Origin of the sequence: Hyphomonas sp. CACIAM 19H1 (assembly GCF_003325995.1) — a bacterium.
Classification (GTDB): domain Bacteria; phylum Pseudomonadota; class Alphaproteobacteria; order Caulobacterales; family Hyphomonadaceae; genus Hyphomonas; species Hyphomonas polymorpha.
In genome coordinates this window covers 1248306-1303425 of the sequence record NZ_CP016437.1, presented here as the reverse complement: position 1 = coordinate 1303425, position 55120 = coordinate 1248306, and the positions used below count along the sequence as shown (strand labels likewise).

59 protein-coding genes (1 of these 59 running past the window's edge) are annotated in these 55120 nt (G+C 63.0%); 24 read left to right on the top strand and 35 right to left on the bottom strand.

From position 1 onward, the window contains the following. The 4 genes from lgt to BBF93_RS06320 form a co-directional block, all read left to right on the top strand. On the top strand, window positions 1-466 hold the end of the coding sequence (gene lgt / locus BBF93_RS06335) for a prolipoprotein diacylglyceryl transferase (protein ID WP_233349295.1). 482 nt of this gene lie to the left of the window's left edge; the window shows 466 of its 948 coding nt (coding positions 483-948); the start codon falls outside the window, past its left edge; its stop codon occupies window positions 464-466. A gap of 70 nt (window positions 467-536) precedes the next feature. Next, window positions 537-887, top strand: a complete 351-nt coding sequence (locus BBF93_RS06330; RefSeq protein ID WP_035599462.1) for a DUF6713 family protein — start codon at window positions 537-539, stop codon at window positions 885-887. Between the two features lie 25 nt (window positions 888-912). Next, entirely contained in the window at window positions 913-1959 is a 1047-nt protein-coding gene (locus BBF93_RS06325; protein ID WP_114105347.1) for a class I SAM-dependent methyltransferase, read from the top strand. 68 nt (window positions 1960-2027) lie between these two features. After that, window positions 2028-3032 (top strand): LLM class flavin-dependent oxidoreductase, encoded by a 1005-nt coding sequence (locus BBF93_RS06320; protein ID WP_114105346.1) that lies wholly within the window; start codon window positions 2028-2030, stop codon window positions 3030-3032. Here the strand turns inward: BBF93_RS06320 and panD are convergent. After that, window positions 3026-3382 carry an aspartate 1-decarboxylase gene (gene panD / locus BBF93_RS06315; RefSeq protein ID WP_035599562.1) on the bottom strand — a complete coding sequence of 119 codons (357 nt, stop codon included), beginning with the start codon at window positions 3380-3382 and terminating at the stop codon, window positions 3026-3028. The two genes, BBF93_RS06320 and panD, sit on opposite strands and share 7 nt — an antisense overlap. Window positions 3383-3582: 200 nt before the next feature. On the opposite strand from panD, the gene BBF93_RS06310 reads away from it, so the two are divergent. Both BBF93_RS06310 and BBF93_RS06305 read left to right on the top strand, forming a co-directional pair. Then, window positions 3583-4119: a pseudouridine synthase gene (locus BBF93_RS06310; protein WP_114105345.1), complete on the top strand. Its 537-nt coding sequence runs from the start codon at window positions 3583-3585 to the stop codon at window positions 4117-4119. A 103-nt stretch (window positions 4120-4222) separates the two neighbouring features. Beyond that, window positions 4223-5509: a mechanosensitive ion channel family protein gene (locus tag BBF93_RS06305; RefSeq protein ID WP_114105344.1), complete on the top strand. Its 1287-nt coding sequence runs from the start codon at window positions 4223-4225 to the stop codon at window positions 5507-5509. 60 nt (window positions 5510-5569) lie between these two features. Here BBF93_RS06305 and BBF93_RS06300 read toward each other — a convergent pair whose 3' ends face one another. The 4 genes from BBF93_RS06300 to BBF93_RS06285 all read right to left on the bottom strand — a co-directional run bounded on the left by BBF93_RS06300 (window position 5570) and on the right by BBF93_RS06285 (window position 10697). Next, on the bottom strand, window positions 5570-7594 hold the full coding sequence (locus BBF93_RS06300) for a peptide MFS transporter (protein WP_114105343.1): 2025 nt from the start codon (window positions 7592-7594) through the stop codon (window positions 5570-5572). 144 nt (window positions 7595-7738) lie between these two features. Then, a complete protein-coding gene (locus tag BBF93_RS06295; RefSeq protein WP_114105342.1) occupies window positions 7739-8413 on the bottom strand; it encodes an SOS response-associated peptidase in 675 nt (224 codons plus the stop codon). Between the two features lie 39 nt (window positions 8414-8452). Then, a complete protein-coding gene (locus tag BBF93_RS06290) occupies window positions 8453-9829 on the bottom strand; it encodes a glutamate--cysteine ligase (protein ID WP_199288438.1) in 1377 nt (458 codons plus the stop codon). Window positions 9830-9923: 94 nt separating this feature from the next. Further along, window positions 9924-10697 (bottom strand): 16S rRNA (uracil(1498)-N(3))-methyltransferase, encoded by a 774-nt coding sequence (locus BBF93_RS06285; RefSeq protein WP_114105341.1) that lies wholly within the window; start codon window positions 10695-10697, stop codon window positions 9924-9926. Window positions 10698-10814: 117 nt separating this feature from the next. On the opposite strand from BBF93_RS06285, the gene ubiA reads away from it, so the two are divergent. Genes ubiA through BBF93_RS06270 form a run of 3 tightly spaced genes read left to right on the top strand, consistent with a single transcriptional unit; the run spans window position 10815 to window position 13471 of the window. Further along, a complete protein-coding gene (ubiA, locus tag BBF93_RS06280; RefSeq protein WP_114105340.1) occupies window positions 10815-11954 on the top strand; it encodes a 4-hydroxybenzoate octaprenyltransferase in 1140 nt (379 codons plus the stop codon). Between the two features lie 56 nt (window positions 11955-12010). After that, window positions 12011-12676, top strand: a complete 666-nt coding sequence (locus BBF93_RS06275) for a DsbA family protein (RefSeq protein WP_114105339.1) — start codon at window positions 12011-12013, stop codon at window positions 12674-12676. Window positions 12677-12682: 6 nt separating this feature from the next. After that, entirely contained in the window at window positions 12683-13471 is a 789-nt protein-coding gene (locus tag BBF93_RS06270; RefSeq protein ID WP_114105338.1) for an enoyl-CoA hydratase/isomerase family protein, read from the top strand. On the opposite strand, the gene BBF93_RS06265 is transcribed toward BBF93_RS06270, so the two are convergent. From BBF93_RS06265 to BBF93_RS06235, 7 genes are all read right to left on the bottom strand, one after another. Next, complete coding sequence (locus BBF93_RS06265) at window positions 13468-15264, bottom strand: ABC transporter ATP-binding protein (RefSeq protein WP_233349294.1); 1797 nt, start codon at window positions 15262-15264, stop codon at window positions 13468-13470. The two genes, BBF93_RS06270 and BBF93_RS06265, sit on opposite strands and share 4 nt — an antisense overlap. Further along, entirely contained in the window at window positions 15245-16363 is a 1119-nt protein-coding gene (locus BBF93_RS06260) for an inositol monophosphatase family protein (RefSeq protein WP_233349293.1), read from the bottom strand. The genes BBF93_RS06265 and BBF93_RS06260 overlap by 20 nt, the downstream gene beginning before the upstream one ends. After that, a complete protein-coding gene (locus BBF93_RS06255) occupies window positions 16350-17696 on the bottom strand; it encodes a TldD/PmbA family protein (protein WP_114105336.1) in 1347 nt (448 codons plus the stop codon). The genes BBF93_RS06260 and BBF93_RS06255 overlap by 14 nt, the downstream gene beginning before the upstream one ends. Window positions 17697-17803: 107 nt before the next feature. Continuing rightward, window positions 17804-18190 carry an MAPEG family protein gene (locus BBF93_RS06250; protein ID WP_162786432.1) on the bottom strand — a complete coding sequence of 129 codons (387 nt, stop codon included), beginning with the start codon at window positions 18188-18190 and terminating at the stop codon, window positions 17804-17806. Window positions 18191-18300: 110 nt separating this feature from the next. Continuing rightward, entirely contained in the window at window positions 18301-18576 is a 276-nt protein-coding gene (locus BBF93_RS06245) for a hypothetical protein (protein WP_035599546.1), read from the bottom strand. 122 nt (window positions 18577-18698) lie between these two features. After that, window positions 18699-19016, bottom strand: a complete 318-nt coding sequence (locus BBF93_RS06240; protein ID WP_114105334.1) for a hypothetical protein — start codon at window positions 19014-19016, stop codon at window positions 18699-18701. 64 nt (window positions 19017-19080) lie between these two features. Further along, window positions 19081-19770, bottom strand: coding sequence for a tyrosine-protein phosphatase (locus tag BBF93_RS06235; protein WP_233349292.1), 690 nt, complete (start codon window positions 19768-19770; stop codon window positions 19081-19083). 202 nt (window positions 19771-19972) lie between these two features. Here BBF93_RS06235 and BBF93_RS06230 point away from each other — a divergent pair, with 202 nt between their 5' ends. Genes BBF93_RS06230 through BBF93_RS06220 form a run of 3 tightly spaced genes read left to right on the top strand, consistent with a single transcriptional unit; the run spans window position 19973 to window position 21282 of the window. Continuing rightward, on the top strand, window positions 19973-20353 hold the full coding sequence (locus BBF93_RS06230) for a DUF6249 domain-containing protein (protein ID WP_114105332.1): 381 nt from the start codon (window positions 19973-19975) through the stop codon (window positions 20351-20353). Window positions 20354-20384: 31 nt separating this feature from the next. After that, window positions 20385-20921, top strand: a complete 537-nt coding sequence (locus BBF93_RS06225; protein ID WP_035599412.1) for an RNA polymerase sigma factor — start codon at window positions 20385-20387, stop codon at window positions 20919-20921. Window positions 20922-20934: 13 nt separating this feature from the next. After that, the gene (locus tag BBF93_RS06220; RefSeq protein WP_035599409.1) at window positions 20935-21282 is read left to right on the top strand and encodes a hypothetical protein; all 348 of its coding nucleotides are present in this window, start codon (window positions 20935-20937) and stop codon (window positions 21280-21282) included. Window positions 21283-21355: 73 nt separating this feature from the next. Here BBF93_RS06220 and BBF93_RS06215 read toward each other — a convergent pair whose 3' ends face one another. The 4 genes from BBF93_RS06215 to BBF93_RS06200 all read right to left on the bottom strand — a co-directional run bounded on the left by BBF93_RS06215 (window position 21356) and on the right by BBF93_RS06200 (window position 24272). Further along, window positions 21356-22036 carry a hypothetical protein gene (locus BBF93_RS06215; protein ID WP_162786431.1) on the bottom strand — a complete coding sequence of 227 codons (681 nt, stop codon included), beginning with the start codon at window positions 22034-22036 and terminating at the stop codon, window positions 21356-21358. Window positions 22037-22187: 151 nt separating this feature from the next. After that, on the bottom strand, window positions 22188-22763 hold the full coding sequence (locus BBF93_RS06210) for a nucleoside triphosphate pyrophosphatase (RefSeq protein WP_114105329.1): 576 nt from the start codon (window positions 22761-22763) through the stop codon (window positions 22188-22190). A gap of 6 nt (window positions 22764-22769) precedes the next feature. Then, window positions 22770-22988: a translation initiation factor IF-1 gene (gene infA / locus BBF93_RS06205; protein ID WP_011646371.1), complete on the bottom strand. Its 219-nt coding sequence runs from the start codon at window positions 22986-22988 to the stop codon at window positions 22770-22772. Window positions 22989-23099: 111 nt separating this feature from the next. Further along, the gene (locus BBF93_RS06200) at window positions 23100-24272 is read right to left on the bottom strand and encodes an acyltransferase (protein WP_114105328.1); all 1173 of its coding nucleotides are present in this window, start codon (window positions 24270-24272) and stop codon (window positions 23100-23102) included. A gap of 186 nt (window positions 24273-24458) precedes the next feature. Between BBF93_RS06200 and BBF93_RS06195 the strand changes: the two genes are divergently transcribed. Then, window positions 24459-25274: a LytTR family DNA-binding domain-containing protein gene (locus tag BBF93_RS06195; protein WP_162786430.1), complete on the top strand. Its 816-nt coding sequence runs from the start codon at window positions 24459-24461 to the stop codon at window positions 25272-25274. 4 nt (window positions 25275-25278) lie between these two features. Here the strand turns inward: BBF93_RS06195 and BBF93_RS06190 are convergent, their stop codons facing one another. Beyond that, a complete protein-coding gene (locus tag BBF93_RS06190) occupies window positions 25279-26187 on the bottom strand; it encodes a LysR family transcriptional regulator (RefSeq protein WP_114105326.1) in 909 nt (302 codons plus the stop codon). Window positions 26188-26281: 94 nt separating this feature from the next. Between BBF93_RS06190 and BBF93_RS06185 the strand changes: the two genes are divergently transcribed. Next, the gene (locus BBF93_RS06185) at window positions 26282-27274 is read left to right on the top strand and encodes an NAD-dependent epimerase/dehydratase family protein (protein ID WP_114105325.1); all 993 of its coding nucleotides are present in this window, start codon (window positions 26282-26284) and stop codon (window positions 27272-27274) included. On the opposite strand, the gene BBF93_RS06180 is transcribed toward BBF93_RS06185, so the two are convergent. Both BBF93_RS06180 and hisD read right to left on the bottom strand, forming a co-directional pair. Continuing rightward, entirely contained in the window at window positions 27241-27729 is a 489-nt protein-coding gene (locus tag BBF93_RS06180) for a UPF0262 family protein (RefSeq protein WP_035599396.1), read from the bottom strand. The genes BBF93_RS06185 and BBF93_RS06180 overlap by 34 nt on opposite strands. A gap of 3 nt (window positions 27730-27732) precedes the next feature. After that, on the bottom strand, window positions 27733-29031 hold the full coding sequence (gene hisD, locus BBF93_RS06175) for a histidinol dehydrogenase (RefSeq protein WP_114107015.1): 1299 nt from the start codon (window positions 29029-29031) through the stop codon (window positions 27733-27735). Between the two features lie 263 nt (window positions 29032-29294). Between hisD and BBF93_RS06170 the strand changes: the two genes are divergently transcribed. Further along, window positions 29295-31526 carry a TonB-dependent receptor domain-containing protein gene (locus BBF93_RS06170; protein WP_114105324.1) on the top strand — a complete coding sequence of 744 codons (2232 nt, stop codon included), beginning with the start codon at window positions 29295-29297 and terminating at the stop codon, window positions 31524-31526. A 76-nt stretch (window positions 31527-31602) separates the two neighbouring features. Here BBF93_RS06170 and phoB read toward each other — a convergent pair whose 3' ends face one another. Genes phoB through pstC form a run of 5 tightly spaced genes read right to left on the bottom strand, consistent with a single transcriptional unit; the run spans window position 31603 to window position 36834 of the window. Then, a complete protein-coding gene (gene phoB, locus BBF93_RS06165) occupies window positions 31603-32289 on the bottom strand; it encodes a phosphate regulon transcriptional regulator PhoB (RefSeq protein WP_035599387.1) in 687 nt (228 codons plus the stop codon). A 34-nt stretch (window positions 32290-32323) separates the two neighbouring features. After that, window positions 32324-33010, bottom strand: a complete 687-nt coding sequence (gene phoU / locus BBF93_RS06160) for a phosphate signaling complex protein PhoU (protein WP_035599381.1) — start codon at window positions 33008-33010, stop codon at window positions 32324-32326. 11 nt (window positions 33011-33021) lie between these two features. Then, window positions 33022-33849 (bottom strand): phosphate ABC transporter ATP-binding protein PstB, encoded by an 828-nt coding sequence (pstB, locus tag BBF93_RS06155; protein ID WP_114105323.1) that lies wholly within the window; start codon window positions 33847-33849, stop codon window positions 33022-33024. Next, the gene (gene pstA, locus BBF93_RS06150) at window positions 33849-35426 is read right to left on the bottom strand and encodes a phosphate ABC transporter permease PstA (RefSeq protein ID WP_114105322.1); all 1578 of its coding nucleotides are present in this window, start codon (window positions 35424-35426) and stop codon (window positions 33849-33851) included. The genes pstB and pstA overlap by 1 nt, the downstream gene beginning before the upstream one ends. Next, window positions 35419-36834, bottom strand: coding sequence for a phosphate ABC transporter permease subunit PstC (gene pstC / locus BBF93_RS06145; protein ID WP_114105321.1), 1416 nt, complete (start codon window positions 36832-36834; stop codon window positions 35419-35421). The genes pstA and pstC overlap by 8 nt, the downstream gene beginning before the upstream one ends. A gap of 131 nt (window positions 36835-36965) precedes the next feature. Here pstC and hslV point away from each other — a divergent pair, with 131 nt between their 5' ends. The 3 genes from hslV to BBF93_RS06130 all read left to right on the top strand — a co-directional run bounded on the left by hslV (window position 36966) and on the right by BBF93_RS06130 (window position 40145). Next, window positions 36966-37523 carry an ATP-dependent protease subunit HslV gene (gene hslV / locus BBF93_RS06140; RefSeq protein ID WP_035599541.1) on the top strand — a complete coding sequence of 186 codons (558 nt, stop codon included), beginning with the start codon at window positions 36966-36968 and terminating at the stop codon, window positions 37521-37523. A 112-nt stretch (window positions 37524-37635) separates the two neighbouring features. Next, the gene (gene hslU / locus BBF93_RS06135) at window positions 37636-38940 is read left to right on the top strand and encodes an ATP-dependent protease ATPase subunit HslU (protein ID WP_035599369.1); all 1305 of its coding nucleotides are present in this window, start codon (window positions 37636-37638) and stop codon (window positions 38938-38940) included. Window positions 38941-39026: 86 nt separating this feature from the next. Continuing rightward, complete coding sequence (locus tag BBF93_RS06130) at window positions 39027-40145, top strand: hypothetical protein (RefSeq protein ID WP_114105320.1); 1119 nt, start codon at window positions 39027-39029, stop codon at window positions 40143-40145. Between the two features lie 19 nt (window positions 40146-40164). Here the strand turns inward: BBF93_RS06130 and BBF93_RS06125 are convergent, their stop codons facing one another. Together BBF93_RS06125 and BBF93_RS06120 are read right to left on the bottom strand one after the other, a co-directional pair. Beyond that, entirely contained in the window at window positions 40165-40506 is a 342-nt protein-coding gene (locus BBF93_RS06125; protein WP_035599363.1) for a helix-turn-helix domain-containing protein, read from the bottom strand. Between the two features lie 69 nt (window positions 40507-40575). Further along, the gene (locus BBF93_RS06120; RefSeq protein ID WP_114107014.1) at window positions 40576-41574 is read right to left on the bottom strand and encodes an adenosine kinase; all 999 of its coding nucleotides are present in this window, start codon (window positions 41572-41574) and stop codon (window positions 40576-40578) included. Between the two features lie 146 nt (window positions 41575-41720). On the opposite strand from BBF93_RS06120, the gene BBF93_RS06115 reads away from it, so the two are divergent. After that, the gene (locus BBF93_RS06115) at window positions 41721-42599 is read left to right on the top strand and encodes a RimK family alpha-L-glutamate ligase (RefSeq protein ID WP_114105319.1); all 879 of its coding nucleotides are present in this window, start codon (window positions 41721-41723) and stop codon (window positions 42597-42599) included. Here the strand turns inward: BBF93_RS06115 and BBF93_RS06110 are convergent. The 3 genes from BBF93_RS06110 to nth form a co-directional block, all read right to left on the bottom strand. Continuing rightward, window positions 42596-42949 carry a hypothetical protein gene (locus tag BBF93_RS06110; RefSeq protein WP_114105318.1) on the bottom strand — a complete coding sequence of 118 codons (354 nt, stop codon included), beginning with the start codon at window positions 42947-42949 and terminating at the stop codon, window positions 42596-42598. The two genes, BBF93_RS06115 and BBF93_RS06110, sit on opposite strands and share 4 nt — an antisense overlap. A 12-nt stretch (window positions 42950-42961) precedes the next feature. Then, entirely contained in the window at window positions 42962-44632 is a 1671-nt protein-coding gene (locus BBF93_RS06105; protein WP_114105317.1) for a S41 family peptidase, read from the bottom strand. 61 nt (window positions 44633-44693) lie between these two features. Then, a complete protein-coding gene (gene nth, locus BBF93_RS06100; protein WP_114105316.1) occupies window positions 44694-45458 on the bottom strand; it encodes an endonuclease III in 765 nt (254 codons plus the stop codon). Window positions 45459-45530: 72 nt separating this feature from the next. Between nth and BBF93_RS06095 the strand changes: the two genes are divergently transcribed. The 4 genes from BBF93_RS06095 to BBF93_RS06080 all read left to right on the top strand — a co-directional run bounded on the left by BBF93_RS06095 (window position 45531) and on the right by BBF93_RS06080 (window position 48829). Beyond that, window positions 45531-45992 carry a DUF2244 domain-containing protein gene (locus BBF93_RS06095; protein ID WP_162786428.1) on the top strand — a complete coding sequence of 154 codons (462 nt, stop codon included), beginning with the start codon at window positions 45531-45533 and terminating at the stop codon, window positions 45990-45992. 112 nt (window positions 45993-46104) lie between these two features. After that, complete coding sequence (locus BBF93_RS06090; RefSeq protein ID WP_233349291.1) at window positions 46105-47436, top strand: cytochrome P450; 1332 nt, start codon at window positions 46105-46107, stop codon at window positions 47434-47436. A 63-nt stretch (window positions 47437-47499) separates the two neighbouring features. Then, a complete protein-coding gene (locus BBF93_RS06085) occupies window positions 47500-48171 on the top strand; it encodes a nitroreductase (RefSeq protein ID WP_114105314.1) in 672 nt (223 codons plus the stop codon). Window positions 48172-48220: 49 nt separating this feature from the next. Continuing rightward, a complete protein-coding gene (locus BBF93_RS06080) occupies window positions 48221-48829 on the top strand; it encodes a DUF1287 domain-containing protein (RefSeq protein WP_114107012.1) in 609 nt (202 codons plus the stop codon). A 9-nt stretch (window positions 48830-48838) separates the two neighbouring features. Here the strand turns inward: BBF93_RS06080 and BBF93_RS06075 are convergent, their stop codons facing one another. From BBF93_RS06075 to BBF93_RS06050, 6 genes are all read right to left on the bottom strand, one after another. Continuing rightward, window positions 48839-49543, bottom strand: coding sequence for a 4'-phosphopantetheinyl transferase superfamily protein (locus BBF93_RS06075; RefSeq protein WP_114105313.1), 705 nt, complete (start codon window positions 49541-49543; stop codon window positions 48839-48841). A 24-nt stretch (window positions 49544-49567) separates the two neighbouring features. Then, on the bottom strand, window positions 49568-50551 hold the full coding sequence (scpB, locus tag BBF93_RS06070) for an SMC-Scp complex subunit ScpB (RefSeq protein WP_084324318.1): 984 nt from the start codon (window positions 50549-50551) through the stop codon (window positions 49568-49570). A 10-nt stretch (window positions 50552-50561) separates the two neighbouring features. Beyond that, window positions 50562-51395 (bottom strand): ScpA family protein, encoded by an 834-nt coding sequence (locus BBF93_RS06065; protein ID WP_114105312.1) that lies wholly within the window; start codon window positions 51393-51395, stop codon window positions 50562-50564. Beyond that, on the bottom strand, window positions 51392-52426 hold the full coding sequence (gene nagZ / locus BBF93_RS06060) for a beta-N-acetylhexosaminidase (RefSeq protein WP_035599529.1): 1035 nt from the start codon (window positions 52424-52426) through the stop codon (window positions 51392-51394). The genes BBF93_RS06065 and nagZ overlap by 4 nt, the downstream gene beginning before the upstream one ends. 4 nt (window positions 52427-52430) lie before the next feature. Beyond that, window positions 52431-53249, bottom strand: a complete 819-nt coding sequence (locus tag BBF93_RS06055) for an SPOR domain-containing protein (protein ID WP_162786427.1) — start codon at window positions 53247-53249, stop codon at window positions 52431-52433. Window positions 53250-53365: 116 nt separating this feature from the next. Next, complete coding sequence (locus BBF93_RS06050) at window positions 53366-54538, bottom strand: deoxyguanosinetriphosphate triphosphohydrolase (protein ID WP_114105310.1); 1173 nt, start codon at window positions 54536-54538, stop codon at window positions 53366-53368. Between the two features lie 27 nt (window positions 54539-54565). Between BBF93_RS06050 and erpA the strand changes: the two genes are divergently transcribed. Beyond that, window positions 54566-54907 (top strand): iron-sulfur cluster insertion protein ErpA, encoded by a 342-nt coding sequence (gene erpA / locus BBF93_RS06045; RefSeq protein WP_114107011.1) that lies wholly within the window; start codon window positions 54566-54568, stop codon window positions 54905-54907. Window positions 54908-55120 lie beyond the last annotated feature (213 nt).

Sequence of the window (55120 nt, the reverse complement as noted above, 5' to 3'; positions counted from 1 at the left end):
TGCCCCTATCGGCATCGGGCTCGTCCGCATCGCCAACTTCACCAATGCCGAACTCTACGGCCGCCCCACCGATGCACCTGTCGGCATGGTATTCCCCGAAGGGTATGTGCCCGGCTCCACCCCGCCAGCCTACAATTGGGAAACGGGCGACTGGGTGTATCGCGGCGACGAACTCGCCCGCCATCCCAGCCAGCTTTACGAATCCGTGCTGGAAGGCTGGCTGCCGCTGCTGGTGCTGTCGATCCTGATCTGGAAGTTCGGCGCCCTGAAACGCCCTGGCCTGGTGGCAGGTCTGTTCCTGCTGTTTTACGGCTTTGGCCGGTCGATTGCCGAGAACTTCCGCGAGCCGGATTCCTTCGTCAGCGGCTTGCCCGGTTGGCTGACCATGGGCATGATCCTCTCCACACCGATGTGGCTCGGCGGCGCCTGGCTGGTCTGGAATGCGCTGCGTCCCCGAAAAATCTGAGTTTACAAAGAGTTAATCGGCCGACATAGATGACTTCTGGGCTCCTGAGCAGTTCGGGAGGGTTGGCGATATGGGTACTCAAAGCCTTTACAGGCTCACAGCGGCATGCCTGATCACGCATGAGCTGGAACTTCTCCTCCTGCGGGAGGGGCATATCTTCCATGGCGCCGCCACACCGCTTGGCCAGGCCCTGCTGTGTACGCATCTGGCCATCGTGCTGGGCCTGCTCATCGTCGCCGAGGTTAGCCGCAGCACCCTTATCCGCGCAGGTCTCTGCGTGTTTGCGGTGCTGCATGTGGGCCTGCACTGGCTGTGCCGGCATGATCCCGTCAACTCAGCGGCCTCGATCGTTTCCTGGGTGCTGATCCTGCTGGCGGGCGTGTTCGGAGCGGCCTATCTGGTGCCGCAGAAGGCGCGCTAGGCGCCGCAGACGCTTCAGGAATGCCATGACCCTTGAAGAAAGGCTGATCCGCCTGATCGAAACCGACGGCCCGATCCCGCTATCGGCCTACATGCAGATCGCCCTGCATGATCCCCAGGATGGGTATTACGCCGTCCGCCCCGGTCTTGGCCGCGACTTCACCACCGCGCCGGAAACCAGCCAGATCTTCGGCGAACTGATCGGTCTCTGGATCGTGCATGAGTGGCGCGCCCTGGGCGAGCCGTCTCCGTTCAACCTGGTCGAAATCGGCCCCGGCCGCGCGCTGCTGCTGCATGATGCCCTGAAGATGGCAGCGCTCGCGGGCGGACAGGCTTTCCTGGACGCCTTGCAGCTGACCCTGATCGAGCCCAGCCCTGCCCTGCGCCTCGTCCAGACCGAGCGCCTGCAGCGCTTTGCCCCGCAATTTGTCAGCCAGCTTTCCAGCGTGCCCGCCGGGCCGATGCTGCTGGTGGCAAACGAATATCTCGACTGCCTGCCCGTGCGCCAGTTCCACCGGGATGGCGAGCGCTGGCGGGAATGCGTGGTCGGCCTGTCTGCCGAAAGCCGTCTCGTGATGGGCCTGGCAGCAGACGAGCCTCGCCCACCGATGGGCACGGCGCTTACCGGCAATGTGGTGGAAGTGCAGTCCGGCCTCGACCTGATCATCGCCGACCTTGCCACGCGCGTGGCCCCGTTCCGCGCCCTGTTCGTAGACTACGGGCCAGCAGACCGGGCGCCCGCCGATACGCTGCGCGCCTACCGGGAAGGCCGCCAGGTTTCGCCGCTTGAAGCGCCCGGCCTCTGCGACCTGACGGCGGATGTGGACTTTGGCCGCTTCGCGCGCCTCGCGGCCTCTGCCAATCTGGATGTCAGCGGCCCCACCCCGCAGGGCATGTTCCTGCTGGGCCTTGGCGCGCAGGCCCGTCTCAACCAGCTGATCAAGGCCAATGAGGACGAAGCCGAAGCGATCTACACGGCCGCCCAGCGCCTGATCGATCCGAAGGAAATGGGCGAACGGTTCAAGGCCATCTGCCTGTCCTCACCCGGCCTGCCGAAGCCGGCGGGGTTCTGACGCCGCGACAGCCTTGGGATCAGCGCTCGAATGCCTATCTAGTGCGGACTATCCTGAAGGAGCCTGTCTTGGCTGAAATTTCCCTGCTCGAACTTGGCCGTGTGCGCGAAGGCTTCACCCGCGCCGATGCCCTGCACGAAGCCCGCCGCCTCGCCCAGCATGCCGAAGCCTGTGGCTACAAGCGTTTCTGGGTCGCCGAGCATCACAACATGGCGGCCGTTACCACCGCGGCCACATCTCTAGTCATCAGCCATATCGCGGCCGGCACCAAAACCATCCGCGTCGGCGCCGGCGGCATCATGCTGCCCAACCATGCGCCCTACATCATCGCAGAACAGTTTGGCACGCTCGAAGCGCTCTATCCCGGCCGGATCGATCTTGGCCTTGGCCGCGCGCCCGGCACCGACCAGCTGACCCTGCGCGCCCTGCGCGTGCATCCGGAAGAAGCCGAACGCTTCCCGCAGGATGTCGTGGAGCTGCAGATGTGGCTCGGCCCCGTGCAGGAGGGCCAGCGGATCGAGGCTGTGCCCGGCTCCAACTCCAATGTCCCGCTCTGGATTCTCGGCTCCAGTTTGTTCGGTGCCCAGCTCGCCGCAGAGCTTGGCCTGCCCTACGGCTTCGCCTCCCACTTCGCCCCGCAGGCGCTCGACCAGGCCCTCGCCACTTACCGCTCGCGCTTCAAGCCGAACGAGAAGATGGCAAAGCCCTATGCGCTGATCGGCGTGAACATCATCGCGGCGGAAACCGATGAAGAGGCCCGCTACCTTGCCACCTCGCAGCAGATGTCCTTTGCCAACCTGGTGCGCGGCCAGCGCAAGCTGACCCAGCCGCCGATTGACGACATCGACACCTACTGGACCCCGCAGGAACGCGCCCAGGCCTCCGCCATGCTGAACTTCAGCATCATCGGCGCCCGGGATACCGTCCGCAAAGGCATAGACGCCCTGCTGGAACGTACGCAGGCTGACGAGCTGATGATCGTGTCGGACATGTATGATCCCGAAAAGCGCCGCCGCTCGGTCGAGATCATTGCTGAGGTGATGGGGAAAAAGGTGGGCGCGTCCGCTTACTGAGCGCGCTTGATCTCGTTGCCTTCGCCCAGCAGCACCACTGTCGGGGCATGCTGGCGGGCTTTTTCCGCCTCGACGCCGCAGAAGGCCGCGATGATCACCGTATCGCCAACCGCGAAGTGACGCGCCGCCGCGCCATTGACGCCGATGGTGCGCGACCCGCGGGGGGCCTCCAGCGCATAGGTCTGAATGCGCGCGCCATTGGTCACATTCCAGATATCCACCTTCTCATGGGGCAGAATGCCGGAAGCATCGAGCAGATCCTGATCGATGGATACCGAGCCTTCATAGTGCAGATCACACTGGGTGACAGTGGCGCCATGAAGCTTTGCTTTGAGCATGCTGAGGATCAAGATCGGCCTCCAGAACATCATGAGCGCTTTTGCTCATAACGAGAATATGGGGTCGCCCCATCGCGGAGCAAGGGCTTATTGCATTGCAATATGCGGGCCGTAAAGCCGCGGTATGTAAACAGATACATTACCTTTTCGGCAGGCAACGCATTGGCACAGGGCCTTTACGGAGGGGTATATCCCGAGGCAAACGGGCGGCCATGACCCTTATCCTGCTTAACAAGCCCTATGGCGTCCTCAGCCAGTTCACCGATGAGGGTAGCGGCAAGCCGACGCTGAAGACATATATTCCCCTGCCCGGCGTCTACCCCGCCGGCCGGCTGGATTTTGATAGCGAAGGCCTTCTTATCCTCACCGATGACGGGCGCGAGCAGACCCGGATCGCCGACCCGAAACACAAGATGCCGAAAACCTACCTGGCACAGGTCGAGGGCATTCCCTCGGAAGACGCCCTCGAAACGCTCCGCCGCGGCGTTGATCTGAAAGACGGCCGCACCCGCCCCGCACGCGCGCAGATCATCCCAGCGCCCGAAAATCTCTGGCCGCGCGATCCGCCCATCCGCTACCGGAAATCGGTGCCGGACACGTGGATCGAGCTGACGATTACCGAGGGGCGCAATCGCCAGGTACGGCGGATGACGGCCGCTGTGGGCCACCCAACCCTGCGCCTCATCCGCATACGGATTGGAGAATGGGACGTCGGCAAACTCGCGCCTGGCGAGTGGCGCCGAGCGTAAAACACCGGAAAAACTGAAAAAATACAGCCCCAGCGGTTAACATTGTCACCTTCAAGGCCTAGGTGCCAGCGCAGGAAACCGAATCCAGGCAAGGGGACTGATAATGACGGCTCCACCCGTGGTGAATGAACTTGGCAGCTGGTGGGACCGCAACGCGCCCGGCTGGGCAACCGATGCGACCGACTATATCGCCAGCATCTGGAATGAAGGCGCCTATGGGCTGACCTTCGGTCAGATCATCACCGTGTTCCTGATCATGGGCTTTGTGATCATCGTGCGCGGCCTGTTCGCCCGCACGCTGGTCGTCTGGATCACAAACTGGGCGGCGGGGTCGAACACGAAAATCGACGACGCGCTCGTCAAGGCGATTTCCACCCCGCTGAAGATTATCCCGATTGTCGCCGGCATCTATGCCTCGATCCAGGTTCTGGATGTCGACCCCACCGTTGAACTCTATGCCAGCCGCATTATCCAGTCGATCGTTACACTGACGATCTTCTGGTCGCTCTCGCGTGCTGCACGCGTGCTCGAATATGTGCTGGGGGATGTGAAGCAATCCCTCTCCGGCCCCGCTGTGGACTGGATGATCAAGGCGTTGCAGTTCATTCTTGTTGCGCTTGGCCTTGGCGCCGTGGCCCAGCAATGGGGCATCGCGGTAGCCCCGCTGCTCGCTGGTCTCGGCGTGTTCGGCATCGCCGTTGGTCTCGGCGCGCAGGATCTTTTCCGCAACCTGATTTCCGGCCTGCTCATCATTGGCGAGAAGCGGTTCGTTCCCGGCGAATGGATCCTTGTTGATGGCGTGGTCGAAGGCACAGTGGTGCAGATCAATTTCCGCTCCACCCTGGTGCGCCGGTTTGATCAGAGCCCGGTCTATGTGCCCAACTCGAAGCTGGCCGATGCCGCCGTCACCAACTTCACGCGCATGACGCATCGGCGCATCACCTGGGCCGTGGGCGTGGAATATTCCACCACCGTGGATCAGCTCAGAGCAATCCGCCAGGAAATCGAAGACTGGCTGATGAACGATGACCGCATCGCCAAGCCTCCCGAAGTGGCGCTCTTCGTACGCGTCGACAAGTTTAACGCCAGCTCGATCGATTTCCTCATCTACACCTTCACCAAAACCACCATTTGGGGCGAGTGGCTGAAGGTGAAGGAAGATTTCGCCTATGCCGTGATGGACATCATCGAGCGCAACGGCGCCGCCTTCGCCTTCCCGAGCCAGACGATCTACTTGAACCAGCCCGACCCGCCGGAAATCATGACCCCGCCGGAAGGCAGAAGCCCCGCCAACCGCCTGCCGCCGCCCTCCAGCGGCCAATCCGGCGCGCAGGGCTCCACCAGCGCAGAGGCATCGTCAGACAGCGAACTCGGCGAAGGCAACAGCTGAAACGCAAACGGGGCGCCCCATCGGAGCGCCCCGTTTCTTTTCCGGCAGCCATCGCTGCGTTCAGTTATGCCCGACGGAGTCTGTGCTCAGGGGGCGCTCCTCGATGTGCGTTTCCGCCATCCAGCGCTTCACGATGGGAGCCATCAGCAACATCAGGAAGCCGATGACCATGCCGATGTATCCGATGGACGAGAACACCTGGATATAATTCGATTTGGCGCCTGCCACATCGATAATCTGTCCACCGACAGTTTCTGCGCCTGCCGCTGCCGCGATCACGCCGGACATTGCGTTGCCCAAGCCTGAATAGACAAACCATGCGGCCATGAACAGGCCGACCAGAGAGGCTGGCGCCAGCTTCGTCATGGCCGAAAGGCCGACGGGCGAAAGCATCAACTCGGCCATCGTGTGGATCCAGTAAATGGCGAAGATGAAGAATACCGGCGTCAGCGCCGCGGCCCCGACACTGGACATACCGCCGACCAGCACGAGATACCCAAGCCCCGCCCCGAACACGCCAATGGCAAATTTCACCGGCGTTGACGGCTCCCAGCCGCGCCGCGCCAGCCACACCCACAACCAGGCCACAAGCGGCGCAAACAGGAAAATGAAGCCCGCATTCAGCGACTGGAACACCGGCGTGGGGACATTCCATCCGAAGATGTTGGTATCGACCAGACGGCTCGTCACCAGCGTCAGCGAAGAACCCGCCTGCTCAAACAGTGACCAGAACGGGATCTGCGCGATGGCAAAATACACCGCTGCCCACATCCGGGTGCGCGCCGCGCCTTTGAGGCGGATTATCGAGTAGCCGATCAGGGCCACGAACATGCCGATGCCCGTGATCATTGCCAGCGTATTGACGATCCCGGCATTCATCAGCAGCGCGACAGACACAGCCACGATCAGCAGGGCCGAAGTGTAGCATGCCGTTTCGATGGTAACCACGCCAAGCACCTTCTCGCGGAGCTTTTCCGGCGAAGGTGGTTCTGCCTTCCCGTCCAGCCAGGGTTGCCCCCACTGGAATACGATCAGGCCGAACAGCATGCCCAGCCCTGCGGCGCCAAAACCCCATGCCCAGCCATAGACGATGCCGAGGATACCGCAGGTCCAGGTTGCGAGGAACGAACCGAGGTTGATCCCCATATAGAACAGGGTGAACCCGCCATCGCGCCGCGGGTCACCTTCCGGGTAAAGATCACCAACGATTGTGGAAATGTTCGGCTTGAGGAAACCGACACCGGCAATGATAAGTGCCAGCGAGATGTAGAGAATGTTCACGTACAGCGACTGCTGAACAACCACTGTGGAGTAAGATCCGTGCTCAAACACGGCAACCGGTGAGGACGTGTCCGGCTGGCCCGCTGTCGTTGCATCGGCCAGCACGAGGATGTCGGTTTCGCTCCGCTCGACCAAGGGCACCATCTGGCCGAGGCGCTCGACCATCATGCCTTCATCGGTTTCTTCAACGTGGAGCCGCTCGCCGTTCAGGACAAGAACAGTCTCAGGCTCAGGACCGGCACAGCCAAGGTTCACCAGCGCGCAGATGTTCTCGATGAAGCCGCGCGTGCGGCGCTGGATTTGGTAATCGCCCACGCCGGCATCATCGACAGGCAGAATGCGCTCATCGCCCAGCGTTGCAAACTGCGTGGAGTCGAAAACCACCCGGCGTGTTTCGCCCTCATAATCCACAAACAGCTGGCGGCGGTTATCCCGGCCCTCTGCCTGAACTTCAAAATTGCCTGCTGAGGTAATCAGCGTCTCGCGCGATCCGCTGCCCTCAAATGCCATCCCGAAATGGCCAAGCACCAGCAGGATCGCCCCAAACGTCACCGCCTTGCGCTGGCCAAGATACTTGTCTGACAAGACCCCGCCGACAATCGACATGATATAGACCAGCGCAATATACGCGCCGTAGATCACGTTCGACCGCTCGTCCGAAAACAGGAAATGCTGCGTCAGGTACAGCAGCAGCAGGCCGCGCATCCCGTAATAGGAAAAGCGTTCCCACATCTCGGTGAGAAAGCAGATTACCAGTCCCCTCGGATGACCCAGAAAGCTCTTTTCCGAAGGCGGCACAGTCATATCTGTCACGTGTAGGCTCCCCAGCGCACTGAAACTCTATGCCGGCGCGCCGTGGCGGGCCGAATTGTGTCAGAGGTTTGACCATGCCCCGCCCTGCCGCTCAAGGCAGTTTCTGCCGTTAGGTCCGATAGATGCGGTCGCCGCTTACACCTCGTCCAGCAATCCGGGGTAATTATTGCTCACCTTGCCAACCGCCGGGCCAATCGGCCAGGCATCCATATCCTCATTCGGGAAGGGCTCGAACAGGCCGGAGGGATCGCCGGAACGGGGGTGCAGCCAGTGGTCATAATCCTCCGGCCGCAGGATCACCGGCATCCGGTCATGGATACCCGCGGTGAAGTCATTGGGTTTGGTCGTCAGGATGGTGAAGCTCTGAAGCTCCGAGCCATCAATCAGCGCGGCATCCCACAATCCCGCCAGGCAGAAATTACGGCGATTGCGCAGGCGAAAGACAAACGGCGTCTTCGTCTTTCCCTGCACCGACCATTCATAATACCCCGATACCGGCACCAGGCAGCGTTTGTGCCGGAACGCGCCGCGAAATGCCGGCTTCTCCGCCACCTCTTCGGCCCGCGCATTGATGCTGATCGCCCGCCATTCCTTCAGCGGTTTGGTCCACCAGCTCGGCACCAACCCCCAGCGCATGGGCGCCATCTCGCGGGCAGATCCATCGTAATTGAGGCGCACAATCGGCTGAATGGCCGTCGGCGCGATGTTCCAGTTCGCCTCGGGCGGCGCCACGCCGGGAATGGACAACACACCCAACCAGGAGAAAAACTCCTCCCAGCTCACCTCTTCGCGGAAATACCGACCACACATGGATTTCAGGCTACCGGGCGCCTCCGGCGCGCGCCAGTCTCAATAGGCCTCTTCGGCGAACACCTTGCGCACGTCGCGGTTCCACGGCCCGTAATAGCGTTGCAGCAGGCGCTCAGCCGGTGTCACGCCCGAGGCGGCAATCTCGTCCAGCCCGGTGAGGAAGCCCGTTTCATCGTCGCCCGCCGCAGACAGAACGCGCCCTTTGAGGCCCGCCCGGCTGATCTCCAGCACGTCCTTTGCCAGATCCTGCATCGTCCGCCCGCCAGGAACCGGCGTCTTCAGGCCCAGGGTGCGCACCGACTGGCGCATTGCCTCACGCTCTGCCGCGCTCCAGCCTTTGACGAGGTCCCACGCCGCATCCAGCGAAGACTGGGAATAGAAAAGCCCCGTCCAGAAGGCAGAGAAGGCGCACAGCCGGTCCCATGGCCCGGAATCAGAACCGCGCATTTCCAGGAACCGCTTCAGGCGCACTTCGGGGAAGATGGTCGAGAGGTGGTCGGCAAAATCATCCATCGCCGGTTTCTCGCCCGGCAGGATGGGCAGCTTGCCCTCCAGAAAGTCACGGAAGCTGAGGCCGGACGCATCCAGATACTTGCCGCCCCGGCGCACGAAATACATCGGCACATCCAGCGCGTAATCCACATAGCGCTCAAACCCGAACCCGTCCTCGAACACGAAGGGCAGCATGCCCGTGCGGTCCGGGTCGAGGTCCGTCCAGATATGCGAGCGATAGGAGAGGAAGCCGTTCGGGCGCCCCTCAAGGAAGGGCGAATTGGCAAACAGGGCCGTGCCCAGCGGCTGCAGCGCCAGCGACATGCGGAACTTCTGAACCATGTCGGCTTCCGAGCCGAAATCGAGGTTCGCCTGCACGGTAGACGTGCGGAACATCATCTGCCGGCCAAGGCGGCCCACCTTGTCCATATAGGCGGTCATGATCTTGTAGCGGCCCTTGGGCATCACCGGCGTTTCCGCCATGCTCCAGATGGGGCTCGCGCCAAGGCCGATGAAGCCGATGCCCAGCGGCTGGGCAATCTCGCGCACCTCGGTCAGGTGGCGGCCCACCTCCACGCAGGTCTCATGGATGGATTTCAGCGGCGCGCCGGAAAGCTCGAACTGCCCGCCGGGCTCCAGGCTCACGCTGGCGCCGTCCTTCTTCAGGCCGATCAGGTATCCGCCTTCAAGGATCGGGTCCCATCCGAACCGGTCCCGCATGCCTTCAAGCATGGCCAGGATCGAGGCTTTGCCCTCATAGGGCAGCGGTTTCAGGCCATCCCAGATGAAGCCGAATTTCTCGTGTTCGGTGCCGATTGCCCAGTCGCTGCGGGGCTTTGAGCCCCCTTCCATATACTCGACCAGTTCGTGCTTGCCGGAGATTCGCGGCGAGGCTTCGTCGATGTCGCTCATTGGCGTGGTCATCGCGGCGCGCTCCTGAAACAGTTTGTCCGGAGCGGGACATAAGGCTGAAATGGGGCAACGCCAACGGGGGAATGCAAAATCTTGAACGGAGGCGTCATTTTCCCCAATCCCCGCACACCGCCTGCCACAGCGTCATCGCCGAGATCGCCGCCGTCTCCGCCCGCAGGATGCGCGGCCCAAGGCTCACCGGATAGGTCTCCGCCCGTCCGCGCAGGAACGCCCGCTCGGCCGGGGTAAACCCGCCCTCCGGCCCGGTCAGGATCGCGGCAGGGCGCTCTTTCAACTCCACCAGCACTTCCAGCATCGGCCGCGCCCGGCCCGCCTCTCCGCCCCAGGGCGCCCCGGCCTCGTCGCCCGCCTCATCACAGAAGATCACCGCCATGCCCTCCGGCAGGGCGCCCAGCGCCGCGTCGAGCGTGGCTGCTTCGAGGATCTCCGGCAGGTCCAGCCGCTCGGTCTGCTCGGCGGCTTCCAGCGCGATCTTGCGGAACCGGTCGGTGCGCACGGTTCGCGTCTGGCTCCGCTCGGTGAGGACGGGCACCATCCGCGCGGCGCCCAGCTCGGTCGCCTTCTCGATGATCAGGTCAGTCTGATCCTTCTTCACCGGGGCAAAAAGCAGGGTCAGATCTGTCCGGATTTGTCCATCTTGTGTCCGGATTTGTCCTGTGGGTGTCACTTCCGCGCGCTTGCCGGATGCCTTTCTGACCGCCGCTGTCCACTCCCCGTCGCGCCCGTTGAACAGGCGCACCGGCGCGCCATCTTCCAGCCGCAGCACGCGCAGCAGATAGTTCGACTGCTCGTCATCCAGCGCAATCACACCAGATGTCAACAGCGGCGCATCAACATAAAGACGGGGGATCGTAGCCATCCCCGCGCTATAAGCTGCGCCTGCGCCCCTGTTAAGGTGTGGCCTTTGCGCAACTTCCTGTGGTTTTGAAATCACAACCCGTGCGAGTGCATTTCAGATGCTCTATATCTCACCCTGATGAGCACGCCGCAAACACCTGAAAACCCCGGGAATTTCGCTGTTCCCGCCGATTCCGCCCTCCCCGGATGGCTCGGAAGCCTGCCGAAAGCCTGGCAACCCTACGCCATGCTGGCGCGGCTGGACCGGCCGGTGGGCGTGTGGCTCCTGTTCCTGCCCTGCGTCATGGGCCTCGGCTTTGCCCGCTTCGGCACGGGGCTGCATCCCATCGATCTGCTCTGGATTGTCCTCTTCCTGATCGGCGCCATTGTCATGCGCGGGGCCGGCTGCACCTGGAACGACATCACCGACCAGGAGTTCGACGCCAAGGTTGCCCGCACCGCCGCCCGGCCGATCCCGTCTGGGGCGGTTTCAGTCAAGCAGGCTTACCTTTTCCTGCTGGCGCAGCTTGGTATCGGGTTCCTCGTCTGGCTCGCACTGCCCTGGGACGCGAAGATCACCGCCCTCCTCGCCCTGCCGCTGGTGGCCATCTACCCCTACACCAAGCGCGTTACCTGGTGGCCGCAAGCATGGCTCGGCCTCACCTTCAACTGGGGCGTTCTCGTCGGCGCGGCCACCGCCAGCGTCATCACCCCGCCCACCTACCTCCTCTATTTCGGCCTGGTCCTGTGGACGATTGCTTATGACACGATCTACGCCCTGCAGGACCGCGAAGACGACGCCCTGATCGGCGTGCGGTCCACGGCGCGCCTCTTCGGCCGGCAGGCCGTGCTGATTTCTTTCGGATTTCATCTGGGCGCCGCTGCCCTGATCGCACTGGCGGCCTATGCCCAGGGCGCCGGGCGGCTCGGCGCGGTGACAGCGCTCGCCTTCCTCGCCCATGGCGCCTGGCAGGCCATCACGCTGAAAACCAGGGGCGAGGAAAAAGCTCTCGCCATGTTCAAGGCCAATGTTCAGGCCGGCAGCATCGTGGCTATCGGTTTCCTGATCGCCGCCATGGTGCCGCAAAGCTCCGGCAGCCGTGTCTTTGCGGACCATGAAACCGTTCCGCCAGCCGTTGACATGCCGTTCGGCCTCAAGCCGGCGCAGCCTTCCGCCCCGCGTCATCCCTACACCTGGTTTGCCAGTGATCTGGAGAAAGCCCTGGCTGCAGAGGCGGAGAAGCGCGGAGACCCCGGCGCGCCCTCACCCGAGCAGTGACGCGGCCATATCCTGCGCTATAGTCCCACCAGCCCGCTGCCAGGAGGACACTGCCCATGACCGTCGCCATTGAAATGGTCTCAGACCTTGTCTGCCCCTGGTGCTGGCTGGGCCTGCGCCGCATTGAGGCCGCCATCGCGCGCACGCCGGACATCAAGGTGCAGCTGCTGTTCCGGCCCTATGAACTTGACCCGACCATTCCGGCAGCAGGCGTCAACTACAAGGAATACATGGGTAGCCGCGTCACCTCACCGGAGGGCAAGGAGCGGATGGCGATGATGCGCCAGGCGCTGGTGGATTATGGCAATGCCGAAGACATCCCCTACCGGTTCGACGCCATCACCCATCGCCCCAACAGCTTTGATGCCCACCGCCTCGTTCGCTGGGCGCAGGGCCAGGGCAAAGGCGCCGCCGCGAAGGAAGCCCTCTTCCGCGCCTATTTCAACGAAGCCCGGGACATTGGCAGCCATGATGTCCTCGTAGATGTGGCCCGATCGATTGATCTGGACCCGGACATTGTCGCCGACCTGCTGAAATCCGGAGCGGACGTCGAGGCGACCCGTCAGGAAGCAGACATGTTCCGCCAGATGGGCATTTCCGGTGTGCCCACCTATATCGCCAACCGGCGTGTCGCCGTGCAGGGCGCCGAAAGCGCGGAGAAGCTGGAACGTTTCATCCGGCACGCGGCCAGCCAGTTGCCTCAAGAACGCCCGGCAGGCTGATACACCATGGACCTTGTGCGAATTGAAACAGAAGGCCGCATCGCCACCGTGTCGTTCGACACTGGCTCAAAAGCGAACGCCCTCAGCCAGAAACTGATGCGTGAACTGACGGAATCAGCAAAGCGCTTTCACGGCGATCCGGCGATTTCTGCCGTCATTCTCACCGGCCGCGCCGATAACTTCACCCTTGGCGCTGATCTGAAAGATCCCGAAGGTGCGGATGCCCGCAAGCTCGGCTATTCGGAACGCCGCATCCGCCTGCGCAATGGGCCGGATATGTGCGCCGCCTGGGAACAGGTGGACGCGCTGACAATCTGCGCCATCGAAGGCTGGTGCGTCGGCGGCGGCGCTGCGCTCAGCGCATTCTGCGACCTGCGCGTTGCCTCTTCAGAGGCCACCTTTTACGTTCCCGAGGTCGAGCGCGGCATGAATATGAGCTGGGGCTCCATCCCCCGCTTCGTCGCGCTGGTCGGCCCGGCACGGACGAAGCGCATCGCGGGTCTCTGCGAAAAGATTGGCGCTGAGACAGCGCTGTCCTGGGGGCTCTATGATCATCTCGCCTCGCCCGGAAGCGCCCTGGCCAAGGCAAGGGAGATTGCGGCCTCAGCGGCAAAACTGCCGCCAACGGCGCTGAAGATGGTGAAGCAGGACGTGAACATCGCCGCCCTCGCACTGGCCCAGGCCACCGCACACCGCGATCTGGAGGCCTTTGCCCTCATGCAGCAGACGGATGATTTCCGTGAAGGCGTCAAAGCCTTCTTCGAGAAGCGCGATCCGGACTTTACCGGCGACTAGCTGAGCTGCAACTCCACCAGCCGGCGATAAGCGCCGCCGGCCGCCATCAGCGCGTCATGCGTGCCCTCTTCCACGGCGCGGCCATCTTCCATCACCACGATCCGGTCTGCCGCGCGCACGGTGGAGAGGCGGTGGGCAATGATCAGCACTGTGCGCCCCTTGCCGAATTCCGCCAGCGCGGCCTGCACCTTCGCTTCGCTTTCAGCGTCCAGCGCGGAGGTCGCCTCGTCCAGCAGCAGGATGGGCGCCCCGCGCAGGATGGCGCGGGCGAGCGCCACGCGCTGGCGCTGACCGCCCGAGAGATTGCGCCCCATCTCGCCGGCCGGCGCATCATATCCTCCCGGCAGCACACTGATGAAATCATGCGCATTGGCGGCCCGCGCCGCCGCCTCGATTTCGGCGCGCGAAGCGCCTATACGGCCAAGCGCAATATTGTTGGCGATGCTGTCATCAAAGAGAGCGGAGTCCTGCGCCACAAGACCCATCTGCGCGCGCAGGCTGGCGCCCGTCACATCGCGCACATCCACGCCGTCGACCGCCACGCTGCCTGCTGAGGCATCATAGAGCCGCATGAGCAGGTTGAAGACGGTAGACTTGCCTGCTCCGGACGCCCCCACGATCGCCACTGTCTCTCCCGGCTGGGCCGCAAAGCTAAGCCCCTTCAGCGCGACCGTCCCGTCCGGATAGGCAAAACGAACATCCCTGAACGCAATTTCCCCGCGAACACCGCTCAGCGTTTTTGCACCGGCGCGGTCTGCCACCTTGGGCGCTTCGTCGACGATCTCGAACACGCGGTCAGCGGCGGCGGCGCCTTCCTGCGCCACGGCGCTGATGCTGCCGAGGGCGCGCACTTCGGGCGCTGCAATCGCAATCGCCCCGATGAAGCCCAGCAGATCGCCCAGCGTGCTCTGCCCTTCTGAAATCCGCCAAGCCACGAAGCCGAGCAGCGCGGCGAGCGCAAAACCGCCGAACACTTCCAGCACGGGATCAACTCCTGCCCGCTTGGATAGAACCTTCAGGAAAAGGCTGGAGCGTTCAGCAAAGCCCTTGTTTGCTCGCGCCTTCTGCCAGTTCTCAAGCCCGTAAGCCTTCACAACACGGGCAGACTGCAACCCCTCCGTCAACAGAGAGGTTATCTCGCCTGTCTGTTCCTGCGCCCGTTTGGACCGTTTGCGCACGGAGTTTCCGAGCGAGACAACCGGGCCCAGCGCCAGCGGGTAAACCACCGCAATGATCAGGGCGAGTTGCCAGTCCTTCCAGAACAGCCAGACCAGAACGCCGATTATGGTCGTCAGGCTCTTGGCGAAGTTGTTGGCAAAGCGCAGCGCCGCCTCGCGGATGGCCACCACATCATTGATGAAGCGCGAAACGAACCCGCCCGACGCATCGCCTGCCACACGGGCAAAGTCTCCATCGGTGAGCGCATCATATTGAATGCTCTGCACACCCACGAGGCCGCGTTGAACGCCGGTATTGTTGAGCAGAGTCATGCCATACATGGACAAGGCGCGCGCGATCGTCAGCAGCACGATGGCGATGATGCCCGCCCATATCCATGCCAGCGGCGCGGCCTGGCCAGCGGCCTGCCGCTCGATGCCCGCCTGCAGGCCGTTGCCGACATAATCCAGCACGGCCACATAGCCGATGCTGCACACAGCAGAGATTACCGCCATCAGCGTGCCGCCGATGAACCACGCCTTCTGCGGCCAGAAATGCGCCTTGAACAGCCGCGTCAGCGAACGTTGCCGGGCAGCCTTTGGCGCAGGAGGCGTATCAGACGTGATGATGGTCACCCGTGGCGGGGTCCAGCAGCTTGTGGGCGTGCAAGATGAAATAGCGCATTTCGGCCTGGTCTACCGTGCGCTGCGCCGCTGCTTTCCAGGCGTCGTAGGCTTCCTGATAGTTGGGGAACGCACCAATGAAGTCGATCTGGGAAAGGTCTTCGAATTCAACGCCGGTCACATCCTTCAGCTCACCGCCGAAGACGATATGCAGCAATTGTTTGCCGGTGTTCGCACTATTCATCCGTTTTGGCTCCGTTGGGACAGGCAGGGGTTGGTCGGCTCGCGCCTGAGGGTCTGGGATTTTCACCACTTCTGCGCGGCGCACTAACAAAGGATGCAGCGCGTTTCCAGAGGCCACGACACTGCGCTGCGCGGGCACGGCCTGATTGAACACCAGCGGCTCCCCCAGATGCGTGGTTGCCCGCCCGCCTGCCTCAGTAACGAGCACGGCGCCGGCGGCCACGTCCCAGTCTGCCTTTTCGCCCAGAACCAGGGTTGCGTCCCAGTCCCCAGCGGCCACGAAGGCCATCCGCAGCAAGGTGGCATTCGGCTTGGGCCGGGCCAATTCAACGGTAGGCCACGGCTCCGGCCACGAAGGATGGGTCACCACGCCGTCATTGGCGATCAGGCGCAGCCCCTCCTCCTGCTTGCGTTGAGAGGCGCGCAGGACACAGCCATTGCGGAAGGCGCCGGCGCCCTTGCGGGCGGAATACATCTGGCCCAGCGCCGGCGCGTAGAGGACGCTCGCCACCGCTTCGCCGTCCTCCACAATGGCCAGCGCAATGCACCAGTGCGGATCGCCATTGATATAGGCGCGGGTGCCATCGATGGGATCGACCACCCAGACACGCGACTTTGCGCGTGCCGCCGGATCGTCCAGAGTTTCTTCGGAAAGCCAGCCATATTCGGGCCGCGCCGTCTGGAGCTGATTCAGGCAGAGCCGGTTGACGGCAAGGTCTGCTTCGGTGACGGGGCCTTTGCCGCCGGTCTTGTTCCAGGCTTCGGCGCCGCCTTTCAGCGTGTAAGAGAGGGCCAGATCGCCCGCCTCCTTGGCCAGCGCCAGCATCAGTTCAAGATCCTGCGTGAGGGTCCGATCAGCTGCCTGCAAGGTTCATGTCCTCAATGAGGATCGACGGTGCGTCGCGCGTCGAGCGCAGTTCAAGGTCATTCGCCGGGATCATCCGGGCAAACATTGACGGCAGGTCGCCGGCCACGGTCACCTCGGAGACAGGCCAGGCAATCTCCCCGCCCTCAATCCAGAAACCGGCCACACCCACCGAATAGTCACCGGTATTGGGGTTGATCGAGGGGCCGAACATGTCGGTCACGAGAAGGCCCTTGCCGATCTGCTTGGCCAGGGCGCCGGGGCTGTCCTTGCCGGGGCGCAGATACACGTTGGAGGTCGCCACGCCGGGCGGATCGCCGAAGCCGAGCGAAGCAAAGCCGTTGGACTGGAGGCCCAGCTGGCGCGCGGACGGCAGGTTCAGCAGCCAGGTCGTCAGCTTGCCGTCTTCGATGAGATGGGTTTCAGCCACGGGAAGGCCTTCGCCATCATGCACGCGGCTACCCATGCCGAGGGGGCGGAACGGGTCGTCCGTGATGTAGATGCCCTTGGCAAATACCTGATCGCCGAGGCGATTTTTCAGGAAACTGACCCCACGGGCAATGGAAGGGCCGGAAATGGCGCCGAGCAGCGCGCCAATCAGGCTGTCAGACACGCGGCGGTCAAAGATGACGGCGGCTTTCTGGGTTTCGATCTTGCGGGCGCCGAGGCGGGCAATAGTGCGCTCGCCAGCTGTCTTGCCGATCTCTTCCGCGCTGGGGCGGTCTTTGGTGAAGCGGACCGACCAGCTGTCATAGTCCCGCTCCATCTGGCCGTTCTTTTCGGCAACGGCAGAGAGGCCGAGGCTGGTGGAGGTGCCGGTCTTGTAAGCGCGGAAGCCGTTGGTAGCGGCGACCCAGCGGGCAGAGCGGTTCCAGGAGGCGCCGCAGCCGGCCACCGTCTTCACGCCGGGAATGGCGAGGGCGGCGGCTTCTGCAGTAATTGCTTCACGTTCCAGGGTTTCAGCGGAGATCTCCGGCTCTCCGGAAAGGTCCAGATCCGCCGCGCCGGTGATGAGTTCTTCAGGGGTGGCAAGGCCACAGAATTTATCTTCGGGAACGGCTCTGGCCATGGCAACGCAGCGTTCGGCGAGAGCCTTGAGGCCGTCGCGGCTGAGATCGGCGCCGGAGACGCTGGCCTGGCGCTTGCCGAAGAAGCAGCGCAGGGCGATGCTGGCGCTCTCTTCACGTTCGATGCTCTCGAGCTTGCCATCGCGCACGGAAACGCTGACGCCATCGGCGGTTCCGAGGCGGGCATCGGCAGCATCGGCCCCGGCCCTGCGGCACTGGTCGAGCAGATCGGAGAGGGTTTTTTCGGGGGAAATTTCGGAATCAGCCATCTTGCGTAAATGGACCGCACCGGGCCTGGGTGCAACAGGCCCGATGCGCACCGGGGACGGTCAGGTCCGGTCACCTGATGGACAAATCCGGACAGCCGCGGACAAAATCAGGACAGCCCGAGCCAGATCACGGCCACACCGGAGGCCAGCATGCCCAGCCAGGTAAGCACCATGCCAAGCGCCCGCGGCGCCATGATATTGCCCGACAGGCCGATGCCGTGCAGCACCCGGCCGAAGGTGAAAACTCCGCCGATGGCATGAACGGCCCAGAGCGGCGCGCCGAGGCTGGCCGCGATGAACAGACCGAGCATGGTGGCCGGAATGTATTCGGACGCATTGCCGTGGGCCCGCACGCGAACTTCCAGATCAGCATCCCCGCCTGTGCCGAGGGAGACCTGCGCCGACCGGCGGCGGCCAACCACCCGGAAGGACAGGAACAATAGAATGAGAATGTTGACGCCAGAATAGATGGCAGCCGCAGCGATGGGTGTCATGACCCGTATTCCTCCCGGTTGGTGGTATCGATTGTTATGAAAATGCCGCCAGGTGGCGACACCTGACGGCATATGATCCTGAGTCTGGCCGGTTGTGACCAGGGCCGCGTTTACATATCGCGGCGGGCGTCCGGCAGGCGGTCGTTGATGTCGTCGCGGATGTCCAGCAGCGTGACGATCAGGCCGCAGATGAGACTGGCCGCAACCCAGCCGCCAAAGGCGAAGACTGCAAAATCAGCCAACTGGGCCAGGCCACCCGACAGGCCCAGCAATTCGTTCGTGAACTCGCCCTTCTGGTAAATGCCGAGGGCAATGCCACCGATGATGATGGAGATATAAGCGACATACACCATCGTTCGGAAGCTGTTGATAATAATGAACTTCATGGACATCCCCTTCCTGTTTCAGTCCCATTCTAGGCTGAACGCGCCGTCGCGTCACCTTAACCAGCGCCTGCCACACTCGGCTGCTCCGTCAGGGGACGCAAGCCGGACACGCAGCAATGCCCTTATTCAGCCGGCTCCCCGGTCAGGGAACAGGCAAACATGTCGCCGAGAACCGAGGAGAAGGACAGCTGTTCCTGCACGGTCAGCTCGCCCACGAAGGTCATCATGTCCTTCTTGTCCCGGCCAACGGCCTGCGCCGTCTTCTTAAAGAGTTCTGGCGACAGATTCTTTTCCATTGCGGTGGTGATGCAGCCGCAGGTCGCTTCGGACTCCCCGTCTGCCACACAGGCGTCCACCAGAACCTTGTGATCGCTTGGCCCGGCAAGGCCGCAGCCGGCAAGCGCCAACGCTGCAATGGCGGCAACGATTCCCGCTTTCATGTCGGAAGACTCCCTCGATCCCTCAGAGCGATGTGCTGGCATGAATCCCGGGCGCTGGAAAGCGCTATTCCCGGTGGAGGATCTCGTCGAGTTTTGGTCCCTTACCCAGTTTCTGAAGGAATTCGGCCTTGACCGCGGCCCGGTCGTAATCCTCCGCCACCCAGTCCAGGAAGGGCTTCCAGTCTTCGCGCGGCCGGCCGGCATTGAAAGCGGCATAGGCCTCGAAGAAGGCGTCCAGCACGCCGGTCTTGCCGTGGCGGATGTGCAGATAGCGCCCGGAAAGCTGTTCCATCGCCTCCTCGTACGGCACCGTCTCGCGCAGCAGCTTGTAGAGAACGGCCATGATACCGGCCCGGTCTGCGCCGGATTTGCAGTGCATCAGGGCCGGATAGCGGATGCGCTCAAACAGGTCGCGCGCCGCGAAGACCTTCTCCGCCGTCGGCGGCTCCCGCGAGAACATCTGGAAGTCGATGAGGTCGATGCCCGCCTGCTCGCAGGCCTCCTTTTCCAGGAGGTAAAACCCCTTGGTGGTGGGGCCGCGAAGGTTGAGGATCGTCTTGATGCCCCGCTCCTGCGCGTGGGCGATCACCTGCTTGGGAGAGGGCTGATTGGCCCGCCACATCTCCGGCGAGATCTGGTGAAGGTTTGAAAACCACACCCGCAGGAAGCCATGATCGCCCAGATACAGCTCCCGCCCCGCGCGGGCACGGCCTTCGCGGGTAGCGAGGTCTGGCGCAATATGAGGCTTGCGCATGCTTTTGGGGGTAATCTTGACCATCTCATCCCGCGCTTAGGCTGCACCGGCCTTCGGGGCAAGAGATGGGGGCATTCTCCCCAGCCTGAAGTTTTTTTCACAGGCCCTGCATCTGAAATCCGCAGTGGCAGCATCTTACGGGCAGATACGCCGGTAATCACGCTGGCGCCGCAACAGAAAAGCCTCTCCGGAGCATCAGGAAATGGATATGGAAGACGTCATCGTCCCGGTAGTTCTCTTTCTTTCACCCGCGTTGATTGTGTGGATTGTCAGCCACTTCAACGCCCGCAAGCGCAACACCGTTCATGAAACACTGCGCCTTGCCATCGACAAGGGACAGGCCCTGTCGCCTGAGATGATGGACAAGATGTCCCTGCTGACCGACCCGGTGCGCGCCGACCTTCGCCGGGGCGTCCTGTTCCTGGCTTTCGGGGCCGCCTTTGCGGTGCTCGCCGGGCTGATCGGCGCCGAAGAAAGAGATGCCCTCACCCCAATGCTGGGCGTGGCTACCTTCCCCATCTTCATCGGTATCGCTTACATTGGCCTCTGGGCATTTGGCCGTGACAAGACCCCGGCCGAGTAATCTCAGGCTGGTGGCGTCCGGAGGACGGGATATGCGATCAGACCCCGATCTCGCCCATGCGGCGGCCAAGGGCAGCGAAGCCGCCTTCGCCGAACTTGTCCGCCGCCATCAGGCAAGGGTGCGCGGCATGGCCCGCCGCCTGACGGGATCGGAGGCGCAAGGGGACGACATTGCCCAGATGACCTTCCTGGCAGCCTGGCAGAAACTCGGCACCTATGCCGGCGGCACGTTCAGCGCCTGGATCTGTACCATCTGCTGGCGGGAATTCCTGCAATGGCGCCGCCGCCAGAAGATTGAGATCGAGTTTGACGAGACCGCGGAGATCATCCCGTTTGACCGGCCATTCGAGCGGTCTGCCAATGAAGCGGAAAACCGCATGGATCTTGCCCGGGCTCTCGACAGCCTGACCGAAGCCCAGAGGGTGTGTGTGGTGCTGTGTGTTGCCGCCGGGCTTTCCCATCGCGAAGCGGCCGAAGCCACCGGTTGGCCGCTTGGCACCGTGAAGTCCCATGTTTTGCGAGGCGTTGCCCAACTGCGGACGTGCCTTGCCAGTGCCGATGTGGCATAATGGAGTGATGACGATGCGTGACGAAGAAAACTATGGCGACCTCGCCCGCCTGTTTGCCGCCGAAGACGCGCAGCTGGAAGCAGCGCCGTTTACTGCCGGTGTTATGAAGGGCATTCGCCGCCAGGCGATGATCCGCCGGCTGACCGTTGGCGCCTTCGGTTTTGTGGGCGCGGTGATTGCCTTGCTGCAACTGCCAGAGCTTCTCTCGGCCTTTGTGGGGGTGGATCATACCGTGACTTCCGCCCTCGCCCTTGCCCGGACGGAGATCAGCCAGGCGGCGGCCAGCAATCCCATGTGGCTGGCGGTTATCCTCGGCGCGGCGCTGTCCATGGCGGCAGTGTCGATGACTGAGCGGACGTGAGCCTTCAGCGACTACGAACAAAAAAGGCCGGCTCTGACGAGCCGGCCTCTCTTCAATCCAACTTCAACGACTATCAGTAGTCGGTAGCAGCCGGATCTTCGATGGACGTTTCATCTTCCATCATCATGTCGTTTTCCGGGGTCATGTAGGTTTCGGACTCGTAGGTTTCCGTTTCCAGCGAGGTGTCGGCCTCCGGCGTCACGAAGCTGTCTTCTTCAGCCGTGTAGTCCATGTCGCCCTGACCTTCCGGAGCGTAGGCCGGATCAACAGCCGAACCGTCAGCCGTCACCCAAACATCGGCTTCTGCGTCCAGCGCCTCAATTTCGGTGCTCACGTCGTTGACCTTGGCCAACATCACGGAGTTGAGATCGTCGGTCGAATATTCTTCCGGAAGCTCTGCTTCATCCACCGATGCTTCCAGCGAGACATCAGCGTCGCCAATTTCGGCCGTCACGACCGGCTCACTGTCGAAATCGGCATAGTTTTGATCGTCTTCCTGCGGAACATCCGCCTGCATGGTCGGCTCGGCATCCGGCGTCACGGGCGGGACTTCTTCAGCCATGTCCGGCTCCGGCGGAAGCTCTTCAGGCAGAGCTTCCGTCTGCGGCTCAAATTCCGACATCGGGTCGGACGCTTCCGGCATCGTCGGGTCTGCCGGGATAGAATCCGGAACCTGCGGATCAATGGTAGATTGGGCGAAGGCTGGCGAAGCCATAAGGGCAACGGCGGCGCAGCTGGCGAGAAGTGTTTTCATCACGGGCTCCATCGACAAGAGCGGGATTGCTCATCAGATGAAAAAGAAAGCCCGTGGGCCCGAAATGGTTCCGCCAGACCGGAATTAATCCGCTGTCAGGCTTGTGGCGAAAACGGGGCAGACAATGCCTTCCGGCGCAGACGCTGCAGGATCAGGCGCGATAACCAAGCCCTTCGAGCAGCGATTTTGTTTCATAAAGGGGAAGGCCGACAATGGCCGTGTAGCTGCCATTGATGGATGTGACGAAGGCGCCGGCAGCTCCCTGGATGCCATAACCGCCCGCCTTGCCCTTCCAGTCGCCGCCGGCGACATAGGCGGCGATCTCAGCTTGCGCGAGGCGTTTCATCTTTACACGGGCAAGCACGGCGCGGCTGGCGATGCGGCCATCGGGGGCGCGCACGGCAACCCCGGTGATACACTGATGTGCGCGGCCGGAGAGGAGGCGCAGGAAGGCGGCGGCCTCTGCCTCGTCAGCCGCCTTTTCCAAATTGCGCTGGCCGAGGGCCACAACCGTATCGGCGGCGAGCACATAGGCGCCCTCGCCTGGACACGCCGCGGCCTTTTCGCGCGCGAGGCGCAGGGCCAGCTCGCGCGGAGATTCGTCCTTGCGGCGCGTCTCGTCGATGTCAGTGGGGGAGACCCGATCCGGCACAATGCCGATCTGGGCGAGGAGTTCGAGACGCCGCGGGCTCGCGCTGGCGAGAATGAGCGGCGCGCTGCCCGGCATGGCGGCTTACTTGAAGCGGTAGGTGATACGGCCCTTGGTCAGGTCGTAGGGGGTCATTTCCACCATCACCTTGTCGCCGGTGAGCACGCGGATGCGGTTCTTGCGCATCTTGCCGGCGGTGTGGGCGATGATCTCATGGTCGTTCTCGAGCTTCACCCGGAACGTGGCGTTCGGCAGCAGTTCGACGACCGTGCCTTCAAATTCAATCAGTTCTTCTTTTGACATTCTCTATCCAGATCTGAGGCGGCGGCGATCGCGCCGCTTTTTCCACGCATCACTAGCCGCGCGCCATACAGCTTTCAGCAGATTCCAGCAAGCGAAGAGGGCATGGGGGCCTCAGGCCGCCCCCGAAGCCCCTTTTCCGCTGGGCAGACCGATCCAGATGCGCAGCGGCGGAAGACGGCGGCCAAGGTCATAAAATAGCCAGCAGCCAAGCGCGGTGGCGCCGATGAGAAGCGGTGCTTCCACCCACACCGGAAGGCCGAGTTCATCCAGATAGTGGCCCGACACCACGGTGACCGTCTGATGGATCAGGTAGAAGGGAAAGATCGCCTGCGAGAGCGTGCGCCGGAGCGGCGTGTCCCGCGTCCGGAAGTGATGGTGGAAGAAGCCGATGACGCTGAGGATGGCGGCCCAGGCCTGTGCTTCGCGGATGCCGCGGGAGAGAATGCGCAGGGCTTCGGGCGGCGGGGCATCGCTGGCCGTATAGGTGCGGTAATAGACCTGAAGCCCGGCCCAGGCCGCCACGGTGAGCGCCAGCATGGGCCAGCGCAGGCGCACCGCCGCGTCAAAAAAGGGCTGATGCTTGGCAATGCCGAAGCCGAGCAGGAAAACACCCATGTAGAGGGTGTGGAGATACCAATCCTGCCGGAAGTCATGGCTTTCGCCGAACAGGGGAAACAGGAAAACGCGGGTAGCGAACAGGAAGGCCCAGGGGGTCAGGAAGATGCCCGGCCCGGCAAGGAGCCCGGAGACCGCCCTTGCCGGAATGCGGCGCAGCAGCGGCAGGAGCGGGATCAGGGCCAGCGTGTAGAGGATGAGATAGGCCACAAACCACATGTGATTATAGGTGGGCGTGACGATGCAGCCTTCTGCGTCGCACCAGTTGCCCGAGGCGGTGATATAACGGCGATAGAAATCGCCGAGCCAGACATCCTGAGGCAACCCATTTTCCTGAACGTGTTCAAGCACTTCGTAGTAAGTCTGCGGCGGCACGATGATAAGTACGGCCAGGATCAGCGGCGGCCAGAGCCGCCCCATCCGCGCCTTCAGGAAGCTGCCGGCGGCCATCTTGTCGGCCATGAAGCGGGTAGCCGCGCCGGAGATGAGGAAGAGGAGCGTCAGCCGCCAGGGATTGGCCAGCCGCATCAACGGCTCGATCAACGACCCGGCATGGCTGGATTTCACATGCCAGCCCCAGCTCACATAGAACATGCCGCAATGGTAAAGGATGAGGATGGCGAAGGCCGCGATGCGCAGCCAGTCGAGGTCGTATCGGCGCTGGGTCATGCCGGAACTCCGTGAGGGATCTGAACTGAGCGCCTTCTTGCGCCGCCCCTGTACCGGCGCTACGCAAATGCCTCGAAACGGCGCTCCAGTGGGACGAACGGAGGGGCATCTGTGACAACTGGCAGACAATCCGGGGCAAGTGGCAGGCCTAGGTTTCGCATCGGCCCCTGGGCCAGCATCGCGCTGGTGACCATTCCAGTCGTTTTGGTGAACGCCACGTCCGACCTGATCGAGATGCAGCGCTCTGGCCTGACGGTTCACATGGTGGAGCCGTTTATCTGGGAGATCACCAGCGCAGCGGTGCTGGTACTGATGGCGCCGCTGGTGGGGTGGGCGGTGAAGCGCTGGCCGCTGCTGGGGCCGAGGCTGCCGCTGGCGCTGCTGATCCATGCCGGGCTGAGCGTGCCTTTTTCGCTGGCGCATGTGGGCGCCATGGTGCCCGCGCGGGAGGCGGCCTATGCGGTGCTGGGCTGGCCGTACGACTTTTTCAGCGGTGGCCTCTGGGTGACGCTGCTCTATGAGTGGCGCAAAGACCTTATTACTTATGGAATCTTTGTGGGCGTTTACACCGCCTATGCCTGGTGGGCGGCGCGCGAGGCGGCCCCTGCTCCCGATGCCTCTCGCGGGCCGGAGCGTATCGAAGTGAAGGCGGGCGGGCGGACGCTGTTCCTGCTGCCCGGCGAAATCCTGTGGCTGGAAGCGGCGGGAAACTATGTGACGCTGCACACGGCCGGAGGCAGCCATCTGCTGCGCGCGACACTGGCAGACTGGGGAAAACGCCTGTCAGCCCGTGACAGCGCAAGGACAAATCCGGACATTTCCGGACAGATCGAGACAAGCCCGGACGCAAAACCGGACTTTGTGCGCATCCACCGGTCCCGGATCGTCAACCGCCACCACATCCGCGAAACGCGCACAACGAGTTCGGGCGATTTCGAACTGACCCTCTCCAATGGCGCCATGCTGACCGGCAGCCGGAGGTTCCGCAGCGGGTTGGGGTGAGCGTTCAGTCTGGGCATTCCTGATCCCGGATATACTGGCTCATCGCCTCAACGAGATGATCAAAGGTGGCCTTCATGCGGGCGACGCCTTTGAGTTCCTCATGCATGGTAACCCAGGTTTCAAGGGCAAACGAAAACTCATCAGGAACCAGACGCACCATGTTACCGGCGCTCCGGGCGAGCCCCACCTGGCAGACGCCGATGCCTGCGCCCGCCAGCGCCAGCTTGAGTTGGACCAGATCACTGTCAGAGCGCCAGGCAAAATCCGCACGGTCCAGCGTCAGCCCCATGGCGCGCAGGGCCTGTACACTGACCGTTTCATGATCAAAGCCGATCAGGGCATGGCCGGCCATATCTTCCAGGCTATTCAGGGTTCCGTGACGGGCCAGATAATCCCGGTGGGCGAAGAGGCCGAGTTCCACATCGCCCACCTTTCGCGCCAGCAGCGCGGCCTGCTGGGGCCGTACCATACGGATGGCGATGTCTGCGTCGCGGCGGAGCAGGTCGCTCGACTGGTTGGTGGCAATGATTTCAAAGCTGAGGCCGGGATGGGCTTCGCGCAGCGGCGCCAGCATTCCTGGCAGCAATTCCATGCCGACCACCTCGCTGGCCGAAATACGCACCGCGCCGGTCACCTCACTCAAGGGACCAGAGGCGGCCCGGACCATGGCGGCGGCAGAGGCCGCAATCGTGCGCGCATAGGGCTCAATCATCCGCGCTTTGTCTGTCGGTATGAGACCCCGCGGAGAACGGGTAAACAGCGGGCCTCCCAGCGAGACCTCAAGCTGATCGATGTGCCGGGAGAGCGTCGGCTGAGTGAGAGACAGGCGGCGAGCGGCACGCGAAAGGCTGCCCTCCTCCAGAACGGCGAGGAAAGAGCGGATATGATCCCAGGGTGCCGCAGACGAGTTCATGTATATACGTATATCTGATCCATTTATTATAGCAATTTCGTTTATCCCTACCCTACGCCACCTTTGCCTCACCCAAGAGCAAGGAGATGGGACCATGAAGGACGAAAAGCGGGCGCTGGTACTCGGGGTGACCGGCGGGGCTGGATACGAGATCGCGCGGGCGCTGATCCAGCGCGGCTGGCAGGTGCGGGCCATGGCGCGCAGGCCCGTTCCGGCCCGCCTGCCGCAAGCCGAATGGGTGGTGGGCGATGCGCTGAATGCGGCAGATGTTGCCGCCGCCGCAATCGGCGCCGATGTGATCGTGCATGGCGTGAACCCGCCGGGTTACAAGGATTGGGCAAAGCTGGTGCTGCCCATGCTGGAAAACACGGTGGCGGCGGCAAAGGTTTCCGGCGCCCGGATTTTCCTTCCGGGTACGATCTATAATTATGGCCGGGATGCCCTGCCGCTGCTGACAGAAGACGCGCCTCAGCGGCCGCATACCCGCAAGGGGCGTATCCGTGTGCAGATGGAACAGCGGCTGGAGGCGGCCACACAGGAAGGCGTGCGGACGCTGATCCTGCGCGCGGGAGATTTCTTCGGCGCTTCCGCCGGAAACTCGTGGTTTTCGCAAGGCATGGTGACGCCGGGCAAGCCGGTGACGAAGATCACCTATCCGGGCAAGCGGGACGCAGGCCATGCCTGGGCGTATCTGCCCGACTATGGCCAGGCCGCCGCTGCCCTGCTGGACCGTGAGGCAGAGCTTACCGCTTTCGAACGGTTTCATTTCCGCGGTCATTATTTTGCGCGCGGCGTAGCCTTTGCCGAAGCTGTGCGCGCGGCCAATGGCGGAAAGGCAAAGATCGCTGCGATGCCCTGGCCTGCCCTGGTCCTGCTGTCGCCTTTTGTGCGTATCTTCCGGGAACTCGCCGAGATGCGGTATCTGTGGGAAGAGACGGCGGAACTGGACAATACCAGGCTCGTTTCATTTCTCGGCCATGAGCCGCATACGGACATCATGGACGCCCTCAGCTGGACACTGGCCGCGATGGGTTGCTTTCCGGAGGCGGCCGATCACGCCCCCGGCGCGCGGCCCTGGCCGGCGTGAAGGGCGCAGATGAGGGTGAAGAGGCGGCGGGCTGTCTGGAAGTCGATGTCGATCTTGCCTTCCAGACGCTCTTTCAGAAGCTCCGAGCCTTCATTGTGGATGCCGCGCCGGGCCATGTCGATGGCTTCGATCTGGTGGGGCGTGCTCGTGCGGATGGCTTCGTAATAGCTGTCGCAGATGGTGAAATAGTCCCGGATCACGCCGCGAAACGGTGAGAGGGAGAGAATGAAGGTGTGCACTTCCTCGCCGGGCTCGGTCTTGATGGCGAAGACGAGGCGGCGCTCATGCTGGCTGAGCGCGAGGACGTAGGGCCCGCGATCCTCGCCGATGACGCCGAAGGTGTTTTCCTCGATCAGGTCAAAAATAGCGACGCGGCGCTCATGCTCCGCGTCCGGGCCGGAGGCGCCGAGCGTGTCTTCGTCAATATGGACGGCGACGAGCCGGTTGGCGCCCATGGATCAGCCGCCCTGATTTGTTCGTATGGAAACGGAGCGGCCATGCGCCGGGAGGCGCTCGGCTTCGGCGAGGCGCAGGGCGGCAGGCGCCAGCGCGGCGAGGCCTTGTGGTCCTGCGCGCTGGATGCTCATCCGCTTCACAAAGTCATACAGTCCGAGGCCGGAGGAAAAGCGCGCGGCGCGGCTGGTCGGCAGGACGTGGTTGGAGCCGGTGACATAATCGCCGAGCGCCTCGGGCGTGTGGTGGCCAAGGAAGACCGCGCCGGCATGGCGGATCAGCGGCAGCATCGCGTCAGGATCTTCGATGCAGAGCTCGACATGCTCGGCGGCGATGATGTTGGCAGCAAAGGCGGCGGTGGCGGCGTCCGGCGCAGTGATGACGGCGCCGTGGGCGAGCCAGGCCTCGCGGGCCCGCTCACCCGTGGGCAGGGAATTCAACTGGTTATCCACAGCCTTCTCAACAGCCGCGCCGAGGGCGACGTCCAGCGTGATGAGGATCGACTGGCTGGAGGGATCATGCTCGGCCTGGCTGAGCAGGTCTGCGGCCACCCAGTCCGGATTTGCTGTGGCGTCAGCGATCACGAGGATTTCGGAAGGGCCGGCGATGGTGTCGATACCGACCTTGCCGAACACCTGGCGCTTGGCCTCGGCGACGAAGGCGTTGCCGGGTCCGACGATCTTGTCCACAGGCGCGATGGGACCGGCGCCATAGGCGAGCGCGGCGACGGCCTGCGCCCCGCCGATGGGGTAAAACTCGGTGGCGCCCGCCTTCAGCGCTGCATAGGCGACGGCCGGGGCGAGTTCGCCATCGGGCGCCGGGGCGACCATGACGATGCGCTCCACGCCTGCGATGCGCGCGGGCACGATATTCATCAGCACGGATGAGGGGTAGCTCGCCCGGCCGCCGGGAACGTAGACGCCGACCGAGTCCAGCGCGGTCCAGCGCCAGCCGAGTTCGACCCCGGCGCTATCAGTGAAGCGATGGTCTGCCGGGCGCTGGGCAGTGTGGTAGGCGGCGATACGGTCATGCGCGAAATCGATGGCCTCGCGCAGGTCTGCGGGGCACTCGGCGGCGATGAGGTCGAGGTTTACATTGTCCGACTGCAGGGTCGAGGGATCGAGCTGCAGACGGTCAAACTTCGCGGTGTAGTCAGCCACAGCTGCCCCGCCCCGCTGGCGTACATCCTTGATGATAGCAGCAACGATGCCGGCAACGTCTTCGCCCTGGCCACGGTCTTCGTCGAGGAAATGGCGCAGGGCCTCCTCGAAACCGGGCTCAGATGCGTTCAGATGACGGGCCATCAGGGGGCTTTCCATGGCATTTAACAGCCCCGCTACATGGACCGTGCGATAGCCGCTGGCAAGACGGCGAAAGGCGCCTGCGCGCAGCAAGAAGCCGTACGCGGCAGAGGCCGAGCCGCCCGCCCCGCCGGGGCGCTTCCAAAGCGAGGCGGGAGCGCATCAGTCAGGCGGCAAATTGTGACAGCGCGACACAAATGCGATTGATTTGCACAATCATTCGCGGTTAGGAGCAACCAACATTCCGGCCAGAGGGAGCCCCGCCAGTGCAATTTGCCGACGAGAACCGACCGACCGACCACATATTCCGCCGCGCGCGCCTGCTGACGGGCGCAGCTCTGATGGCACTGGGGCTGGCCCTGCCGGCCGCCGCTGAAACTGTAGAGGAGAGCGAAGCCGAGCGCGCGGTAAGGGTGCTCGATACTGTCACCGTGATCGGCAATATCGAAGATCCGCAATCGACCTATGGCTCTGCCTATACGCTTACCGAGCGGGAGCTGGAGAAGTTCGAATCAAGCAACGTCAACTCGGTGCTGCGCGCCGTTCCGGGCGTTTATGTGCGCGATGAGGACGGGCTCGGCGCTTTCCCGCGGATCGGCATCCGCGCCTCCTCTTCCGGCCGCAGCGACCGGATCCTGGTGCTGGAAGACGGCGTGCCCGCCGCGATGGCACCTTACGCCAACACGTCGGCCTATTTCTTCCCCAACATCTCGCGGATGCGCAGCGTGGAAGTGCTGAAAGGCCCTGAGACCCTGCTCTACGGGCCCCAGACGGTGACCGGTGTGGTGAACCTTCTGGCAACGGCGATCCCCGAGGAGCGCGCCGGATTTGTGCGCGCCGAGTTTGGCGAGAACAATACCGGCCGCGTCCATGCCTGGTATGGCGATCAGGTGGGCCAGGTCGGCTTCCTGGTGGAGACCTTCCAGAGCACGACCGACGGCTTCCAGAAGATCGACCGCTCTGCCCGCTCAGCCGGAAACGAGATCGAGGAATACATTCTGCGCCTGCAATGGGAAGGGACGCGCCAGCGGCTGGAGTTCAAGGGCCAGTACAATGACGAAACCCATGACGTGTCGTATCTGGGCCTGACGGACGCCGACTTCAAAGCCAATCCGGACCGCCGCTATGGCCTCTCCGAGCTGGAGCAGATGAACCGGGGCCGCACGGGGTTCAGCCTGCATCACGAGTTTGACCTCACCGACGCATGGGCGCTGAAATCCACCGCCTACTGGACCGACACGGAGCGTCACTACCGGCGTCTCAACCAGATCAACGGCGTGAACATCGGCAGCGTGGCCGACACGATCAACACTGGCGGGACGAACGCCGCGCTGCTGCAGGGGATCCTCGATGGCACCGCCAACACAACCCATCCCAATGGCGTGCGCTACGGCAATAACTTCCAGGAGTTCACCTCGCAGGGCATCCAGACCCAGCTTGAGGGCGAGTTCCAGACCGGTGCTTTCAGCCACAACCTGACATTCGGCGTGCGCCGCCACGAAGACGAAACCCGTAATGTGGCCAGTGCCAACAATGAGTTCTACCAGCAGGTCAACGGCGCGCTGGTGTTCCAGGGCCTTGGCACGCCGAACATCAACAAGGGCGAGGCAGAGGCCTGGTCTGTCTGGCTGGGCGACCGCATCTCGTATGGCAATTGGAGCTTCCTGCCAGTCATCCGCTATGAAGACATCAAAACGGTTGGCAACGTGCTGAACCCGGCGCCGCGCAACAGCCTGACCAACACCTCCGTTGGCCTCGGCGTGAACTATGCCGTCAACGCAAACTGGACCCTTCTGGCAGGCGCCTATGAAGGCTTTGCTCCACCCGGATCGAGCGCGGCCGAAGGCACCAAAGGCGAAGAGAGCGTCAACTACGAAGCCGGTGTGCGCTACCGCAATGGCACCGTTGGCGTCGATGCGATCGCCTTCCTCAGCGACTATGACAACGCGCTGCGCCTCTGCCTTGTGGCCAACCCCTGCCCCGGCGGGATCGTGGATGGCTCGACGCTGCAGAGCGGCGCGAAGGAAGTTTACGGCCTGGAACTGGGCGCGTTTGCCACGCTCTTCCAGAACGAAAGCTTCTCCATTCCGGCGCGCCTCTCCTACACCTACACCGATGGCGAATACACACGGGCCGCCGACACGGCAGGCGGCGTTCTGGCGGGCGACACGCTGGACTATACCCCGCCGCATACCGGCGTGCTGCAATTCGGTATCGAGCATCAGGGCGGCTGGGATGTCTATGCGGCGCTGAACTATACCGACGAGACCTGCACCACGACGACCTGCGACCGGTTTGGCATTGACGACACCTATCTGCGGACGGAAAGTCTGTTCACGGTGGACCTGTCGGCCTCCTATGACATCAGCGATGTGGTGGAAGTTTACACCAAGGTGGACAATGTGTTCGACGAGCGCGCCATCATGCATCGCGGCGCAGACGGCGCCCGTGGCAACCCGGGCCGCTATGTGGGCGTTGGCATCCGCCTGAACTTCTGAGAGTTCGGATACACGGCAGGAATCAAAAGCGGGGCGGAAACGCCCCGCTTCTTTTTGTGTCCGGTCTTACAGAAAATCAGTCCGCGCGAAGAGCGTAGCCGGCAGAGCGGACGGTCCGGATCGGATCGTCTCCCCCGGCCTGACGGAGGGCCTTGCGCAGACGGCCGACATGTACATCCACCGTGCGCGCCTCGACATAAACGTCCGAGCCCCAGACGGTATCGAGAAGCTGTTCGCGCGAGAAGACGCGGCCAGGATGCTGCATGAAATAATCAAGCAGACGGAATTCCGTCGGACCGAGGTGGATATCCTCGCCATTGCGGGAGACGCGATGGGCCACCCGGTCGATCTCGATATCACCGACGGTGATCCGGTCTTCCTTGAGGCCGGGCCGGATGCGGCGGAGCACGGCGCGGACGCGGGCCATCAGCTCTGTCGTCGAGAAGGGCTTGGTGACGTAATCGTCCGCCCCCGTATCAAGCCCGCGGATGCGGTCGCTCTCCTCGCCGCGCGCGGTGAGCATGATGATCGGAAGGTTCGGATTGACGCCGGTGGCGCGGACGCGGCGGCAGATTTCGATGCCGCTCACCTTAGGCAGCATCCAGTCCAGCAGCAGCAGGTCGGGCGCCCGCTCGTCGATCATCATCAGCGCTTCTTCACCATCGGCGGCGATGGCGACTTCATAATCCTCTCGCTTGAGGTTGTAGAGCAGCAGCTCGGAGACGGCGCTTTCGTCTTCTGCGACAAGCACGTAGGGTTTCATCGTTGGGCTCCGTAATCTGTTTGAGCGAAATTCGTCAAACCTGGTCCAGCTTCGGCCGGTCCATGGCTGACAGGTATTCCCCCACGGCCTGGTAGTAGACGAATTCGGCCACGTTGGTGCAGTGGTCGCCGATCCGTTCCAGGTTCTTCGCTATAAAGAGCATATGTGCCCCGGCACTGATGCGGCGGGGATCTTCGATGAGATAGGTGACCATTTCACGGAACACCGCATTGTAGTGCTGGTCGATGTCGTCATCGCTGGACCAGACATTCTTGGCCAGGACGGCATTGCCGGAGGCATACGCGTCGAGCACTTCGTTGAGCTGGCGGGCCACCGGGCGCGACATGCGCAGGATGGCGTTGCGCATCTCCATGCTGACATGATCGTCAAGGCGCAGGGCGCGCTTTGCGATATTCTTCGACAGGTCGCCAATCCGCTCCAGCTCGTTGGAAATCTTCAGTGCCGAGAGGATCATCCGCAGGTCATGCCCCATCGGCTGGCGGCGCGCGATGAGGCTGACGATCTGTTTTTCCACCTCAGCTTCGATGGCATCGACCTGCGGGTCGCGGGCGATCACCTCCTTGGCGAGCACGGGATCATTGGCGCTGAGCGCCCGGCAGGAGTCAGTGATCATCGTTTCCACGATGCCACCCATGCGCATGATGTCCGAGGAGAGCTTGTCCAGCTCATCAGAATAGGCAGAGACGATATGATCCGACATATGTTCCTCCCTCAGCCGAACCGGCCGGTGATATAGTCTTCGGTGCGCTTTTCGCGGGGGTTTGTGAAGATCTGTTCTGTCTCGCCCATCTCGATCAAGTTGCCGAGGTGGAAGAAGGCGGTACGCTGGCTGACGCGGGCAGCCTGCTGCATGGAGTGGGTGACGATGACGATGCAGTAGCGCTTGCGCAGCTCGTCAATCAATTCCTCGATGCGGGCGGTGGCCACGGGATCAAGCGCCGAGCAAGGCTCATCCATCAGGATGACTTCCGGGCGCACGGCAATGGCGCGCGCGATGCAGAGACGCTGCTGCTGGCCGCCCGACAGGCTGGTGCCGGGCGCCTGGAGGCGGTCCTTCACCTCATCCCACAGGCCGGCGCGGCGGAGGGATTTCTCGACGATGGCGTCCAGGTCTTCCCGACTGGTGGCAAGGCCATGGATGCGGGGGCCGTAGGCGATGTTGTCGTAAATCGATTTCGGAAAGGGGTTCGGCTTCTGGAACACCATGCCGACACGTGAGCGAAGCAGCACGGCATCAATCGAGGGATCGTTGATGTCCTGCCCGTCCATCAGGATCTGCCCTTCGACGCGGCAGTTCTCGATGGTGTCGTTCATGCGGTTGAGGCAGCGCAGGAAGGTGGACTTGCCGCAGCCCGAGGGACCGATGAGCGCCGTGACGGCCCGGTCCGGAAAGGACATGGATACGCCATGGATGGCCTGGGTGGCGCCATAGAACACCTTGATGTCCCGGCAATCGATCCGCGGGGCGGCGGCCGGGGGCGCATCGGCAGCGGGGGCCAGCACGGAACCGGCGGCCTGTGGTGTGTGATCGGTATCCATTACCATCTCCGCTCGTACTTTCGTCTCAAGAATACCACCAACCCGTTCATCAGCAAAAGAACAGCAAGGAGGACAACAATCATCGCCGAGGTCATCGGTTCCCAGGCGCGCTCTGCGTTGTTTGCCCAGGTGAAGATCAGCACCGGCATGACGGTGGATTCGTCGGTGGGCCCGGTTGGCACATCGCCGACGAAGGCGACCATGCCGATCAGCAGCAGCGGGGCAGTTTCCCCCAGCGCGCGGGCCATGCCGAGGATGGCGCCGGTGAGAATGCCGGGCGCTGCCAGCGGCACAACATGGTGGAACACCGTCTGCATCTGCGACGCGCCGATGGCCAGCGCGCCCGAGCGCACCGAAGGCGGCACGGCCTTCAGCGCCGCGCGCGAGGCGATGATCACCACGGGGAACGTCATCAGCGCCAGCACAAGACCGCCAACCAGCGGGGCCGAGCGCGGCATGCCGAGGAAGTTGATATAAACCGCCGCGCCGAGCAGACCGAACACAATGGACGGCACAGCGGCGAGGTTATTGATGTTGACCTCGATGAAATCGGTCAGGCGGTTCTTCGGGGCAAACTCTTCCAGATAGACAGCAGCCAGAATACCGATCGGGATGGCGACAAGCGCGGTAACCAGCATCGTGAACAGCGAACCGACGAGCGCCGCAAGGCCGCCGGCAAGTTCGGGATAGGTGGAGTCCGAGTTGGTCAGCAGGCTCCAGCGCGGCACGCGGGAGATGCGACCCATCTCTTTCAGGGCGAGCGTCCAGGCAATCTGCTGATCGGACACCACGCGCTGGGCTTCGGGCAGAGCGATGAGACGGGCGGTCGCCGGGCTATTGCGGAAGGCGTCGAGCGAACCGGTGAGGAGTTCGAGGCGGGCTGTGCCGGCCTGAACGTCGCGCAGGCGGCCGGTGGCCCCGCCCGCGGTGAGCAGAATTGAGCCCTCATCCATGCTGACGCCATCGGACTGAAGCGATGTCAGCGCCGTGAGGATCGGAGTGAACGCGCCCTGCCCTTCGAGGCCAGCGAAGCCGTCCTCCTGCGCGGTGACAGCCGTGATGGCTCCGATGCGCACCCGGCGCTCCGGAAAGGCCTGGCCCTTCAGATAGAGATCAAGGTCGTCATTGAGCGGCGCGGTGAGCGTGATGTCGTTGCCCACCATCTCGGGCCGGGACGCGACCTTACGCGCAGTCGGCAAGACGGCCAGGCGGGTGATAAATTCGGAAACGGCGGTGCGGCTGGTGCGGTCACGGTCCGCCTCCGGGACGGTTGCCAGGAGGTTGTCGCGGGCCAGCTCCCAGAAGCCATCCACATTGCGGGCGATGTCCTCGGGCGATGTTTCGCCTGGCGGTGTGATGACAGCCGGATCCAGCGTGATGTCATAGCGCACGACATGGTAGGTCGCCGCAGAGACTGCCTGCGAGCCGATGGACAGGACCAGCAGCAGCAGCGCGCCCAAAGCCAGGAAAATGGCGCCGAGCCCGTAGTAACGGAAGCGCACATCAGCGGCGCGGCGGCGCTTGAGGCGCTTGAGCGCTTCAGGCGTGGAGAAAGCGGAGGCGGCCGGATCAGTCATACTTTTCCCGGTATTTCTGGACGACGCGCAGGGCGATCACGTTGAAGAGCAGCGTTACGGCGAAGAGAACGAGGCCGAGCGCAAAGGCGGAGAGTGTCTTGGGATCGTCAAAGCCGGTTTCGCCGGTCATCAGGGAGACGATCTGGACGGTGATGGTGGTGAGGTCAGAGGTCGGGTCCATCGAGATGCGGGCGCTCTTGCCGGCCGCCATCACGACGATCATCGTTTCGCCAATGGCGCGGGAAACCGCCAGCAACAGCGCGGCGATGATGCCCGGAAGCGCTGCAGGCACGACCACATTGCGGACCGTTTCGGACTTGGTGGCGCCCAAGGCATAGGCGCCGTCGCGCAGGGTTTGCGGCACGGCGTTGATCACGTCATCCGACAGCGATGAGACGAACGGAATGACCATGATGCCCATGACGAGACCAGCCGCGAGCGCGCTGGTGGGCTGGGCGGCCAGCAGCGGCTCGCTGGTGAGGCCGACATTGATCAGCGTCTCGTTGATCCAGAGCGCGATGGATCGCACGGCCGGCGCGACGACCAGCAGCGCGAAGAAACCGTACACCACCGTCGGGATACCGGCGAGGATTTCGAGGATCGGCTTGATCCAAGCGCGTGCTTTGGGCCCGGCATATTCGGAGAGGTAGATCGCGGAGAAGAGGCCGATGGGCGCGGCCACGAACATGGCGATCAGGGCGATCATGAACGTGCCGAAGAACAGCGGCAGGGCGCCGAACTCCGCTTCGGTCTGCGCATTCCAGCGGGTGCCGAAGAGAAAATCCCAGATCGGGATGACGCTGAAGAACTGGATGCTCTCATAGAGGAGCGAGATGACAATGCCGGCGGTGGTGGCGATGGCGACGACCGCGCAGAGGAACAGCACGCCTTCCATACCCCGCTCGACCAGCGAGCGGGCCCGGAAGCTGGCGGCGAGGCGGCGGCGGGCGAACAGAAGCCCCAGGAAGGCGCTGATCCCCATCACGGCCAGCACGCCAATGTTGAGGCCGCCGATGATCTCCAGATAACGATTGGTGACCGCCGTGAAGACGAGATCGGTTCCGGCATAATCGGAAGAACGGGCGGCCAGAGACACCGAGTCGAGATAGGTTTGCAGCTCCGGTGCGGAGAGCAGGTCAAAGGCGGGTGGCAGTTCGCTCGTCAGTTGGCCGCGGGCAAAAGGCTCGGCGCCCAGTGCGTAGGCCAGCGCCACCAGAACCGCCGGAACGACAGCCCACATGGCAACGAAATAGCCATGATAATTCGGCCGGGAATGCAGCGCCGGCGCGCCGGAAAGCAGAATGCGCTCGGCGCCGATACGGCCGACAAAAAACGCTACAGACGCAAAGACCGCAATCAGAGCGATCAGTAGCCAGCCCATGGGCAAGTGACCGAGCTGCTGAAGCATGAACTTCCTTCCGGGGGTGATCCGGTGCCCCAAATAGAAGAAGGCCGCGACAGTTATGTGACAATCTTCTGTATTTCCTGCCGCAGTCACCCTCTATTGCGCGCGCCCCTCAAAGACGCCATGTGTTCTGGATGACTAACCCTCAGGATTCAAAGGCCATCTGGCACGGAACGACGGTGCTCGCCGTGCGCAAGAATGGCAAACTCGTGATGCTCAGCGACGGACAGGTGTCGATGGGCCAGACCATAATGAAGGGCAATGCCCGCAAGGTGCGCCGGATTGCCGGCGGGGCGATTCTTGCCGGTTTTGCCGGGGCGACTGCCGATGCGTTCACCCTGTTCGAGCGCCTGGAGGCGAAGCTGGAACGCTTCCCCGACCAGTTGCAACGAGCCGCTGTGGAGCTGGCCAAGGACTGGCGGACGGAGAAATACCTCCAGAAACTTGAAGCCCTGCTGATCGTGGCGGACAAGCACAGCACGCTGGTGATTACCGGGGCGGGCGATGTGCTGGAGCCGGAACATCCGGTCGTGTCCATTGGCTCAGGCGGCAATTATGCGCTGGCAGCGGCCCGTGGCCTCTATGACTATGAGAACGACGCCGAAGTGATCGGCCGCAAGGCGATGCAGATTGCTGCCGATATCTGCGTTTACACCAACAGCCATTTCAGTGTGGAAACGCTGGACGTTTAGGCGCTGGCGAAAAACTCCAACGGTTTCTCCAACGAGACCGCCTCTTTCTTCAATGAACCTCCCTCGGCGCCGCCCTCAGAGGTGCCAGGCAGAGACAGACGAAACGGACTTCATGAAACACCTGACGCCCCGAGAAATCGTTGCCGAACTTGACCGCCACATCGTTGGCCAGAACGCCGCCAAGCGCGCCGTGGCCATTGCCCTGCGCAACCGCTGGCGGCGCAAGCAGGCGCCGGAAAACCTGCGCGGCGAGATCACGCCCAAGAATATCCTGATGATCGGACCGACGGGCGTGGGCAAGACCGAGGTTTCCCGCCGCCTCGCGCGCCTTGCCAATGCGCCTTTCCTGAAGGTGGAAGCCACGAAGTTCACCGAGGTGGGCTATGTGGGACGGGATGTGGAGCAGATCGTGCGGGATCTGGTGGAGGCAGCTGTTTCCATGATCCGCGAGCAGAAGCGGGCCGGTGTGGAACAGGCCGCGCGCGACAAGGCCGAGGAACGCCTGCTGGACGCCCTCGTCGGCGCCGAAGCACAGGCCTCTACCCGCGAAGTGTTCCGCCGCAAGCTGCGCGCGGGAGAGCTGGACGACAAGGAAGTCGACATCGACTTTGCCGACACGAACAATCCCATGCAGATGCTGGACATCCCCGGACAGGGCGGATCGATGAGCATGATCAATCTGGGCGACATGCTGGGCAAGGCCATGGGAGGGCGCACGCGCCGTGTACGGACGACCGTGCGCGAGGCGGCAAAGCCGCTGGTGACCGAGGAAGCCGACAAGCTGGTGGATGAAGACCAGATCGTGCGCGAGGCGGTTTCGGCTGTGGAGGAAGACGGAATCGTGTTCCTCGACGAGATCGACAAGATTGCCGCGCGCAAGGACCGGGGCGGCGCGGATGTAAGCCGCGAAGGCGTGCAGCGCGACCTCTTGCCCCTGATCGAAGGCACCACCGTTTCGACCAAGCGCGGCGCGGTGAAAACCGATCATATCCTGTTTATCGCTTCGGGCGCGTTTCACGTTTCCAAGCCGTCCGACCTGCTGCCCGAACTGCAGGGGCGGTTGCCGATCCGGGTGGAATTGGAGCCGCTGACGCGGGACGACCTGCGCCGCATCCTGGTGGAACCGCAGGCGAGCCTCATCCGCCAGTATGAAGCGCTGATGGCAGCCGAAAACGTGACCCTGACCTTTGAGGACGCCGCCATCGACCGGATTGCCGACCTGGCCGAAGCCGTGAACAAGACCATCGAGAATATCGGGGCACGCCGCCTGCAGACGATCCTTGAGCGGCTGCTGGATGAAATCAGCTTTGACGCGCCGGACAAGGCCGGCGAGACCTTTGTGATCACGGCGAGCTATGTGGACGAAAAAGTCAGCACGCTGGCGGGGAATGCGGACCTCTCGAAGTTTATCCTCTAGGCCGATCCGTAGTTTTCCTTATTGAGAGGCGTCCTCTTCGGAATGAACTGTTCTCACGTTGAAGCAGATCAACGGGAGGCCTTGTCATGCTGTATGTGGATACCCCAACCCCTCAGGATATTGCCCGGCTGAATGCCGCGCGCGGGGATGTGTGCATCTCCATCTATGTACCGACGACTCCGCTGACCCAGCGCATTGGCGAATCGCGGCTGAAATTCCGTCATCTGATCAGTGAAGCGGCCGATCAGGCGCGCGCAGCGGGCCACGCCAAGCGGGAAGTCGGCCTCGCCGAGATCGCCCTGCTGCACCTTGCCGAGGACGACCATTTCTGGCGCGTGCAGGCAAACAGCCTGGCTGTATTTGCCACCCCTTCAGGGGTGACCAGCTTCCGGCTGGCCAACAAGCTGGCGCCCTCAACGGAGGTGGCCGACCGGTTTCACCTGCTGCCGCTCATGCGCGCGGTGACCTTTCCGCACGAAGCGTTTGTTCTGGCGCTGTCTGAGAAAGGCGTGCGGCTGGTGCAGGTGTTTTCCGACATGCCGGCAAAGAAGGTGAAGGTGCCGGGCCTGCCGAAGGACGCGGCAAGCCATGCGGGCAAAACGACGATCAACGACAAATCTTCCTTCACCCGGATTCATGGCGAGGAAGGACAGCGGATCCGTCACCTCTCATATCTGCGGGCGATTGATGCGGCCCTGCGCCCCATCCTGGCGGGACGGGATACGCCGCTGATCGTCGCCGCTGTTGATCCGCTGGCGCATCTCTATCCGCATGTGAATACCTATCACCGGATGGCGCATGACCAGATCCGCGTCAGCCCCGACGCCGTGAAAGACAATGAGCTGGCACGCCTCTCCGTACCGGTTCTGGATGGTGTGTATGCTGAAGACCTGTTCAAGGCAGCGCAGGTGTTCGAGCAGCATTCCTCAAACGGGCGGACAGCTACCGACCTGACCGACGTGGCCCGCGCCGCGACCTATGGAGCGGTGGACACGCTGTTTGCAGATATGAACGACACCCGCCCCGGCCTGATTGACGACAAGGGCCACGTGACCTTCGCCAAGGTGGATACGGCAGACAACTACCGGCTGGTGGATGAAGTGGCGCGCCGGGTGATCGTCAATGGCGGCAAGGTGTTTGCCGTGCGCGCCGGCGAAGTTCCCGGCGGGCGCTCGGTGGGCGCTATCCTGCGCTATCCGGTTTGATGCCGGGCGGCCCCGGCGGTCAGCCTTCCAGGGCGGCGCGGCGGATGGGCAGGTGCTTCTTGCCCCATTCCTTCATGATCGTCAGGGCGGGGCGCAGCTCCTCGCCCTTGGCGGTCAGCACATAATCGTAGCGTTTTGGCGAAGTGGAATAGGCGCGGCGCTCCAGGATACCCACTTCCACCAGGCGTTTGAGCCGGTCTGCCAGGATATGCCGGGTCATGCCCCCTGACTCGGCAAACTCCTCGAACTTGGTTTTGCCGAGGAAACAATCCCGCAGGATCAGCAGAGTCCAACGGTCTCCAACGACGGACAGGGTCCGCGCGACCGGGCACCAGTTATCGTTCAGTTCTGACCATTTCATGCGGCAACTGTACCGCAGATAAACGAAAGTTCCAGAAAGAAACGCTAGGTTTCAGGAATAATCCGTACCCTAAACACGAATACCGGCGGCTTCGGCCAGATCGCTGTAGGAGACGGCGGGGCGCGGGCCGATATGACCGATCACTTCAGCCGCCGCGATATGGCCAAGGCGCGCGCAGGTGGCGAGTGGCAGGCCGCGGGCCACACCAAAGAGGAAACCAGCGGCATACTGATCGCCCGCGCCGGTGGTATCGACTACAGCGTCCACAGGCTCAGCCGGGATCATGATCGGATCGCCATCGCCGAACACGATGGAGCCTTTCTCGCTCCGGGTAACCGCCGCGACCGCACAATCGGCGTGCAGCGCCTTCAGGGCCGCATCAAAATCTTCGGTTTCGTAAAGTGAGAGAAGCTCAGCTTCATTGGCGAACACGATATCGGCAAAACCCTTCACGAGGTGGCGGAAGCTGGCCCGGTGCCGGTCAACACAGAACTTGTCGGACAGGGTGACGGCGACCTTGCGACCGGCCGCCTTGGCAATCTCGGCGGCATGAACGAAGGCTTCCTTGGCCTCGTCGCGGTCAAACAGATAGCCTTCAAGATAAAGGATCTGCCCGCTGCGCACGAGGTCGGCATCGACATCTTCCTTCGAGAAGAGGACCGAAGCCCCGAGGAAGGTGTTCATGGAACGGTGGCCGTCAGCGGTGACGAAGATGATCGAGCGGGCCGTTGCCGGGCCCTCTTCCAGCGGGCGCGTGTGGAAGGGCACGCCAGCCTTCATCATCTCGCGCATGAACTGGTGGCCGAGCTCATCATTGGAGATCTTGCCGATATAGGCTGCCTTGCCGCCGAAGCTGGAGAGGCCGGCGATCGTGTTGGCGCCCGAGCCACCCGAGGTGATCACCGCATCTTTTGCCAGCCCCGTCAGCTCTTCGGCGCGCGGTTCCTCGATCAGCTGCATGACGTCCTTGTGGATGCCATGGCGGGTGAGGAACGCATCGTCTGCGCGGGCAAGAACATCCACGATGGCATTGCCGAGGCCGACGACGTCGAATTTTGCTGCGGTCACTGGGGGCGGCTCCTCGAAACTCATTAAAACTCAGGCGTTCCGCGCCTTGCCAGACACAGCGCGTGGACACAAGACCCGCAGGCCGCTAGAGCGCAGCGCAGGCCGGGGCCTGCCCCTTTCTCCAGCGAAAACGATCTGTCCCTCCCATGAAAAAAGTCGCCTATCTTGCCAGCCGTGTTACCATTCCGGGCTCCATGATCCGCCGGACGGATGCTTTCGAGCATGACTTCATGATGGACGCCCTGCGCAGCCCTTTCCGCGCGCGCGGCCTGGAAGTGGTGGATGTGTGCTGGGACGACCCGAAGGTGGACTGGACCCAGTTTGAGGCCGCCATCATCGGCACAACCTGGGACTATTGGGATCGCCTCGAGGAATTCCTCGCCGCGCTGGACGCCATCGGCAAACAGACGCGGCTTTATAATCCGGCAGACCTCGTGCGCTGGAATTCACGCAAAACCTATCTGCGCGATCTGGAAGCCAAGGGCGCCAGGCTGATCCCGACACTCTGGCTCGACACATGCGGGGAGGCCGAAGCGAAGGCCGCGTTCGATGCGCTGGGCGCGGATACGGTTGTGTTCAAGCGGCAGGTGGGCGCGGGCGCCAAGGACCAGCACAAGCTGAGCCGGGGCGAGGCGGTCCCGCAAATGAAACATCCGATGATGGCGCAACCCTTCCTGCCGATGATCCAGAAGGAGGGCGAGCTTTCTTTCATCTTCATCGACGGGGAATTCTGCCATGCGCTGATCAAGCGCGCGCAGCCGGGCGACTATCGCATCCAGTCAAGCTATGGCGGGCGGGAGGAAGGTCTGCATCCGTCTGCGGACGATCTTGCTGCCGCGCGCACCATTCTGAGCGCGCTGGATGAGGCGCCGCTCTATGGCCGCGTCGACATGCTGCGCGGGGAAGATGGCGCCTTGCTGCTGATGGAACTGGAAGTGATTGAGCCCTACCTCTATCCCAAGGAAGGGCCAGACTTGGGCGAGCGGATGGCGGCGGCCGTGGCGAAACGGATCGGCGCCGCCTAGTTCGCTCCAGCCGGCGTGCAGGCAATGCCCGTCAGCGGGAACATTTCACCGCTCTGGCGTTCGCGGACATAGCAATCCCCGTCCATCAGAACGATGTCGAAGATGGTCGGCATGGCGGGGCTGTTGCCTTCCAGGGGCCCCGGCCTGGGGGGCAGGACGGAAATGACCGACTCCTTTGTCAGGTCTCCGGGGCCGAGCTGGATCTGGGCGCGGTCGACCGCGGCGGCGAGAACGCCGGTCAGAACCGAGAGGGTTTCCGGAGAGGCGTCTGTCAGCGTCGCAGGCTGGGGCGAGGACTGGCAGGCCGCAATCCCGGCCAGCATGGAAATACTCAGGACACGGTATTTCATGACACCTAACTCCTATCTGCCATGGGGCATGGTCATGTCGCGGTTCGTTTCAAGCGTGGAGGGCGATGGCGGCCGCAGGGGGATGCCCCCGGAACCAGCGCTGCCATTCGCACTCGCCACAGCCGTGGTCGCCTGAGCGGATACCGCCGGGCAGGCCAGCGACCCGCGATAGCTCAGCGCAGCCGCCAGCAGGCGCTCGTTTTCATCGCCCAGCTCGCGCGAGAGGTCGTCGCTCACCTGGCAACCTGGAAGGCGCACGCCAAAGGAAGCGGCCGAATTGCTCGGAATGAAGCCGTCGGCATAATCCCCAAACCCCTGCCCGTTCACGCCCTGGAACTGGATGGTGTAGTAGGTCTCGCCGCAATTGTCGGTGGGATAGAAACCGAAAGGCTTTCCGCAGGTGGTGTTGCCGATAAGGATCACTTCCACGCCAATGCCGCGCAGGCCGTTCACCACAGCCTCGCTGGCGCTGCAGGTGGACCCCGTAGACAGGACAAAGACACGCGGCAGGTTGAGCGATGGCAGCGGCGTTCCATCCGGCACCGTGAAACCGACGCCCGTTGAATAGAACGGGATCGGATTATTGACTGCCCCGGTTACAGGATTGCGGTTTCCGGCGGCGGCATTGAAACGGAGCTGCTCAAACACCTGATTGCGCGTGCGTGTTTCGCCGGCGATCATGTAGCTGAGCTGGGACGCCACGGCGAGGAGGCCGCCCCCATTGTAGCGCAGGTCCAGCACCAGATCGCTGACACCCGCCGTCTGCATGGCCGCCATGGCATCGTAGATGTCGCGCTCACTGGCATAGGGGCTGAACGTGTTGAACAGGATATACCCGACATTGCCGGTGGGCGTGCTGATGATCCGGGTACGGTTGACGGGCTTGGAAGACAGGTTCACCGATGTGAGCGACACAGTGCGGGTTGCGCCGTCTGGGTCTTCCACCGTGAAGCTGTTCGTCAGCCCGGGCGTGGACGGAAACAGGGCGGCATTCAGCTGGTTGATGTCGGAGGGCGAATTCGTGCTCACCAGATCAATGCCGTTGATCCGGAGGATGCGTGAGCCACGCTCGAAATTCGGTTGGCCGCTGACCATTGTGGAAGCCGGCGAGTTCGGCTCTGTATACCGGATACGGAAATCGCGCGGGGGCGTTGTCGAGAACGCAATATAGCTGGCCCCGTAGGTCGCCGTGGGCGCAGCATTGCGGGCGGCCAGATATTCCTCCGTAGGCTCACTGAAATGGAAATCGTCTTTCTCCTTGCCCGAGGGGGTGGTGGCAAAGGTGCGCAACACGGCGAAATAATCCAGCCGGTTGGTGAAGTTCGCCGGATTCCGGTCGGTTACTTCAGTGTTCCAGAGATAGGTCTCGTTGGTCCATGAGCGCAGCCAGAAACGCTCTTCCAGCGCGGTGCCCTGTACATCGGGATAGGTGTTGCCTTCGATGTCCCGGCCGACGCGGCGGACCTCGCAGCGGTTCTTGAACGTGCTGGCGGGCTGATAGACGCCCTGCGTCCAGGTTGGCCCGGCAACCGGCGGAGGCGGTGGTGGCGGTGAAGCAGCGCCGCCCCCACTGCTGCCACCGCCACCGCCTCCACAGGCCGATAACCAGACGGGCATGCCAAGGGTCAGCAAGGCGAGCGCCAACGCTTTCATGGAACCAGCCTTGGTGAGCCTGTTACGCATGGCATTCTTCCCTCTCGATACCCTTTGGAAAAGGTTTGCCGAGCCGGACGCCAACGTCAATTCATATTGCGCCTGAAGGTGGTTTACGGGGTTTTTTCGGCCCCAGCGCCGCGCGGGCGGCGGGGTCTGGCGTCTTCGGCTTGAAGGCACAGAGATCGGCGATCACACAATGCCAGCATTCGGGTGTGCGCGCCTTGCAGACATAGCGCCCGTGCAGGATCAGCCAGTGATGGGCGCCCTTCTTGAATTCGAGCGGCGTGATGCGCTCAAGGCCCGCCTCGACATGATCGGGCGTTTTGCCCGGCGCGAGCCCCGTTCTGTTGGAAACGCGGAAGATATGGGTGTCGACAGCAATGGTCGGCTCGCCAAAGGCTTCGTTCATCACGACATTCGCCGTCTTGCGGCCGACGCCCGGCAGGGTAGTCAGCTCATCTCGGGTGCGCGGCACCTCGCCCCCGAACTCGTCGAGGATCTTCTGGCTGAGCGCGATGACGTTCTTTGCCTTGTTGCGCCAGAGCCCGATGGTCTTGATGTAACCGGCGACGCCCGCTTCCCCCAGCGCAAGCATTTTCTCCGGTGTATCCGCGACCGCAAACAGCTTGCGCGTGGCCTTGTTCACGCCAACGTCTGTGGCCTGCGCCGAGAGGGCGACGGCCACCAGCAATGTAAACGGATTGACGAACTCCAGCTCGGTGCGCGGATCGGGCCGGTCTGCAGCCAGCGCGGCGAACAGTTCGGCCGCCTTGGCACGGGTGAATTTCGAGCGCGGGGTGGCGCGGGCGGTCTTTTTGGCGGGTTTGGCAGCATCTGGCATGATGTGAGGCATAGAGCGCCCTTTTCCCGGCGCAAGGGCGTGTTATCTCTTCAACGTATGCTTCCCGCAGAAGAAACGGTTTACATGGACGCTGTGCTGACGCCCAACCGGTCGCTCAGCCGGCAGGGCTTTATCATCGCCATGGCCGCCATCGCCTTCACCTTTTTCATGACCGGGCTGATGTTCTGGTCGATGGGGGCCGGGCCTATCCTGGGCTTCATGGGGCTGGACATTGCTGCCATCTGGCTGGCTTTCCACATCTCCTACAAGCGGCAGCGGGAAGAAACCCGCGTGACCGTAACCGCCCGAGCCATCCACCTGCATCACAAGGATGCCAAAGGCCGGGAAAAGCACGCAGAAGTGCCCTCTGCCTTTGCCCGGGTGGAGCTGGAAGAGCCTGCCCGGCCGACCAGCTGGCTGCGAATCGAGCATGGCAAAACCGCCTGGATCATTGGCCGTTTCCTGACGCCGACAGAGCGGAGTTCCTTCGCCGAAGCCCTCCGCCAGGCCCTTCTGGCGGCCCGAGCCGAGCGCCATCCTGCCTGAACCGCAAAAAAATGACGCAAGCGTCATGGTTTTTTCAAAAAGCCTGTGTTAAAACTTTCCCCAGCGACGCGATACGCCCCGCCAAGAGGGTGGGATTCCTGGAGGATTGAATATGGCCGCCGACACCGTTTCTTTCGTCAATCACCCCGCGCTTCAGCGCCCGAAGGTGACGGAGCGCGAACCGCTCCATCCGCACAACTACCGCTTCGGGGCAGAGATTCCCCCTGCTTCTGAGGTTGATCTGACGACGCTCGACCTGATCGATGGCGAGCTGTGGCGCCAGGGCAGATACTGGGACCGCTTCGAGCGCCTGCGCAATGAAGACCCGGTTCACTATTGCCCGGACAGCTTCCCCGGCCCGTTCTGGTCGATCACCCGCTATGACGACGTGATGGCGATCGACACCGATCACAAACGCTTCTCCTCAAGCTGGGAATATGGCGGCATCACCCTGGGCTCGCCGATCAGCGACTTTGAAATGCCGATGTTCATCGCGATGGACGAGCCGCGCCACTCTGAGCAGCGCAAGACCGTTCAGCCCGCCGTCGCGCCGGACATGCTGAAGGTCTACGAGCCGCTGATCCGCTCGCGCACCCAAGGTCTGCTCGACACCCTGCCCGTCAACGAGCCGTTCGACTGGGTGGACAAGGTTTCCGTTGAGCTGACCACGATGATGCTGGCCACGCTGTTCGACTATCCGTTCGAGCGCCGCCGCGACCTGACGCACTGGTCTGACGTGGCCACTGGCATGCACAATCCCGACATCTGCCCCGGCGGTGAGGAAGAGTGGAAAGCCACGATGATGAACTGTCTGATGACGTTCATGGGCATCTTCCAGGAACGCCAGCAACAGCCGCTGAAGCCGGACCTGATGAGCCTTCTGGCCCATGGCGAGAAGACGAAGAACATGACGCCGATGGAACTGCTCGGCAACGTCATCCTGCTGATCGTGGGCGGCAACGACACGACCCGCAACTCGATGACCGCCTCGGTCTATGCGCTCAACAAGTTCCCGAAGGAATACGAGAAGCTGAAGGCTGATCCGTCGATCATTCCGAACATGGTTTCCGAGACGATCCGCTGGCAGACGCCGCTCGCCTATATGCGCCGCACCGCGCTGGAAGATGTCGAGATGCACGGCAAGACCATCAAGAAAGGCGACCAGGTTGCCATGTGGTATGCCTCGGCCAACCGGGACGAGCGTTTCTGGGACAAGCCGAACGAGTATATCATCGACCGTCCGGAAGCCCGCCGCCACATCTCCTTCGGCTTCGGCATCCACCGCTGCGTGGGCAACCGCCTGGCCGAGCTACAGCTACGCATTCTCTGGGAAGAGCTCATGGAGCGGTTCGAGCATGTCGAAGTGCTGGCCGAACCGTCGCTGAACCAGAACGCCTTCGTGAAGGGCTACACCTGGATGCCGGTCGTGCTTCACCCAAAGTAAGGCTTGGCGACCGCCACGGCACCTGATTAGACCTCCTGTCAGATCTGACAGGAGGTTTTTTTCATGGACGTTACCCAAGCCGTCGAGCAGCGGATTTCAACGCGCGGGTTCCTGCCCGATCCCCTGCCGCTGGAAGAGGTCAAAGCCTGGCTGACGACAGCCCAGCGCGCGCCTTCGGGCGGCAATACCCAGCCCTGGCGTGTCATCGTCGTCACGGGCGCGGAGAAGGACAAGGTGATCGAGATCGCCCAGGCCAAGCTCGCCACCAATCCGGCCGGCGAGCCGACCGACCGGCCGATCTATCCCAAGGGCCTTTGGGAACCCCACGAAGCGCGCCGCCGCCGCGTCGGCGAGATGCTGTATGAAGCCCTCGAGATTCCGCGCGAGGACAAGGCCGGGCGCCTGCGCTGGTTTGCCAACAATTTCCGTTTCTTCGGCTCGCCGGTGGCGGTGTTCCTCGTCATCGACGAGCGGATGGGCCATGGGCAGTGGGGCCATGCCGGCATGTATCTGCAGACGCTTGCCCTGTTGGCTGAAGAGCGCGGCTGGGGCACCTGTTTCCAGGAATGCTGGGGCATCCTGCGCCCGACGCTGAAAGAACATTTCGGCCTTGGGCCGACGGAAATGGTCTGGTGCGGCGTGGCCGTGGGCAAGCCGGACCCGAACGAGAAGGCCAATACGCTGCGCGCCGAGCGCGCGCCCCTGGAAGAAGTGGCCGAATTTCGCGGGTTCTAGCCGCGCCTTCGCCTAAATCCTGCCGCAAGGGCGCGGTTTGATCCGTATCATGATCACGCGCCGCGCCCTTCTGGCTACGGGCCTTGCCTTGCCCTTGCTGCCTGCAGCAGGGTTTGCCGAGCCGGCACGAGACTGGACGGACAAACTGCTGCGCGCCGCGCGAACGCAGATCGGCGTGACGACCGGCTACGATCCGGCGTATGTGACGCTGGGCTATCCCGGCGGCGATGTGCCCCGCAAAACCGGTGTGTGTACGGATGTCATCATCCGCGCCTATCGGGATGCGTTCGATGTGGACCTTCAGCAGCTGGTCCATGCCGACATGAAGGCGAACTTCTCAAGCTATCCCGGAACATGGGGGCTCACCCGCGCTGACCGGAACATCGACCATCGCCGCGTGCCCAATCTGGAGCGCTATTTCACCCGGCAGGGCCTGAAACGCGAAGCGCCGGGGCGGCGGGAAGACTGGCAGGCGGGCGACCTTGTGACGATGCGCCTTGGCGGGCGCCTGCCCCATATCGCGATCTTCTCAGGCTATGATCCGCTTACGGATCGCGCGCTCTACATCCACAATATTGGTGGGGGCACGCGGGAGGAAGAAATCCGCACCGACTATGACAGCCCAATGCGCTTCCGCTTTCCGCCGCCCGAGGCCTGAGCAGGGCCGTTACTCCCCGAAGGACCAGGACTGAAGGTTGAGGCGCAGCGGCCTCTGCGTTCTCACGGCAACGGCGCCCGCAAACCCGTCTTTCGGATGGAAGGCCGCGAGTTGCCAGGCCTGGGTGTCTTCATCCTTCCAGTCAGCGGAGACAAGACGCGGCGTTTCTGGCCGGGAGATGTCGATAGTAAAACTTCGTCCGGAGACCGAAAGCCCGGTGCCGAGCGCTTTGAGAACCGCTTCCTTTGCCGTCCAGTAGCGATAGAAAACCACCGCGCGGGCGTCTTCCGGCGCTGCCTCCAGCGCCGCGATCTCCGTCTTCGAGAACACCATCCCTGCCACGCCTTCGGGCAACGCCTTGATCTGCTCCACATCAACCCCGACGGCGGCCTCACTGACAGAAAACGCCCCCAGGGACTCGCTGTGACTGAGATTGAACGAGCACGGACTATCTACCCCTGCCAGCTCGGGGCGCCCATGAGGGCCGAGCGCAAAGACAGGTGTCTGCGGGGAAACACCAAGTACTGACGCGAGTATACCCCTCATGCCCGCTCGCGCGGCAATCCAGCGGCATTGTAGCTGTGGCGTGACAAAGGCGCTTGCGCGCTTGCGTTCTTCCCCGGTCAGCCAGGCAGACAGCTTCGCCGCCAGAGCCTCATCAATATCGAGACTCCAGGTCCACACATCGACAGGCAGGTCACCGGAAGCCGTCACAGAAAGGTTCCTTTCAGGCCCGCGCTATTCGTCGTCGCGCCAGGTGTCCATGGGCTGCTGAGGCACGCGCGTTTCCTTTCGCAGGCGCATCACGGCCGCCTTGATGTCCGCGCCGTCGAACTCGTCGACCTCTTCCTGCGTGCGCTCTGGCGCGCGGGTATAGGCGAACACACTGACGGCCCCGTCTTCTTCAAACTCGTCCTCATCGGACGCCTCAGGTTCAGAAGGCGCAACTTCCTCCGCAAGCGGACCTTCCTCGGCGGCCACTTCTTCTTCCGTCACAAAATCCGTGACGAAAGATTCAGTATCAGCCAGTTCGCCCAGATCATTGATGAGCACATCATCTTCGGTCAGCGCTTCCTCATCGGGCATCTGGAAGCCTGCCGGGATCACATCGGAGAGCAGCCCTTCAGCTTCAAGATCAGCCTTGCCGGGCAGCGTATCCAGGCTTTCGAGGCCGAAATGCTCGAGAAACTTGTCGGTCGTGCCATAGCAGATCGGCAGGCCCGGCGTCTTGCGGCGCCCGCGCGTGCGCACCCAGCCGGTTTCCAGAAGCGTATCAATCACGGTCTTGGCAACAGCGACGCCGCGCACGGCCTCGATCTCCGCGCGCGTCACCGGCTGGCCATAAGCGATGATGGCGAGCGTTTCCAGGGCGGCCTGGCCCAGCTTTTTCTGAACCTGACGCTCTTCCACGAACAGCCAAGAAAGATCCTGCGCCGTCTGGAAGCGCCACTTCCCTGCCACCTCAACAAGGTTCACGCCGCGCTTTGCATAGATGCCGCGCAGCGTCATCAGCACTTCACCAGCTTCGATGCCCTGCGGCAGCACCTGCGCCACCTGTTCGGCCGAGAGCGGCTGGCCAGCGGCAAACAAGACAGCTTCCGCGCGGCGCACGCCTTCGGCAAGCAGCTCTTCGCGCGAGCCCTCAAAGGCAGGCGTCGTCAGGCCAGGAAACTCTGCCTGCGGATCTTCAGAATTTTGAGTGTGCGCGGTGTCGTCAATCATGGCGTCCACCCTACGCTGTTGCCTTGGCCAGCTCCGGCGGGCGGGCGGCGACGCGGCGCATATAGATCGGCGCGAAATGCGTGTCCTGCCGCAGGTCCACTTCCCCGTCGCGCGTCAGCTCCAGCGCAGCAGAGAACACGCTGGCGGTCACCGAGCGTTCGGGCACTTCGGGGTTGATGTCGGTCATCGCGGTGCGGATGTCGGCCAGGCTTGCCCATTGATCGAGTTGCTCGCGCAGGCCGCGCAGCGTCGTGCGCGCCTGTTCGAGCGGCAGGACCAGCTGCTGCTCAATCCGATGCGGACGCTCCTTCTCGCGGCGGTCCCGGATGGTGCCGAGCGCCGTAGAGAGATCGTAGAGCGAGGCGGTATATTCCGTATGCTTCACAACCTTGGGCTGCTCGGTCTCGCCGCGCAGGAACACAACGCGGTCCAGAACCGGCCCGGCTTCCAGTTCTCGCACGGCCTGGCGCATCGCTTCGAGGCGTTTCAGGCGGAAGGACAGGCGCGCGGCCATTTCCTCGCCCGTCGGCTCGTCTTCCTCAAGCGCTTCAGGCTTGGGCAGCAGCAGGCGCGACTTCATGAAGGCAAGCCAGGAGGCCATCAGCAGGTAGTCTGCCGCAATATCGATCCGCTTCGTACGCGCATCCTCGACAAAGGCGAGATACTGCTCAGCCAGGCGCAGCATGGAAATCTGCAGCAGGTTCACCTTCTGGCGGCGGGCGAGTTCCAGAAGCAGGTGGAGCGGGCCTTCATAGCCGCCGATCTCGACATTGAAGATGTTGACGCCTTCAGCGTCTTCCGCGCCCGCAGACAGGGCATCAATCGAGATCGTTTCGCCGCTCATGCCATGGCTCCCGGCGGGGGGATCAGTTCATGAAACCGCTTCCAGGCAGGCGCCGGCTCAAAAGGCTGGGCCTTCTTCGCGATGGCGTCAGCCGCGGCAGCGCGCACGGCTGCCTTGCCGGAAAGGTGCGGCGCGGCCTTGGCCACTTCGGTCATCTCGGCGAGGATGGCATCGGCCTCCTTCAGGAAGCCCGAACAGTGCAGCAGCACATCGCAGCCCGCCGCGATCGACGCCGCTGCGCGCTCGGTAAGGGTGCCGCCCAACGCCTTCATGCCCAGATCATCCGTCATCAGGAGACCATCAAAGCCGATTCGGCCCCGGATGATGTCCTGAATCATGATCCTCGATACGGTGGCGGCCTTGCCGGGATCATAGGCTTCATAGGCGATGTGGGCCGTCATCGCCATCGGCGCATCGGCGACGCGGGCGAAGGCGTCGAAATCCTTGGCGAGTTCGTTCTGACCGGCCGTCACGCGGGGCAGTTCCAAATGACTGTCAGCCACCGAGCGGCCATGACCGGGAATGTGCTTGATGACGCCCGCAACGCCGCCAGCGGTGAGGCCGTCGAGGGCGGCGCGGGCAAGGTCTGCGGCCTGCTCGGGCTCTGTGCCGAAGGCCCGGTCCCCGATCACGTCATGCGCGCCGGGCACCGGCAGGTCGACGACCGGGGAGCAATCAGCATGGATGGAAAGCGCAGCCAGCTCGGATGCGATCAGGCGGTGGCCGAGCCATGTGGCCTCGCGGCCGAGCGCCTTGTCCTGCTGATAAAGCGCGGCATAGTCGGCACCACGCGGGAACAGCGGCCATTCAGGCGCCTTCAGGCGGGCCACGCGGCCGCCTTCCTGGTCGATGAAGATCAGCGTTTCGCGGCCTGTGGCGGTCCAGATATCTGCTACCAGCCGGCGCACCTGCATCCGCGACACGCAGGAGCGCCCCATCAGGATCACGGCCCACGGGTTTTCAGCTGCAAAGAGCGCAGCTTCGCCGGGGGTCAACTCCGGACCCGATACGCTGAGAATGCAGGCTTTCACCAATTTATCCCGTCACCACGATGCAGTTCGCCCCGGTTTCCTTGATCGCCTCGCAGAAAGCGACAGCTTCCGACCGTTCGGCGAAGGCGCCAACACGGAGGCGGTAGAAAACGCCTTCAGAGCCGAGGTCTGCCCGCTGAATGCGCTTCGAGGCGCCATGATACAGCTCCGGGGCCGAAGAGGTCACGCGCCGCCATGCAGTTTCTGCTGCTTCTTCCGAGCGCAGGGCGGCGATCTGGACCAGAAAAGTCCCGGATTCGGTGAAGGTGAAGCGCGCTTGCGAGGACAGCGGCGCGATGGGCTCCGGCGGCTTGATTGAGACGGCCGAAATCGGCTGCTTGGCTTCCGAGCCCGGCAAAGGCAGATCCGTGACCGGCAGGGGCTGCGGCGTAGGCGCCGCGGTGACGGTCTCTTCGGCCAGGGTTTCGGATGGAACCGGGCGCAGATCAGCCGGCGGGCCACCCGCAAGGGCGCCAGTTGCAGGCGTGGTGGCAGAGGCGAGCTTCATATCGGCTTCGGACCGCTGCGAAGCGTCCATGGCGTCGTAGAACTGCTTGTCGGTGTATTTCACCGGATTGCCGCCGGGGTCGGCGGGCAGCTGTTTGAAGGGCTGGGCCTCGGCGATCACGCTGGGCAGGCCATCGGTGGCGGGGCGCACGCCCTGCCGGTAGGTATTCCAGACAACGCCGCCGAAAATCAGCAGCACGCCAATCGCAAGGGTGAGGATAAGGGGTCCGCGCGCGGCTTCATCCTCGCGCACATCAAAGCCACGATAGTCGTCTTCAAACGGGTTTTCACGGCCTGCCATGTCCGATCGGCTCATGGGAGAACTCCTTGGAATCATTCACGTAGGTTAATTTTTAAGGGAGCTTCCTTAACGAGCCTTGAAGAGAGGCCCTTTCACCCGGTGGAAATGCCGTTTCCCGCTGCCCTTTTCCGCTAGGTAAGCGCGCTTGTATCAAACAGCCGGCGATACTCTTCCAGGGCATAGGTATCGGTCATTCCCGCCATGTAATCACACACGATGCGGGCCCTGCCGATGCCTTCTTCCCTGATGGCGGCGGCGTTCCAAGGCGGCGGCAGGGTTTGCGGCTCGTTCAGGAACACCTCGAACAGGTCTGCCAGCACGCGCTTGGCCTTCGAGCGCATCCGGTTGACCCGGTAATGCTTGTACATGCGGGAATAAAGGAACGTCCGCAGCGCGCGCTGCGGGCCTTCGAGGGCCTCAGAGAAGCCGATCAGCGGCTCGCCCAGCGCCCGCACTTCGGCGGCAGACTGGGGCTTGAGGCGTTTGAAGCGGGACCGGGTCTCGTCCACCAGATCGTTAATCCACAGGCCAATCAGGCGGCGGACAGCTTCATAGGTGACCATCCGGTCGTCCAGATCACGGTATTCCATCCGAACACCGCGAAAAATATCCCCAACTACAGGGAGTTCCATCAGATCATCGACAGTGAACAGGCCCGCGGCGATGCCATCGTCGATGTCGTGGTTGTTGTAGGCAATGTCGTCTGACAGGGCCGCGACCTGGGCTTCGGGGCCGGCGAACTGGTCGAGCTCCAAGTCTTCGAGGTGAGGAAAGTCCCTGAACGCAATGGGGAGGGCCGTGATGGGGGTGTCCGGCCCGGTCAGCGGGCCATTATGCTTGACGAGCCCTTCCAGCGTCTCCCAGGTCAAATTCAACCCGTTGAACCGGGGATAGCGGCGCTCCAGCCGGGTGACGATGCGCAGCGACTGCGCATTGTGATCAAAGCCTTCATAGGGCGCCATACAGGCGTCGAGCTGGTCTTCCCCCGCATGGCCGAACGGCGGATGGCCGAGATCATGGCTGAGGGCGAGGGTTTCGGCGAGGTCTTCATCCAGCCCCAACGTGCGCGCGATCGACCGGGAAATCTGAGCAACTTCAAGGGAGTGCGTCAGGCGCGTGCGGAAGTGATCACCCTCATGGGCAACAAAAACCTGGGTTTTCTGCTTCAGGCGGCGAAAGGCCGTGGCGTGGATAATCCGGTCCCTGTCCCGCTGGAACGGGGTCCGCGTGGCCGAAGGGGCCTCCTCAAAATAGCGCCCCCGGCTATCTTCGTGACGTGTTGCGTAAGGGGCTCTCTTTTCCATCAAGGAATTCGTCCTTATCTTATGCCCATGACCGAGACCACGACCCCGGATGTGACACTGACTGCGTCTGCTGCGAAGCGGATTAATGCGATTCTCGCCAAACAGGACGGCGCAGCCTTCCTGCGCGTGTCTGTGGAGGGGGGCGGATGTTCCGGCTTCTCCTACAAGTTTGACTTCGCGCCTGCTGCAAATGCGGATGATGTCGTGATCGAACGCGACGGGGCCCGCGTGCTGATCGACGAGATGAGCCTTGAGTTCCTGCAGGGCTCCGAGATCGATTTTTCGACCGAACTGATCGGCGCGGCGTTCAAGATCAAGAACCCGAACGCGACCGCCGCCTGCGGCTGCGGGACCAGTTTTTCGGTCTGAAAAAACTCTAAAAAACTCCAACTATTCCTCCAACGGCGAGGGCGAAAACTCCAACGGCGTTGGAGTTTTGTATGGCTGGATCGCGAACAACCCACGTTGCTCCCTCACTTCCCATTGCTTCGCAATGGGCCCCTCCTCTCCCAAGGGGAGAGGTTGGGGACTTCGCCGCAAGCACGACGCTAAACCCCTCTCCCTCCGGGAGAGGAGGTACCG

Coding starts and splice junctions, on each gene's coding strand:
- nth (WP_114105316.1), bottom strand. CDS start 45,458: ATGCCTCACATCATGCCAGATGCTGCCAAACCCGCCAAAAAGACCGCC.
- scpB (WP_084324318.1), bottom strand. CDS start 50,551: ATGATTGACGACACCGCGCACACTCAAAATTCTGAAGATCCGCAGGCA.
- BBF93_RS06080 (WP_114107012.1), top strand. CDS start 48,221: ATGATCACGCGCCGCGCCCTTCTGGCTACGGGCCTTGCCTTGCCCTTG.
- erpA (WP_114107011.1), top strand. CDS start 54,566: ATGACCGAGACCACGACCCCGGATGTGACACTGACTGCGTCTGCTGCG.
- BBF93_RS06270 (WP_114105338.1), top strand. CDS start 12,683: ATGGACCTTGTGCGAATTGAAACAGAAGGCCGCATCGCCACCGTGTCG.
- BBF93_RS06225 (WP_035599412.1), top strand. CDS start 20,385: ATGCGATCAGACCCCGATCTCGCCCATGCGGCGGCCAAGGGCAGCGAA.
- BBF93_RS06065 (WP_114105312.1), bottom strand. CDS start 51,395: ATGAGCGGCGAAACGATCTCGATTGATGCCCTGTCTGCGGGCGCGGAA.
- pstB (WP_114105323.1), bottom strand. CDS start 33,849: ATGGATACCGATCACACACCACAGGCCGCCGGTTCCGTGCTGGCCCCC.
- BBF93_RS06330 (WP_035599462.1), top strand. CDS start 537: ATGGGTACTCAAAGCCTTTACAGGCTCACAGCGGCATGCCTGATCACG.
- BBF93_RS06300 (WP_114105343.1), bottom strand. CDS start 7,594: ATGACTGTGCCGCCTTCGGAAAAGAGCTTTCTGGGTCATCCGAGGGGA.
- BBF93_RS06295 (WP_114105342.1), bottom strand. CDS start 8,413: ATGTGTGGTCGGTATTTCCGCGAAGAGGTGAGCTGGGAGGAGTTTTTC.
- hslU (WP_035599369.1), top strand. CDS start 37,636: ATGAAACACCTGACGCCCCGAGAAATCGTTGCCGAACTTGACCGCCAC.
- pstA (WP_114105322.1), bottom strand. CDS start 35,426: ATGACTGATCCGGCCGCCTCCGCTTTCTCCACGCCTGAAGCGCTCAAG.
- BBF93_RS06250 (WP_162786432.1), bottom strand. CDS start 18,190: ATGACACCCATCGCTGCGGCTGCCATCTATTCTGGCGTCAACATTCTC.
- BBF93_RS06180 (WP_035599396.1), bottom strand. CDS start 27,729: ATGGGCGCCAACCGGCTCGTCGCCGTCCATATTGACGAAGACACGCTC.
- BBF93_RS06275 (WP_114105339.1), top strand. CDS start 12,011: ATGACCGTCGCCATTGAAATGGTCTCAGACCTTGTCTGCCCCTGGTGC.
- BBF93_RS06190 (WP_114105326.1), bottom strand. CDS start 26,187: ATGAACTCGTCTGCGGCACCCTGGGATCATATCCGCTCTTTCCTCGCC.
- BBF93_RS06285 (WP_114105341.1), bottom strand. CDS start 10,697: ATGGCTACGATCCCCCGTCTTTATGTTGATGCGCCGCTGTTGACATCT.
- BBF93_RS06185 (WP_114105325.1), top strand. CDS start 26,282: ATGAAGGACGAAAAGCGGGCGCTGGTACTCGGGGTGACCGGCGGGGCT.
- BBF93_RS06230 (WP_114105332.1), top strand. CDS start 19,973: ATGGATATGGAAGACGTCATCGTCCCGGTAGTTCTCTTTCTTTCACCC.
- BBF93_RS06255 (WP_114105336.1), bottom strand. CDS start 17,696: ATGGCTGATTCCGAAATTTCCCCCGAAAAAACCCTCTCCGATCTGCTC.
- BBF93_RS06210 (WP_114105329.1), bottom strand. CDS start 22,763: ATGCCGGGCAGCGCGCCGCTCATTCTCGCCAGCGCGAGCCCGCGGCGT.
- phoU (WP_035599381.1), bottom strand. CDS start 33,010: ATGTCGGATCATATCGTCTCTGCCTATTCTGATGAGCTGGACAAGCTC.
- phoB (WP_035599387.1), bottom strand. CDS start 32,289: ATGAAACCCTACGTGCTTGTCGCAGAAGACGAAAGCGCCGTCTCCGAG.
- BBF93_RS06090 (WP_233349291.1), top strand. CDS start 46,105: ATGGCCGCCGACACCGTTTCTTTCGTCAATCACCCCGCGCTTCAGCGC.
- BBF93_RS06310 (WP_114105345.1), top strand. CDS start 3,583: ATGACCCTTATCCTGCTTAACAAGCCCTATGGCGTCCTCAGCCAGTTC.
- hisD (WP_114107015.1), bottom strand. CDS start 29,031: ATGGCCCGTCATCTGAACGCATCTGAGCCCGGTTTCGAGGAGGCCCTG.
- BBF93_RS06050 (WP_114105310.1), bottom strand. CDS start 54,538: ATGGAAAAGAGAGCCCCTTACGCAACACGTCACGAAGATAGCCGGGGG.
- ubiA (WP_114105340.1), top strand. CDS start 10,815: ATGAGCACGCCGCAAACACCTGAAAACCCCGGGAATTTCGCTGTTCCC.
- BBF93_RS06110 (WP_114105318.1), bottom strand. CDS start 42,949: ATGAAATACCGTGTCCTGAGTATTTCCATGCTGGCCGGGATTGCGGCC.
- BBF93_RS06105 (WP_114105317.1), bottom strand. CDS start 44,632: ATGCGTAACAGGCTCACCAAGGCTGGTTCCATGAAAGCGTTGGCGCTC.
- BBF93_RS06325 (WP_114105347.1), top strand. CDS start 913: ATGACCCTTGAAGAAAGGCTGATCCGCCTGATCGAAACCGACGGCCCG.
- BBF93_RS06305 (WP_114105344.1), top strand. CDS start 4,223: ATGACGGCTCCACCCGTGGTGAATGAACTTGGCAGCTGGTGGGACCGC.
- BBF93_RS06235 (WP_233349292.1), bottom strand. CDS start 19,770: ATGCGCAAGCCTCATATTGCGCCAGACCTCGCTACCCGCGAAGGCCGT.
- pstC (WP_114105321.1), bottom strand. CDS start 36,834: ATGCTTCAGCAGCTCGGTCACTTGCCCATGGGCTGGCTACTGATCGCT.
- BBF93_RS06115 (WP_114105319.1), top strand. CDS start 41,721: ATGAAAAAAGTCGCCTATCTTGCCAGCCGTGTTACCATTCCGGGCTCC.
- BBF93_RS06085 (WP_114105314.1), top strand. CDS start 47,500: ATGGACGTTACCCAAGCCGTCGAGCAGCGGATTTCAACGCGCGGGTTC.
- BBF93_RS06240 (WP_114105334.1), bottom strand. CDS start 19,016: ATGAAAGCGGGAATCGTTGCCGCCATTGCAGCGTTGGCGCTTGCCGGC.
- BBF93_RS06215 (WP_162786431.1), bottom strand. CDS start 22,036: ATGAAAACACTTCTCGCCAGCTGCGCCGCCGTTGCCCTTATGGCTTCG.
- BBF93_RS06290 (WP_199288438.1), bottom strand. CDS start 9,829: ATGACCACGCCAATGAGCGACATCGACGAAGCCTCGCCGCGAATCTCC.
- BBF93_RS06125 (WP_035599363.1), bottom strand. CDS start 40,506: ATGAAATGGTCAGAACTGAACGATAACTGGTGCCCGGTCGCGCGGACC.
- BBF93_RS06055 (WP_162786427.1), bottom strand. CDS start 53,249: ATGAGCCGATCGGACATGGCAGGCCGTGAAAACCCGTTTGAAGACGAC.
- BBF93_RS06130 (WP_114105320.1), top strand. CDS start 39,027: ATGCTGTATGTGGATACCCCAACCCCTCAGGATATTGCCCGGCTGAAT.
- BBF93_RS06220 (WP_035599409.1), top strand. CDS start 20,935: ATGCGTGACGAAGAAAACTATGGCGACCTCGCCCGCCTGTTTGCCGCC.
- BBF93_RS06200 (WP_114105328.1), bottom strand. CDS start 24,272: ATGACCCAGCGCCGATACGACCTCGACTGGCTGCGCATCGCGGCCTTC.
- BBF93_RS06095 (WP_162786428.1), top strand. CDS start 45,531: ATGGACGCTGTGCTGACGCCCAACCGGTCGCTCAGCCGGCAGGGCTTT.
- BBF93_RS06245 (WP_035599546.1), bottom strand. CDS start 18,576: ATGAAGTTCATTATTATCAACAGCTTCCGAACGATGGTGTATGTCGCT.
- infA (WP_011646371.1), bottom strand. CDS start 22,988: ATGTCAAAAGAAGAACTGATTGAATTTGAAGGCACGGTCGTCGAACTG.
- hslV (WP_035599541.1), top strand. CDS start 36,966: ATGACTAACCCTCAGGATTCAAAGGCCATCTGGCACGGAACGACGGTG.